This window comes from Bacillus sp. Marseille-Q1617, from assembly GCF_903645295.1.
Lineage (GTDB): Bacteria > Bacillota > Bacilli > Bacillales > Bacillaceae_B > Rossellomorea.
The window spans coordinates 460,510-518,180 of sequence record NZ_CAHJXM010000001.1; the positions used below are offsets into that span (position 1 = coordinate 460,510).

General features: G+C 45.7%; 56 protein-coding genes and 2 other annotated features (2 of these 58 only partly in view). Of the genes, 33 read left to right on the forward strand and 23 right to left on the reverse strand.

The window, feature by feature from the left end; genetic code table 11:
• A protein-coding gene (locus tag HWX64_RS02295) for a solute:sodium symporter family transporter (RefSeq protein WP_175986908.1) crosses the window boundary here: on the forward strand, positions 1-727 show its 3' end. It extends 1,100 nt beyond the left edge of the window; the window shows 727 of its 1,827 coding nt (coding positions 1,101-1,827); its start codon lies off the left edge, out of view; it ends in the stop codon at positions 725-727.
• Between the two features lie 108 nt (positions 728-835).
• On the opposite strand, the gene HWX64_RS02300 is transcribed toward HWX64_RS02295, so the two are convergent.
• Complete coding sequence (locus HWX64_RS02300; protein ID WP_071619527.1) at positions 836-964, reverse strand: YflJ family protein; 129 nt, start codon at positions 962-964, stop codon at positions 836-838.
• Positions 965-1,391: 427 nt separating this feature from the next.
• Between HWX64_RS02300 and HWX64_RS02305 the strand changes: the two genes are divergently transcribed.
• Together HWX64_RS02305 and HWX64_RS02310 are read left to right on the forward strand one after the other, a co-directional pair.
• Positions 1,392-2,528 carry a hypothetical protein gene (locus HWX64_RS02305; protein WP_175986910.1) on the forward strand — a complete coding sequence of 379 codons (1,137 nt, stop codon included), beginning with the start codon at positions 1,392-1,394 and terminating at the stop codon, positions 2,526-2,528.
• 33 nt (positions 2,529-2,561) lie between these two features.
• A complete protein-coding gene (locus HWX64_RS02310) occupies positions 2,562-4,034 on the forward strand; it encodes a hypothetical protein (protein WP_175986912.1) in 1,473 nt (490 codons plus the stop codon).
• A 60-nt stretch (positions 4,035-4,094) separates the two neighbouring features.
• Here HWX64_RS02310 and HWX64_RS02315 read toward each other — a convergent pair whose 3' ends face one another.
• A complete protein-coding gene (locus tag HWX64_RS02315) occupies positions 4,095-5,384 on the reverse strand; it encodes an MFS transporter (protein ID WP_175986914.1) in 1,290 nt (429 codons plus the stop codon).
• A gap of 175 nt (positions 5,385-5,559) precedes the next feature.
• Here HWX64_RS02315 and HWX64_RS02320 point away from each other — a divergent pair, with 175 nt between their 5' ends.
• Together HWX64_RS02320 and HWX64_RS02325 are read left to right on the forward strand one after the other, a co-directional pair.
• On the forward strand, positions 5,560-6,141 hold the full coding sequence (locus HWX64_RS02320) for a DUF6944 family repetitive protein (RefSeq protein ID WP_175986916.1): 582 nt from the start codon (positions 5,560-5,562) through the stop codon (positions 6,139-6,141).
• Between the two features lie 50 nt (positions 6,142-6,191).
• Entirely contained in the window at positions 6,192-6,374 is a 183-nt protein-coding gene (locus HWX64_RS02325) for a hypothetical protein (RefSeq protein WP_175986917.1), read from the forward strand.
• A 78-nt stretch (positions 6,375-6,452) separates the two neighbouring features.
• Here HWX64_RS02325 and HWX64_RS02330 read toward each other — a convergent pair whose 3' ends face one another.
• Positions 6,453-7,685, reverse strand: coding sequence for an aminopeptidase (locus HWX64_RS02330; protein ID WP_175986919.1), 1,233 nt, complete (start codon positions 7,683-7,685; stop codon positions 6,453-6,455).
• A gap of 250 nt (positions 7,686-7,935) precedes the next feature.
• Between HWX64_RS02330 and HWX64_RS02335 the strand changes: the two genes are divergently transcribed.
• On the forward strand, positions 7,936-8,301 hold the full coding sequence (locus tag HWX64_RS02335; RefSeq protein WP_175989597.1) for a hypothetical protein: 366 nt from the start codon (positions 7,936-7,938) through the stop codon (positions 8,299-8,301).
• Between the two features lie 149 nt (positions 8,302-8,450).
• On the opposite strand, the gene HWX64_RS02340 is transcribed toward HWX64_RS02335, so the two are convergent.
• Positions 8,451-8,903, reverse strand: a complete 453-nt coding sequence (locus HWX64_RS02340; RefSeq protein WP_175986921.1) for an Rrf2 family transcriptional regulator — start codon at positions 8,901-8,903, stop codon at positions 8,451-8,453.
• Positions 8,904-9,079: 176 nt separating this feature from the next.
• Between HWX64_RS02340 and hmpA the strand changes: the two genes are divergently transcribed.
• Positions 9,080-10,309, forward strand: a complete 1,230-nt coding sequence (gene hmpA / locus HWX64_RS02345) for an NO-inducible flavohemoprotein (protein ID WP_175986923.1) — start codon at positions 9,080-9,082, stop codon at positions 10,307-10,309.
• A 73-nt stretch (positions 10,310-10,382) separates the two neighbouring features.
• On the opposite strand, the gene HWX64_RS02350 is transcribed toward hmpA, so the two are convergent.
• Positions 10,383-10,550 carry a hypothetical protein gene (locus HWX64_RS02350; RefSeq protein WP_175986925.1) on the reverse strand — a complete coding sequence of 56 codons (168 nt, stop codon included), beginning with the start codon at positions 10,548-10,550 and terminating at the stop codon, positions 10,383-10,385.
• A gap of 258 nt (positions 10,551-10,808) precedes the next feature.
• Here HWX64_RS02350 and HWX64_RS02355 point away from each other — a divergent pair, with 258 nt between their 5' ends.
• On the forward strand, positions 10,809-11,183 hold the full coding sequence (locus tag HWX64_RS02355) for a DnaJ family domain-containing protein (RefSeq protein WP_175986927.1): 375 nt from the start codon (positions 10,809-10,811) through the stop codon (positions 11,181-11,183).
• A gap of 47 nt (positions 11,184-11,230) precedes the next feature.
• Here HWX64_RS02355 and HWX64_RS02360 read toward each other — a convergent pair whose 3' ends face one another.
• From HWX64_RS02360 to HWX64_RS02380, 5 genes are all read right to left on the reverse strand, one after another.
• Positions 11,231-11,827: a hypothetical protein gene (locus HWX64_RS02360; protein ID WP_175986929.1), complete on the reverse strand. Its 597-nt coding sequence runs from the start codon at positions 11,825-11,827 to the stop codon at positions 11,231-11,233.
• On the reverse strand, positions 11,814-12,854 hold the full coding sequence (locus HWX64_RS02365) for a hypothetical protein (protein ID WP_175986931.1): 1,041 nt from the start codon (positions 12,852-12,854) through the stop codon (positions 11,814-11,816). Before HWX64_RS02365 ends, HWX64_RS02360 begins: the two co-directional genes overlap by 14 nt.
• Before the next feature lie 29 nt (positions 12,855-12,883).
• Positions 12,884-13,768: an ABC transporter permease subunit gene (locus tag HWX64_RS02370; RefSeq protein WP_175986933.1), complete on the reverse strand. Its 885-nt coding sequence runs from the start codon at positions 13,766-13,768 to the stop codon at positions 12,884-12,886.
• Between the two features lie 202 nt (positions 13,769-13,970).
• Entirely contained in the window at positions 13,971-14,162 is a 192-nt protein-coding gene (locus HWX64_RS02375; protein WP_254871018.1) for a histidine kinase, read from the reverse strand.
• A gap of 129 nt (positions 14,163-14,291) precedes the next feature.
• Positions 14,292-15,773 (reverse strand): methyl-accepting chemotaxis protein, encoded by a 1,482-nt coding sequence (locus tag HWX64_RS02380; RefSeq protein ID WP_175986935.1) that lies wholly within the window; start codon positions 15,771-15,773, stop codon positions 14,292-14,294.
• Positions 15,774-15,999: 226 nt separating this feature from the next.
• Between HWX64_RS02380 and motA the strand changes: the two genes are divergently transcribed.
• From motA to HWX64_RS02435, 11 genes are all read left to right on the forward strand, one after another.
• Positions 16,000-16,791 carry a flagellar motor stator protein MotA gene (gene motA, locus HWX64_RS02385; RefSeq protein WP_175986937.1) on the forward strand — a complete coding sequence of 264 codons (792 nt, stop codon included), beginning with the start codon at positions 16,000-16,002 and terminating at the stop codon, positions 16,789-16,791.
• Positions 16,778-17,563, forward strand: coding sequence for a flagellar motor protein MotB (motB, locus tag HWX64_RS02390; RefSeq protein WP_175986938.1), 786 nt, complete (start codon positions 16,778-16,780; stop codon positions 17,561-17,563). Before motA ends, motB begins: the two co-directional genes overlap by 14 nt.
• A 508-nt stretch (positions 17,564-18,071) precedes the next feature.
• Positions 18,072-19,463: a sodium:alanine symporter family protein gene (locus tag HWX64_RS02395; RefSeq protein WP_175986940.1), complete on the forward strand. Its 1,392-nt coding sequence runs from the start codon at positions 18,072-18,074 to the stop codon at positions 19,461-19,463.
• A 241-nt stretch (positions 19,464-19,704) separates the two neighbouring features.
• A complete protein-coding gene (locus HWX64_RS02400) occupies positions 19,705-19,995 on the forward strand; it encodes a hypothetical protein (protein WP_175986941.1) in 291 nt (96 codons plus the stop codon).
• A gap of 198 nt (positions 19,996-20,193) precedes the next feature.
• Complete coding sequence (locus tag HWX64_RS02405) at positions 20,194-21,288, forward strand: carbohydrate kinase (protein WP_175986943.1); 1,095 nt, start codon at positions 20,194-20,196, stop codon at positions 21,286-21,288.
• Positions 21,289-21,321: 33 nt separating this feature from the next.
• Positions 21,322-22,248, forward strand: coding sequence for a pseudouridine-5'-phosphate glycosidase (locus HWX64_RS02410; protein ID WP_303049476.1), 927 nt, complete (start codon positions 21,322-21,324; stop codon positions 22,246-22,248).
• Positions 22,249-22,463: 215 nt separating this feature from the next.
• Complete coding sequence (locus HWX64_RS02415) at positions 22,464-24,908, forward strand: PAS domain S-box protein (protein ID WP_175986946.1); 2,445 nt, start codon at positions 22,464-22,466, stop codon at positions 24,906-24,908.
• A gap of 282 nt (positions 24,909-25,190) precedes the next feature.
• Positions 25,191-26,507, forward strand: coding sequence for an NAD(P)/FAD-dependent oxidoreductase (locus HWX64_RS02420; protein ID WP_175986948.1), 1,317 nt, complete (start codon positions 25,191-25,193; stop codon positions 26,505-26,507).
• On the forward strand, positions 26,504-27,493 hold the full coding sequence (locus tag HWX64_RS02425) for a trans-aconitate 2-methyltransferase (protein ID WP_175986950.1): 990 nt from the start codon (positions 26,504-26,506) through the stop codon (positions 27,491-27,493). Before HWX64_RS02420 ends, HWX64_RS02425 begins: the two co-directional genes overlap by 4 nt.
• A gap of 102 nt (positions 27,494-27,595) precedes the next feature.
• Complete coding sequence (locus tag HWX64_RS02430) at positions 27,596-28,909, forward strand: lysine N(6)-hydroxylase/L-ornithine N(5)-oxygenase family protein (protein ID WP_254871019.1); 1,314 nt, start codon at positions 27,596-27,598, stop codon at positions 28,907-28,909.
• Between the two features lie 81 nt (positions 28,910-28,990).
• Positions 28,991-29,506 carry a type 1 glutamine amidotransferase domain-containing protein gene (locus tag HWX64_RS02435; protein WP_175986952.1) on the forward strand — a complete coding sequence of 172 codons (516 nt, stop codon included), beginning with the start codon at positions 28,991-28,993 and terminating at the stop codon, positions 29,504-29,506.
• A 106-nt stretch (positions 29,507-29,612) separates the two neighbouring features.
• Here the strand turns inward: HWX64_RS02435 and HWX64_RS02440 are convergent, their stop codons facing one another.
• Entirely contained in the window at positions 29,613-29,834 is a 222-nt protein-coding gene (locus HWX64_RS02440; RefSeq protein WP_175986953.1) for a DUF1128 domain-containing protein, read from the reverse strand.
• Between the two features lie 296 nt (positions 29,835-30,130).
• Here HWX64_RS02440 and HWX64_RS02445 point away from each other — a divergent pair, with 296 nt between their 5' ends.
• From HWX64_RS02445 to HWX64_RS02460, 4 genes are all read left to right on the forward strand, one after another.
• Positions 30,131-30,547, forward strand: a complete 417-nt coding sequence (locus tag HWX64_RS02445; RefSeq protein ID WP_175986955.1) for a YtxH domain-containing protein — start codon at positions 30,131-30,133, stop codon at positions 30,545-30,547.
• 48 nt (positions 30,548-30,595) lie between these two features.
• Positions 30,596-31,438, forward strand: a complete 843-nt coding sequence (locus HWX64_RS02450; RefSeq protein ID WP_175986957.1) for a YihY/virulence factor BrkB family protein — start codon at positions 30,596-30,598, stop codon at positions 31,436-31,438.
• Positions 31,439-31,553: 115 nt separating this feature from the next.
• On the forward strand, positions 31,554-33,311 hold the full coding sequence (locus HWX64_RS02455) for a sensor histidine kinase (RefSeq protein WP_175986959.1): 1,758 nt from the start codon (positions 31,554-31,556) through the stop codon (positions 33,309-33,311).
• Entirely contained in the window at positions 33,289-34,011 is a 723-nt protein-coding gene (locus tag HWX64_RS02460) for a LytTR family DNA-binding domain-containing protein (protein WP_175986960.1), read from the forward strand. Before HWX64_RS02455 ends, HWX64_RS02460 begins: the two co-directional genes overlap by 23 nt.
• Positions 34,012-34,391: 380 nt before the next feature.
• Here the strand turns inward: HWX64_RS02460 and HWX64_RS02465 are convergent, their stop codons facing one another.
• Entirely contained in the window at positions 34,392-35,288 is an 897-nt protein-coding gene (locus HWX64_RS02465; protein ID WP_175986962.1) for a glycerophosphodiester phosphodiesterase, read from the reverse strand.
• 305 nt (positions 35,289-35,593) lie between these two features.
• On the opposite strand from HWX64_RS02465, the gene HWX64_RS02470 reads away from it, so the two are divergent.
• The 9 genes from HWX64_RS02470 (at position 35,594) to HWX64_RS02510 (ending at position 44,810) form a co-directional block, all read left to right on the forward strand.
• Positions 35,594-37,042, forward strand: a complete 1,449-nt coding sequence (locus HWX64_RS02470; protein ID WP_175986964.1) for a carbon starvation protein A — start codon at positions 35,594-35,596, stop codon at positions 37,040-37,042.
• 795 nt (positions 37,043-37,837) lie between these two features.
• A complete protein-coding gene (locus HWX64_RS02475; protein ID WP_175986966.1) occupies positions 37,838-38,011 on the forward strand; it encodes a hypothetical protein in 174 nt (57 codons plus the stop codon).
• Between the two features lie 447 nt (positions 38,012-38,458).
• Positions 38,459-39,004: a sigma-70 family RNA polymerase sigma factor gene (locus HWX64_RS02480; RefSeq protein WP_175986968.1), complete on the forward strand. Its 546-nt coding sequence runs from the start codon at positions 38,459-38,461 to the stop codon at positions 39,002-39,004.
• Positions 38,994-39,623 carry a hypothetical protein gene (locus HWX64_RS02485; RefSeq protein WP_175986970.1) on the forward strand — a complete coding sequence of 210 codons (630 nt, stop codon included), beginning with the start codon at positions 38,994-38,996 and terminating at the stop codon, positions 39,621-39,623. The genes HWX64_RS02480 and HWX64_RS02485 overlap by 11 nt, the downstream gene beginning before the upstream one ends.
• A 47-nt stretch (positions 39,624-39,670) precedes the next feature.
• Positions 39,671-39,918 (forward strand) — a binding site (T-box leader).
• A gap of 107 nt (positions 39,919-40,025) precedes the next feature.
• Positions 40,026-41,252 carry an MFS transporter gene (locus tag HWX64_RS02490; protein WP_175986972.1) on the forward strand — a complete coding sequence of 409 codons (1,227 nt, stop codon included), beginning with the start codon at positions 40,026-40,028 and terminating at the stop codon, positions 41,250-41,252.
• A gap of 49 nt (positions 41,253-41,301) precedes the next feature.
• Positions 41,302-41,495: a binding site (T-box leader), on the forward strand.
• A 76-nt stretch (positions 41,496-41,571) separates the two neighbouring features.
• Positions 41,572-43,002, forward strand: coding sequence for a proline--tRNA ligase (gene proS / locus HWX64_RS02495; protein WP_175986974.1), 1,431 nt, complete (start codon positions 41,572-41,574; stop codon positions 43,000-43,002).
• A gap of 347 nt (positions 43,003-43,349) precedes the next feature.
• Entirely contained in the window at positions 43,350-43,532 is a 183-nt protein-coding gene (locus HWX64_RS02500) for a hypothetical protein (RefSeq protein WP_175986975.1), read from the forward strand.
• A gap of 134 nt (positions 43,533-43,666) precedes the next feature.
• Entirely contained in the window at positions 43,667-44,158 is a 492-nt protein-coding gene (locus HWX64_RS02505) for a hypothetical protein (protein ID WP_175986977.1), read from the forward strand.
• 88 nt (positions 44,159-44,246) lie between these two features.
• Complete coding sequence (locus tag HWX64_RS02510) at positions 44,247-44,810, forward strand: GNAT family N-acetyltransferase (RefSeq protein WP_175986979.1); 564 nt, start codon at positions 44,247-44,249, stop codon at positions 44,808-44,810.
• An 8-nt stretch (positions 44,811-44,818) separates the two neighbouring features.
• Here HWX64_RS02510 and HWX64_RS02515 read toward each other — a convergent pair whose 3' ends face one another.
• Positions 44,819-45,298 carry a DinB family protein gene (locus HWX64_RS02515; RefSeq protein ID WP_175986981.1) on the reverse strand — a complete coding sequence of 160 codons (480 nt, stop codon included), beginning with the start codon at positions 45,296-45,298 and terminating at the stop codon, positions 44,819-44,821.
• Between the two features lie 139 nt (positions 45,299-45,437).
• Positions 45,438-47,117 (reverse strand): hypothetical protein, encoded by a 1,680-nt coding sequence (locus tag HWX64_RS02520; protein ID WP_175986983.1) that lies wholly within the window; start codon positions 47,115-47,117, stop codon positions 45,438-45,440.
• A 78-nt stretch (positions 47,118-47,195) separates the two neighbouring features.
• Between HWX64_RS02520 and HWX64_RS02525 the strand changes: the two genes are divergently transcribed.
• A complete protein-coding gene (locus HWX64_RS02525; protein WP_175986985.1) occupies positions 47,196-47,381 on the forward strand; it encodes a hypothetical protein in 186 nt (61 codons plus the stop codon).
• 186 nt (positions 47,382-47,567) lie between these two features.
• Here the strand turns inward: HWX64_RS02525 and HWX64_RS02530 are convergent, their stop codons facing one another.
• The 9 genes from HWX64_RS02530 to HWX64_RS02570 all read right to left on the reverse strand — a co-directional run.
• The gene (locus tag HWX64_RS02530) at positions 47,568-48,368 is read right to left on the reverse strand and encodes an endonuclease/exonuclease/phosphatase family protein (protein ID WP_175986987.1); all 801 of its coding nucleotides are present in this window, start codon (positions 48,366-48,368) and stop codon (positions 47,568-47,570) included.
• 3 nt (positions 48,369-48,371) lie between these two features.
• Positions 48,372-50,009 carry a PTS transporter subunit IIBC gene (locus HWX64_RS02535; protein WP_175986989.1) on the reverse strand — a complete coding sequence of 546 codons (1,638 nt, stop codon included), beginning with the start codon at positions 50,007-50,009 and terminating at the stop codon, positions 48,372-48,374.
• Positions 50,010-50,589: 580 nt separating this feature from the next.
• A complete protein-coding gene (locus HWX64_RS02540) occupies positions 50,590-50,931 on the reverse strand; it encodes a general stress protein (protein ID WP_175986991.1) in 342 nt (113 codons plus the stop codon).
• A gap of 239 nt (positions 50,932-51,170) precedes the next feature.
• A complete protein-coding gene (locus HWX64_RS02545) occupies positions 51,171-52,091 on the reverse strand; it encodes an NAD-dependent epimerase/dehydratase family protein (protein WP_175986993.1) in 921 nt (306 codons plus the stop codon).
• 45 nt (positions 52,092-52,136) lie between these two features.
• Entirely contained in the window at positions 52,137-53,408 is a 1,272-nt protein-coding gene (locus HWX64_RS02550; protein ID WP_254871105.1) for a glycosyltransferase family 4 protein, read from the reverse strand.
• A gap of 31 nt (positions 53,409-53,439) precedes the next feature.
• Positions 53,440-54,501, reverse strand: coding sequence for a phosphotransferase (locus tag HWX64_RS02555; RefSeq protein ID WP_175986994.1), 1,062 nt, complete (start codon positions 54,499-54,501; stop codon positions 53,440-53,442).
• 6 nt (positions 54,502-54,507) lie between these two features.
• Positions 54,508-55,680, reverse strand: a complete 1,173-nt coding sequence (locus HWX64_RS02560; RefSeq protein WP_175986996.1) for a carbamoyl-phosphate synthase — start codon at positions 55,678-55,680, stop codon at positions 54,508-54,510.
• A 1-nt stretch (position 55,681) separates the two neighbouring features.
• Positions 55,682-57,028: a glycosyltransferase family 4 protein gene (locus HWX64_RS02565; protein ID WP_175986998.1), complete on the reverse strand. Its 1,347-nt coding sequence runs from the start codon at positions 57,026-57,028 to the stop codon at positions 55,682-55,684.
• Positions 57,025-57,671: the 3' portion of a PIG-L deacetylase family protein gene (locus HWX64_RS02570; protein ID WP_175986999.1), read on the reverse strand. It continues 10 nt past the right edge of the window; the window shows 647 of its 657 coding nt (coding positions 11-657); the start codon falls outside the window, past its right edge; it ends in the stop codon at positions 57,025-57,027. Before HWX64_RS02570 ends, HWX64_RS02565 begins: the two co-directional genes overlap by 4 nt.

The following is a 57,671-nucleotide window of genomic DNA, read 5'->3' on the forward strand; positions in this document are numbered from 1 at the left end:
TCAGTTCAATCCGAAGGTCAGTGATGAAAAATTGATTTCGATCAGTAAATGGTTCGGCGCTGCCCTTGCCGTGGTGTCGATGTGCATTTCACCGCTATTGATCCATGCGACGGATGGATTGTGGGACTTGATCCGGAAATTCACCGGCTTCTTTAATATCCCGATCATCGTCGTGCTGCTGGTCGGTATCTTTTCGAAACGAATCCCGGCAGCCGCTGCGAAAACGGTCATCATCCTTCACGTGTTCGCCTACTATATGCTTGTGTGGGGGACGGGGCATCTGTTCGGCTTCACGATCGGCATCAACTTTATTCACATCTATGGAATTCTGTTTGCAGCAGAGGTCCTGCTCATGGTGCTGTTCGGTTTCTGGAAGCCGCTCGCGAAACCGTATGAATACAGGTACAATCCTAAAGTGGACATGATGCCATGGAAATGGAGCATCCCGGCCTCTGTCATCCTGATGGCATGCGTTGCGGTAACGTACTTCATCTTTTCACCGATTGGTCTGGCCTACGAAGGCGGCGTGATCTCCCCATGGTTTTGGCCGGCATCCGGGGGCGTGGCACTGGTGACGGCATTGCTCATCTATTTGTCTCTTAAAAGCTGGAACGGCAAATACGCTGCCTATCTATTGAAAAATAAATCATATAAATTGAAACGCACCCGAAGCTATTCCACCATGAAGGAGTTGCAGCCGATTTTTTACAGGGTCAAAGTAAAGTGATGATAGTTTGAGTAAGGAGCTATGTAAGACACGAATCTCAAAAAAAGAGGGACGGGCCTCCATTCCTATGACTTGGTCTTAGGAGAGAGGTCCGTCCCTCTTATTCTATTATTTAGTACGTTCTAATAGATTTGCCAGAACGTGCTTTTTGTAGGATTCAACTTTGCGTTCTTCGTAGCGGCGAACGCCTGCTTTTTTAAGTTCTTCCACGTACCAGCCTTTGCTTCCTCTATGCATCTAAAAACATCCTTTCTGCGTAGTATTGATTGGAATCTCCGACTAACTCGGGTCGAGAGTTACATAAAGATTGCTTACGGTTGTACATTGTAACATCTGTGTTTTTACCTTTAAAGGGGTCATCCGGAATTTTTCGGATTCAGGCTTTTCTGAAAGTTTATGAAGAAAAATAAATTTTTTTAAAAAATGTGATCCAGATTATAACTTCTTACGTTGGCTTAGTGAAATATTGATATCGAGGGGGATGAAGTGTTTTGAGCCAGGCACAAATGAAGTGTTTTGAGCCAGGCACAAATGAAGTGTTTTGAGCCAGGCACAAATGAAGTGTTTTGAGCCAGGCACAAATGAAGTGTTTTGAGCCAGGCACCTCTCCCGCCATTTGATCACATACAAAAATTCTTCAATTGAAAGGAGGTGACAAGACGCAGTGCAGAAACGACTAATTGGCGCTTTGCTATTTATTGGGGTGCTCGCCGTTCCTACATTTGCTTCGGCGGAAGGCGGACTGTTATCCAATGTCACCGATGAAGTGGATGCAGTCACGGATGAGGTCATTTCCACCGAGGACAAAGCCAGTCGAGAGGCACCTGCTCCTGACGAGGAGGAGGACAAGCCTGGAGAGGGAAATATCCTTTCTTCAACAATCGATTCGGTGAAGGACACGGTTGATCAAACGACCGGAACTGTTAAAAATACCGTGGATACAACGGTTTCCGAAGCAGGTGATGCGGTGAACCGAACCGTGGACACGGCTGTTGAACCGGTTTCCCGATTGACAGGGGATTCAGCGGCTCCTGTAACGGATACGGTGAAAGAATCGACAAAATCCGTTACGAATACCGTTGAACATACAACCAAAACGGTAACCGGCACAGTCGAAGATACTGCTGAGACAGTGACAGAAACGGTGGATGATACGACGAAACCTGTAACGGAATCACTATCCGATGATGAACCTTTGGTAGAAGTCGATGTCGAGGAGCCCGAAGTGAAAGTTGAGACCGGCATCATTGAGGCAGATGTTTCAGATGAACCGTCAGTCAATGTGGAAACTGAAGATCCGGATAGGATTCAGGATTCACCAAATACTACAGTGATTCCTGAAAGTCAGGAAAGTAAAAAGGATGCTCCTGATAAAGAAAATAAAGGAACGTCTGAACTGAGCACAGAAACCAGAATGAACAAAGCCAAACAAATAGAGGAATCCATCACAGCTGCAGCAACCGGGACAGCTTCACCTGAAAAAAAGCCAGTGAACACAGGGGCTGTTGAAGGACAGGCAGAAGAATCAAAAAATGATCTTCCGCCAATCCCATATAAACAGATGGAACCAGTACTTACTAACTCGACAACCAACACGACAAACGGCCATTCCACAATTACAAATGGAATGGGGCAGTCTCCCGCTGCAGGAAACCTGCAGGCATTCCGGGAGCGGGAAGCCGACAATGTCAGTCTTGAGCGTTCAGGTTTCAACGGAAAAGAAAATCTATATTACGATCAGTGGTTAAACGCACCACCGTCACAGCCACCTCAACATTCTCTTCTTTTCAAAAGTATATAAACCTAAAAACTTTTAAAAGGAGAGAATATTAAAATGAGAAAAAGCGTATTTAGAACATTAGCATTTACTGGTGGTTTAGCAGCAGCATTAACATTCGGAGGTCAAACAAGTTTTGCGGCAGACAACGATTCTTTACTGGATCGTGACAGCGGGCTGGTTGAAGACATCAATATCCTTGATTCAGAAGATGGTCTATGGGAAGGGTTAAACCTAGGAGGATCGGACGATGAGTCGAATTCTGATGTCAACGCAGACGCGGATGCAGATGTCATGGGCGAAACAAAAGTCGATGAAAAAAATGACACGGTTTCTACTAAAAATGGTGCGGAAGCCGAATCCGGTGTAAACGCAGCGGTTGAAGGAGAAGACGAATCAGCAGAAGTGAATGCAGATACAGAAGCTGGCGTGAAAAACGAAACAGAAGTGGACGAAGAAAATGACACTACTGCGACTTCAACAGAAGCAGGAGCGTCTCAAGACGTGAACGCAGCGGTTGAAGGAGAAGACGAATCAGCGGAAGTGAATGCAGAAACGGAAGCTGGCGTGAAAAACGAAACAGAAGTGGACGAAGAAAATGACACTACTTGGACTTCAACAGAAGCAGGAGCGTCTCAAGACGTGAACGCAGCGGTTGAAGGAGAAGACGAATCAGCGGAAGTGAATGCAGAAACGGAAGCTGGCGTGAAAAACGAAACAGTAGTGGATGAAGAAAATGACACTACTTGGACGTCAACAGAAGCAGGAGCGTCTCAAGATGTAAACGCGGCATTTGAAGGAGAAGATGAGTCGGCAGAAGTTGGAGCAATGACAGATGCTGGAATCATGAATGAAACGATGGTCAATGAAGAAGACGAATCTGTTTCATCAAAAACTGCCGGTAACCTTGCTTCAGGACTAAATGCTTCAGCTGCCAATGAAGACAGTGAAGTGATGGCTGATGCAATGACTGATAATACTGGATGGGTTATGTTCGAAAGCAATGAAGAAAATGATTCTTCAAGTGCAGCAATCGGTACTGAATCCATGAATGGTTTCACTCTTGGAGCGATGGACCGTGAGGACGGAGAATCTTCCAAAGTAGAAGATATGAACGATACTTCTCTTATGACAATGGCAGAAAACAATGAAGATTCTTCTAAATTTACTGCAGAAGCAGGCAACGATCTTATGCTTGGTGCCATGACTGAAGATGAAGACGGAGAATCTGCTGCCATGGTTATGAACAACGTTGATGCTGCACTATGGGCTGAATCAATGGAAGATGATGAAGAAGAGTACAGAAATGCAGGCCTTTCAGCTGGTACTGACACTGCTTTAAACTTCCTTTCTTCTGATGAAGATCGTGAATCATCCCTTCTTTCCAACCTTGGTGTGAATGCTGATGCAAGCTACACAGAGTGGGAAAACGAAGATGATTCCGATCGTGAATTCAATCTTGGTCTTTCAACGGATCTTGGACTAAATGCGATGCAGTCTTCTGAGGATGGTTTTGACTTGGGACTGTAAGGAATAAAGAAAAGGAATGATCCGCTTTCTCGGATCATTCCTTTTTTGGGCTTAACGCCCTTATTGAACAGCTTTCTTAAGCTCAAGCTCCTCTTTTTCAAACCGCTCAAACATGATGTAGAACAAGCCGGCGCTGATCAGGGCAAGCAATGATAAGATGATGAACGTCCAGTCATACCCTACATACAGTGAGAGTGTGATCGACAGCGGTGCGATCGTTCTTGCAATCGTAAAGCGAAGGCTTGCCGCAGCAAAGTACTGTCCTCTCATATGATCAGGGGCAAGCTTTGATACAAAGCTCTGCTGGATCCCTGCCGTCATGAGCTCGGCGAAGGTAAACACCGCCATCGCCGCGATGAAGATCCAGACGGAGCTTGACTGTCCGAACATCAGGATCGACACGGCGTAAATAACGGATGACAGGATAAACACATTCCGCTCGCGGAACTTGGTGATCCAGCGCGTGATGACCACTGTCAAAAGCGCCACCAGGAATCCGTTTTCCGAGAGGATCAGCCCGAAGATCTGCTCACTGACAAGCGTCAATGACCAGTCACCGACACTGAACAGCACGGCCTGGTCCATCACATCTTTTATATACACAGGAAACAGCAGATCGAGCTGCATGAATGTCTGACCGACAAGAATTCCAGCTAGAATGAATAATAAGAACGTCTTATCCTTGAAAATAACACTGTAATCCTTAAACTGATCACTCAATACACTATGCCAGGCTTTCTTTTTGCCTTCCGTCACAAGCAGCTTGCTTCGATCGGCCGGTGCGGTTTCGCGCGTCATTTTATATAAAAGAAATGCGAGTCCCATACAAATGATGGCCGCAGCCACCAGGAGCTGGAATCTGTAATGCACGTAGAAAATACCGCCCAAGATCGGCCCAACGACCACGGCAATGTTGATGGACGTATAGAACACGGCGAAAACGTGGCTTCGGTCCTTCTCATCTACCACATCGGCGACCATCGCCTGACTTGCAGGCCAGTAAAATGATCCGAATACCCCCACTAAACTAAAACAAATGAAACCTATAAGTGCAGAATCAAGCCATGGCGAACTTGCCAGGCCGAAGATTAAAAACGCAAACCCCTGTCCGAAAGCGGAAATCACCATCATCTTCTTCCGTCCGAACCGGTCCGCACAATAACCTCCCATTAAGTTGGCAGCTACCGCAAACACTTGAGAAAGAACCAATAGTAAACCTGCTGTCTGTTTTCCGAACGCTTCTGTGAAATAAATCGTCAGAAACGGAAAGAACATCCAGAATGTGATGTTGATCGCTGCTTCCCCAAACAGCCGGACCTTGAGATTCCGGTCCCAATCACGAATTCTCATCTATTTCTCCCCCCTTTTGAAAACCATAGATGAACTAGAATATCATAGCCTGATAAAACGAAATAGACAAGATGGATTTACTGGAATTTACAAATTTTTTAAAGACGTCCCGGAGATGCGGATTTTTGGGGTTTTGAATACAGTAATGTATCAGCTGGGAAAGGATGAGTTGGAGGTGAAAGGTGAGTTAATGATTCTGACTGGCGCGTGGATTCAAGTGCTGGGTACAGTGATTGCGGCAATCGGGGAAACCATATTGGTAAAAGAAGAACATGCCGGTTTTCGACTGGTTTCAATCGGCAATGGCTTTGAAGCAGCGGGGAATTCCCTGCAGGCTGCCGGGGCTGAAAAGGCATCGGATGGATCTGAGGGAGAGCGTTTGAGGATCACTGGTGACTGGTTTCAAGCAGCAGGGAACGTAACAAACGTCCGGGCAGCTGAGCTTCAATTTTCAGGAGAAGAAATAGAGGGATTGAGCTTGGATGTAATCGGTGATAGTGTCCAGTCGATTGGAGCTGCATTTGAAGCGTATGGAGCAAGTATTGGAGATGCGAGTTTTAAAAAGCTGTTAACAACGGGGAATACCATTCAGTCATTAGGGGCAGCATTGGAAGCCATTGGTGAAACCTATGTTTTAAAAGGGGAAAGGGCGTTAGGGCTGCAAATCACGGCATTCGGAAGTTATGCGCAGGCGGCAGGAGCAACGATTGCGGCGGTGGCGTTGACGAAGGAACATGGAGGCGGAGAAGTAAAATAATGCACTGAATGACATGTTGAAAAATGTAGAACTGCGGGATTAAAGGTGTTTTGAAAGATTATGACCCGAAACTCGACGATTATGTGGTGAAACTCGATGATTTTAGGCGGAAACTCGATGATTATGGGCAAAAACTCGATGATTATGGAGTAAAACTAAAAGATTATTGGGAAAAACCGAAAGAAATGTTCTCTGAACTCGAAGATGATTGGCTCCCAGCTATCATACATTAACGGCAGCGTCATATAGATACATAAAAAATCCCAAAAGGCAGCAATTCGCACCTTTTGGGATCCCTTATTTATATAAAATTAAAACGCCCAGCCGCCATCACGGAATACAGGCTCAGTTGAACCGTCTTCTTTGATTCCATCGATGTTCATTTTGTCTGAACCGATCATGAAATCAACGTGGGTGATACTGTTGTTCAAGCCATTCTGATCAAGCTCTTCCTGGCTCATTTTCTTTCCGCCTTCGATACAGAATGCGTATGCATTCCCGATGGCAAGGTGGTTTGATGCGTTCTCGTCAAACAACGTGTTGTAGAAAAGGACGTTTGATTGAGAGATCGGTGATTTATGAGGGACGAGGGCGATTTCTCCCAGGTAATGAGAGCCTTCATCCGTATCGACAAGACGCTTCAGGATTTCTTCGCCTTCTTCTGCCTTCACATCGACGATACGGCCGTTTTCGAATGTAAGCGTGAAGTTATCGATCACGTTACCTCCGTAGCTTAATGGTTTCGTGCTTGATACCGTCCCGTATACACCTGTTTTCAACGGCACAGTGAAGACTTCCTCGGTCGGCATGTTTGCCATGAACTCGACACCCTGCTCATTGACACTTCCTGCACCTACCCAAAGGTGACCTTTAGGAAGCTCGATTGTCAGGTCTGTACCAGGAGCCGTGTAGTGAAGTTTTTGATAGTTCTTTTCGTTCAGGTATTCCACTTTTTCATGAAGCGTTGCATCATGGTCTTTCCATGCTTGAACAGGATCCGCCTGGTCTGCACGCACAGCCTTGAAGATGGCATCCCATAATAAGTCCACTTGCTCCTCTTCAGAAGCATCCGGGAATACTTTAGCAGCCCAGTCTTTGGATGGAGCAGCCAGTACACACCAGCTTACTTTGTCAGATTGAATGAACTGACGATACTTGGACATCGCCTTGCCTGCCACCTTTTGGAAGTTGGAGATTCGCTCCGGATCCACGCCTTTAAGAAGGTCAGGGCTTGAAGATACGATGCTCATGAACGCAGCGCCGCCTTCCGCAAGCTCCTCCACTTCACGTGCTTTCCACTGCGGGAACTCCTGGAATGCTTCATCCGGGGCAAGATCGTATTTCGTACGATTCACCACGTCGTCGTTCCAGTTTACGTATACATGCTTCGCGCCGACTTCATAGGCTTTTTTCACCACTAAACGAACAAACTCAGCCGCATCGATGGAGGTGTTGATCACCAATGTCTGGCCCTTTTGTACGTTTACACCGACTTGAACGGCAAGACTCGCGTACTTTTCTAGATTTTGTTGAAAGTTAGACATAATATGTATTCTCCTTTTTTCAGAATGTTCTATTACAATTCAATTGTATCAGTGCCATCAAGGTTTGCAAGTGTTTTCAACCGACATAAATAGACGAAGCACGCTCACCGGGCGGCGACGGTTTATGAACGTTCTTTTACAATCCTCGTATTTTGTCGACAGGTCTGAATCCCCACGGATATAATATTCTTATAACTTTAGTGAAAATAAGGGGGAAACCTGGTTGGCTTGGAATGTACTTTTATTGAGAATGTCCGCTGTATATGCACTGATCGGTGCCTTCATGGGATCTCATATGGCAGGGGCCGGGTCTTACGCATTTAAACCCATCCATGCTCATATCCTGGTTGTCGGATGGCTGAGTCTGTTTGCCTTTTCATCCTATTACCGCTCCTATGAAGTGCCGAAGACGTCCAGACTGGCAGCCTTTCACGTATGGACCGCCATCATCGGGACGTTCGGATTGACGTCCGGGATGTGGCTTTATAATCTGAACCCGTTTAATCTTCCAGCGACGTTTACGATGGTCTTTTATATCGTGGGCGGAACTACGCTGCTGGTAAGCTTTTTCCTGTTCATGATTATGACATTCAAGTACGCGGAAAGCAAAAAGTAAGAAGGGAGTCTGTTTTCTATTGAGGAGACAGGCTTTTTTTATATCCGGTCTTGAGGCGGTGCCTGAAACGGATGAGGTGGCTTCCGGGAAATAAGCGCACGCGTTCATATAAAAATCCCCTCCCGAAAAACGGAAGGGGATGACGGATATTACTGTTCGGTTTCTCTTTGCTGTTCTTGAAAAAGCAGTCGATAATCCATAGGGTTTGTTACGAGGTCAGCAAGTGTGTAGTCATCCAGGACTGAAAGATAGGCGTTCAGTGCTTTGGCAAGTACGTGTTTAAGTCCGCAGACGGGAGTGATGACGCAGCTGTTATGTTTGCTGAAACATTCAACCAGCTCAAAATCTTCCTCCGTTTTCCGTACGAGTTTACCGATGTTGATATCAACAGGATCCTTGGCGAGCTTGATGCCGCCGTATCTGCCGCGGACGGTTTCGATGATCCCCATTTTCCCTAATTCATACGTAACCTTCATCAGGTGGTTTTTTGATATCTGATAAGAATCTGCAATTTCTTTTATAGTAGAGAGTTCGGTCCTAGGCTTGGATGCCAGATAGATCAGGACTCTCAGGGAATAATCAGTATATAGTGTCAATTTCATATGGATTCACCCTTTTCTTTACATGATTCCATTATACTAATCCAAAGCGTTTGTGTCTAAATAATGGATTGAATTGTGTCTAAACTGTTAAAGGTGTATTTGAAATATTGCTTTAAATGATCTAAAGGTGTAAGTTAAAGATGTATTCAAAATATATCTTTAGAGGTGAATGTAAAATGCTATCTCAAAAAACAATTGATATCGTGAAATCCACTGCACCCGTTTTAGAAGTCAAAGGGACAGAGATTACTTCTGTTTTTTATAAAAATATGTTTGCAAGCCATCCGGAGTTATTGGATATTTTCAACCATGCCAACCAAAAGAAAGGAAGACAGCAAACGGCGTTGGCGAATACGGTCTATGCCGCTGCACAAAATATTGATCGATTAGAAGCGCTGCTCCCTGCCGTTAAGCAAATCGCTCACAAACATAGAAGTTTGGGGATCAAACCTGAACATTATCCTATCGTTGGGGAACATTTACTGGGAGCGATCAAAGAAGTGCTTGGCGATGCTGCTACGGATGAAATCATCCAGGCGTGGGCAGATGCTTACGGCGTAATTGCCGGAGTGTTCATCGATGTGGAAGAACAGATGTATGTGGAAGCGGAGCAAAAAGAAGCCGGATTCCGTGACTTCAAACCATTTGTTGTGGCTAAGAAAATAAAAGAAAGCGATGTTATCACATCCTTCTATCTGGTACCACAGGATGGAGAAAAGGTCCCTGCGTACAAACCAGGGCAGTACATCTCGGTTCGTGTGACGATCCCCGGTCAAAAGAATACACATATCCGTCAATACAGCTTATCAAGCGCTTATAAAGGAGAGTTCTTCCGTATTTCTGTCAAGAAAGAAGCTGAATTTGATCCGAATGGGGTTGTATCGACATTCCTGCATGATGAGGTCAAGGAAGGAAGCGTCATCGAGGTAAGTGCTCCTGCAGGTGATTTCTACTTGAATGAAGAAAACACGGAGGGCAAGGTTGCATTCATTTCAGGAGGCGTGGGCATCACACCAATGATGAGCATGCTTGAAACAATCGCTGAAAAGAATCCGAAGCGTCCAACTGCATTCATCCATGCAAGTAAAAATGAAAGCGTGCAAGCGTTCAGAAATGACATCGACGTATTGATGGATGAGCTGGAAAACGGGGAAGCATGCTATATTTTAGAAAACCCTGAAAACGTTTCTCTTTGCAACTTTTCCGGGTACGTGAACAAAGAAATCCTATCAACTTATGTAGACCAGGAAACAGAATGCTATGTGTGCGGACCTGCTCCATTCATGAAAGCTGTAATCATGACGTTAAAAGAGATCGGTCTTCCTGAAAACAAAATCAAATTTGAATTCTTTGGTCCTTCCATGGATTTATCCACTGTGGATGAAAAAGAGAAAGTGAGATCTTAATTAGGGCTGAGAACGATTTAGAAAGAGAAACAAGCATCAGGAACTTTCCTGGTGCTTGTTTATATCTGCCATATTAGAAACGATGCTCGTCGTGATCGACTCTGTTTTTGAAAGCCTCCTGCGTGACGATCAGTTCTTCGTCGCCAGGGGGTTTTTCAGTATGTCGTTCGGAAGTGCTGTTTTGAGGGAAATTACCCGGATGTCCTTTTTTCTTTGCTTCAAATGATTTTCCGCGTGCCATATGAAACACTCCTTTCATGAGTCATAACCGTAGTTTTTCCATGAGGTGTGAAATTATGTAGGGGCGGTAAGATGGTAAAGAGTGGCGATTGTAGCAGACTGAACGTGACTGAACGCTCAGTCGACAGTTGTTGCTGTATCGTCAAAATTTACCCCGATCAAAAAGATATATTCGTATACACTAAGAGTAACAAGTGGCCTGCCACACGTCTTTTGAATATTCAGCCGGTCCCACTGAAATCTCTACTGGAGGGGTTACATGGATTTTTCAATGATTATTTCAGAACAAAGGATTAAAAAGGCCCAGGAGGACGGGGAGTTTGAAAACCTTCCGGGCTACGGAAAACCACAGAATCTGGACGATGACTTATCGATACCGCCGGCTCTCCGGATGGCGCACCGGATCATGAAGAACGCCGGTTATTCCACAGAGGAAATGGATATCAAGAAAGAAATGATGAGGATTGAGGATCTGATCCGCGTGTGTGAAGATGATTCGGAAAAGAAAGAGCTGCAGAAGAGTCTTAATGAAAAAATGGTAAGATACAATTCGATGCTGTCGAAGAAAAGGGTGAAGACGAACAGTTCGATGTTTAAAAATTATGAGCAGAAAATTGAAAAGAAGCTGCTGTGACAGTAGAACCCCCGCTCAATCCGTGAGCGGGGGTTTTAGGTGATGTACTATTTGATTGGTTTAGGTTTGGTTTGGAACATCGACTCACATAATCCCCATGCTATGTCGTTTCCGTTCGGATCAGTTATGCTGACGATTGGAACAACTCGTGAGAGGACCCTGACCTCATCCACCTTTGTCATACCGACTATAAGCTTCATGTTTTCTCCGTTTATACCGTAGATCTCCTGTATTTTCAGCGGCTGCAGAGCAGGATTGAACAGGACTTCCATCAAATATCGTTTGGAGGGGTCCTTCCTGGGAAGCGTGATTGTATAGCTCCCGTCCTTATCGACTTTTACAGTCCCTTCAGCAGTGATAGCCGTACTTGCTTCAGCCTGCCAACGTATGATGGTGCCGTATTTGCTGGAAAGGTCGCCGTATTCTTTAATACTGGCATAAATCACGGAATTTTTAGGAAGGTTGCTTGTTCCTTCAATGATGAGCTCATTTGATTTTAGGTTCACTTTCCCGTCAAGTTTGACAAGTTTGCCTGTATTCTGCTTGGTTTTTACTCCCGGAGTGGCATCCCACTCGATTCTGCAGCCCGACAGGAAGAGGGTGCTCATGATTAATAGTAGGAAGGTCAGCTTATATGGATTCATGATGATTCCCCCTCCTGCTTTCACGGCCGGAAAGGACAAACAAGTTATCGGCAGTTGAAGGAGGGATCTCAGGTTTAACCAAAATCTTTTTCGGTTTCCTTAAAGACTTTCCTTCAATAAATACTTCCTTTATAACCGAGTTGATTTCATTCACACAAAAAATCGCTGCCGCAAAGAAGGCAAGGGGTGCAAGGAGCAGCCAGGGATATAGATGAACCTGGTAGATATTGATGCTCATCGTGGCAGCCCAGTCATTAATGAAGGAGAAATATTCAGGCCTGGGCTCGAGCATCCCGAATTCGACAATTCTGAGACCGCCCAGACAGATGTGTAGGATGCCGAGTTGAATGAGTAAATAGAGAGTCTGGGCCAGTTGTTCGGAAAACATTACGATAGCATGACGGCTGAATTGGGAGCGAAGATGCCTTTTGATAATAAAAAGCCTGCCGGCTCCGATCTGCCTTGAAACTGAAATAAAATCATTTTTAAGAAATTCTCTCATTTCCTCTCCAATGTACATACCGAGTGAAGGGATGACAATGACGGAAATCACGATGACCTGAATGACAAGAAACTTCATGGAATAAAGAGAACCTGTTTCAAAAGCCCTCTGCAGGGGTGCTAATAACACAAAGGCGATAATGGCAAGCGGGATGAAATTGAACGTGTCACCGAGTCCTTTGCAAACCTGTCTCACCCAGCCCGGAAGAAATGCGTAAGTCAATCCGAACAAAAAGCCTCCGACCATGCGGATCAGGGCAATCGCAGTCGCGGCGAGGAGAGTGTATTTAGCTCCTTCTATCAGTACATAAAAGACATTTCGCCCTAACTTATCACTCCCCAACGGACCCATTTCTGAGGGGGTATAAGGGGGAGAGGCGAGTAATTTGCCAGTCTCCTCATCTTTTAAATAGGAAGGTCCCTGTTCAAAAAGATGCGGATGGGTGCCGGGCAGGACGAAGCTCACGGCGATCAGTAACAACAGGAGCCCGATCGGTATCCATAATCGTAATAAGCGGATCGTCATCAGGCCTGCACCTCCTCATGCGGGAGCCATTATTTTAACAGCAGCCCCCCCAAGCTAAACACCACGAAAAATGGAATGTAAATCATCAGCATGCCCAGGAAAAAAGCACTTGGATTCCGCTGCGAAACGTCCAGCAGGACATTCATGAAACCATTGATGTTGAAAAGGATTTCGATGATCAATAGATTGGACAGCATCAAAAGAAAAATCGGTTTGATATGAAAATAAAAATGGATCCACACATTTCTGAACAGATGCACCCATATCGTATAGGCCCTGGAAAACCCCTTGGAAAAAGAATATTCCACATAAGGCTTTTCCTCTTCTTCCTTGAGCTGAAAGAGAAAATGCTTGGTGAGAAACGCAATCGGCATAATCGCCAGGCAAATGATCGGCACCAAGTAGACTTTTTCATCGCCCAATGTATAGATATCAATCAAAAGAATATCTGTCTTTTTGAAGAACCAGATCACAAAGAACTGAATGAAGACGATGATTAACACATCCGGAAGCGAATCAAAGATGTCCATGAATTTCAAACAAACCTTATACACTTTCTTCGGCAGGAACATGAAACAATAACTGAGTAGTGCAGAAACGGCCGCGGCAGCCAGGAAAGCAAGAAATAAAAGCAGGAAAGAATAGCCGAACAGTTGAAAAAATATTGGATAAATGGGGTACTTTTTATAGTCCGGATCGGCACTTACTTTCGGGTCGGAGCTTATTTCAACGATGAGGGAGGAAGGATGGAATAACTGACTGATGCTTTCGGATAAGGTATGAAAATATTTCCCCATCATGACGACCAGTTCAATGTCGTATGAAAGCAGGACCCCGGCACCGCTGAAAAGAAATAAACCCGTGCATGTCAGTAAAAATTGTGCAGGCAGTGTGAAGTATCGAATTTGTTTCATTTGGACCCCCTTGAATAGTTCTGTTATGAATAGATTATAGTCCTATATGTCAAAAATTACAAAATATTTATAAAATTATTACAATTTAGAATGAGTTTTCCTTTTTCTATACGTGCCTTCGGACAAGACTCTCAAGCTTAATGAAATAGAGGAAAGAATAAAACCCCCGCTCACTTATGGAGCGGGGGTTTAGCCATAAAATTTATTTCTCTCCTTGCTCCCCATCCGGTTTGAACAGGAAATAAGAGATGATTCCCGATAATAATGTACCGCCGAGCACAATCAGCGTCCGCGTGCCTTCAGGGACCTCTGTATAGGCTTTACCCAGATAAGAGTTTCCGACGAGGAATACGACAAGCATGATCGGAATCGTGATGATGAGTCTTTTTTTCAAAACGCCACATCCTTTAGTTCTGCTGTCTTAAGTTTATCATATATAATCTGCTGAAATATCTACAATCCGATGACAAGTCATTTCTTCACACCAAAAAGGACAGCCTTCTAAAAGACTGTCCCCGGGATGTTAATTGTTGATGCTGTGTTCGATCCGTTCGGCACTTTCTGCGGTGTCCTCGATGTAGCGGGCAATCGTTTCGTTATCCTGGTTCAATGTTTCGATGGTCGCGCTGATTTCTTCAAGACCTGCACTTGATTGTTCGATAACGGCAGCAAGCTCTTTGGTGGACAGTTCGACCTCACCGGTTTGGCCCTTAACAGAAGTGGCGGTTGACGATAAGCGCTGGAATTCTTTCGAGATGGCATCAAGTTTTTCACGGAGTGTCGAGAAGTATTCCGTTACTTCACCGGTAGCCGACATGTTTTCATGAAGCTTCGTTGAACTCAAAGACATGATCTCAAGGGCTGTTGAGTTGACTTCATTAACGGAAGATAGATTATCGTTGATCCGTGTTGCTGTATTTCTGGTGATTTCCGCAAGCTTACGGATCTCATCAGCCACGATTGAGAACCCTCTTCCAGCTTCGCCTGCCCGGGCTGCTTCAATCGATGCATTCAATGCGAGCAGATTTGTTTGATCGGTGATGTCCTGGATGCTTCCGATGAACGTGTTTGTTTCTTCAATTTTCTTCGTTAATTCCTTGAAGGTGCTGCTCAGTCCTTCAATGATGTTTTTAAGCTCGGTCATATTGTCATGAAGGTAGGTCACGCGTTCGTTTCCAGAGAGAGCAAGACGGTTGGCATCATCGGAATGAAGAGTCAGTTCATTGGAAAGGTGAGTGACTTCCTCCATTTTCGTCATGGTCATGGCTGCAACGGAAGCAATGTTGTTAATTTGATCACTTTGCGTCTGGCTGCCCGCAGAAATTTCAGTCACAGCCGTCCTCATTTCGTTCTGTGATACAAGATGGACTTGGATTTGATCATTGATCTGCTTGATGCTCGTTGAGATGGTCGTTAATTCTTTTGCAAAAAGAGCCCGCTGTTCGTCTTTTTTCCTGCCTTCATCTTCAGTTTTTTGCAGAAACTCCTGGATCTGGGCGTACTGTTTTTGGTTTAAATGAATGACGACTCCAAGCACGATCCCTACCAGCAAATAGGTAAGTAAAGCAGGAAGGAACAGCTCGCTGAACAATGCATCATCACTAGGTGCGAAGACTTTGTTCAGCACAAGGATGATGAGCCCGGATACGTAGCCGATCACAAAAATGAAGGTTTGAAAATGAATGGCAGACAGGACTGCCATAAGCGTTAAGATCACCATATTTTTGGCGTTTGCCCCATCCGTCAGCAGCCAAAGCAGCATAATGACATAAATGGTCGAAATACTGAAGTAGACATACAGATGAGGCTTTTTCATCATCAATTGCAGAACGATAAAGTAGACCGCAAGCAAAATCAGCTGTGAGGCGAAGACCGTAGTGGGAATGATGCCTGAATCGTTCAGGATGGAAAAAATCAGACCAGAAAGCAGACTTACTGAATACGTGATCAGTAATAAAACATTCTTGCGTTTTGTATCGGAAATCTTCATTTGCTCAGGTGTCACGTAATTTCTCTCCTTTAATATGTAAAATATAATCCCCTTTCCTATTTATATCGGTTCGGGAAATACAACTTTTATACTATATATGGAAATATTTTTCCGTTAAGCGTAAAGGCCGTCCCGCGCTGCTTTAAAGCGGCGCGGGACGGGCCTTTTAAAAAAGTTAAATAAATGGATGTTTTGTCCGATAGTAAAAGTAGACTACTACAAAGAGTAAGGTGGACAAAAGATGGATAAAACGTCAGTAATTGGAGTCATTTTAGGGTTGATTGCTGTTGGTGTGGGAATGTTTTTCAAAGGTGTCAGCCCGATAGCCCTCGTTAACCCTGCAGCCATTTTGATTATCCTGCTTGGAACGGCAGCAGCTGTTATCATTGCATTTCCGACACATGAAATAAAAAAAGTTCCAAAATTATTCGGCATGCTTTTTAAAGAACAGGCTGTACAGGATCCGAAAGAAATCATCCGGTATTTTTCAGAGATCGCAGATGTCGCGCGTAAAGAAGGACTTCTTGCGCTGGAATCGAAATCCCAGGAAGTAGAGGATCAGTTCCTGAAAAATGGCCTTTCCCTAGCAGTCGATGGACAAAGTGCGGATTACATACGTGACGTTCTTCATGAAGAAATCGATGCGATGGAGGAACGGCACAGCGCAGGTGCCTCCATCTTTTCACAGGCAGGGACATATGCCCCGACACTGGGAGTGCTTGGTGCCGTAATCGGATTGATTGCAGCACTTGGCAATATGGAAAATACAGAAGAGATGGGTCATGCCATCGCCGGGGCCTTTATTGCAACGCTTCTCGGAATCTTCACGGGTTATGTATTGTGGCATCCATTTGCCAACAAGCTGAAGCGCAAGTCCAAGCGGGAAGTGCAGCTGAAAATGATGATGGTAGAAGGCATTCTTTCCATTATTGAAGGGGAGAGCCCCCGGGTCATCGAGCAGAAACTTGCCTCTTACTTACCGGCAAGCGAGCGGTTGATGCTGATGGAGGATGAAGCAAATGAGCCGGCGTAAAAAGAAGCACGATGAGGAACACATGGATGAATCCTGGCTCATCCCTTATGCGGATTTGCTCACTCTATTATTGGCGCTGTTTATTGTGCTTTATGCTTCAAGCTCGGTTGATGCCCAGAAATTCAAGGAGCTGTCGAAAGCTTTTAATGAAGTGTTTACAGGGGGTACCGGGATCATGGAACACCAAAGCCCGGTAGAGCCTCCTCAGAAAAATGAGGAGGAAGTGAAGTCCAGCGTGTCAGCGGATACGGAAGAAAAAGCTGAGCTGGATAAGGAAGAAATTGAACGCCAGGCGTTTCTGAAGGATCAGGAAGAACTGAAAGAGATCCAGAAGAAAGTCAATGAGTATATCAAGACGAATAACCTCGAGGTTCAGTTTGTAACGAAACTGACGGATGAAGGACTGCTGCTGACGATCCGGGACAATGTGCTATTTGATTCAGGATCTGCCGATGTCCACGGCAATGACTTGAATGTGGCACGTGAACTGTCTGATTTATTGGAGATGAACCCGCCGAGAAATATCATCATTTCGGGGCATACCGATAACGTCCCGATCCGAAACGCGGAGTTTGATTCAAACTGGGAGCTCAGTGTGATGCGTGCCGTGAATTTCATGAAACTCATTCTGGAAAATAAGGATCTGAACCCGCAATGGTTCAGTGCGAAGGGATTCGGAGAGTTTGAACCAGTCGCGGATAATGCGACACGTGACGGACGGGCATTGAATCGGAGAGTGGAAGTGCTGATTTTGCCGCGGGTGACGGAGTAAAAGTGAATATTGACTGTTTTTGGACCTGGGACTGCTCGTGGGAGTGGTTTCGGGTCTTTTTGTTATGGGGAGGGACGGCTTAGGAGGAGAATGATCTGGTTTTTTTGAAAGAGGATCGCTGCAGATTGTATCGAAATATGAAGAATTGTTGGTATTCACCCTCCGCGTTCGCATTGCGAAAGAAAACCGGCATTTTGCTAAAATTGTCCTCAATCTCGATTTATTGTCCGTAAACCACAATTTCTTGTCCGATTGGCACCGTTAGTTCTCCTCCCCGTCTCTCACCCTCAATAGAATTCCCCCGGCAAAATTCAACCTAAAATGTTTCACACGCCCAAATTCAGGGAAAAGTAAGCAAAGATTAGTAGAATCAGTGTCTAAATTTTCAGAATTACAGCGGGGCTAAGTCCTCTGCTTCCATAAGTTCGTTCTTGTACATACATATATTCTGACTGACATGATCTGGGGTTTAGACATTGAATCTATGTTATTTTGAGGAGGAGTTCGATTGGAGAATTTTTTTGACATCATAGGGAAAATATCGGCATGGTTATGGGGTCCGCCTTTAATCATCGTCCTGGCAGGTACAGGTTTGTATTTGACGTTCCTGCTGAAGTTCATACAGTTCCGTTACCCTCTGTATATATTCAAGCAGACAATCGGAAGTGTTTTCAGTAAGAAGAAGCCAAAAGGGGAAGGGACGGTCACTCCGCTGCAGGCATTAACGTCCGCCCTGTCCTCTACAATCGGGGCAGCGAATATCGTCGGGGTCCCGGCAGCCATCATGTTCGGTGGGCCGGGTGCAGTCTTTTGGATGTGGTTCATCGCGCTTATAGGGATGGCGCTTAAGTTCTCTGAGAGTGTACTGGCGGTACGCTATCGGGAGAAGAATGAGAAAGGTGAATTCGTCGGCGGTCCGATGTATTACATGCGTAATGGACTGAATATGAAATGGCTTGGTGTCTGGTTTGCCTTTGCGCTTATGATCGAGTTGATTCCGAGCGTCATGGTCCAGGGTAACTCGGTTGCGGCAACGGTGGAGGAATCATTCAATGTGAGCGGTCTGGTGACAGGCTTGATCATGGCCTTTATCGTTGTACTGATTGTATTCGGCGGGATTAAACGGATCGGGAAGGTGACGGAGATATTTGTCCCGTTCATGGCTCTGATCTATGTCGGAGCAGCACTTGTCATCATGTTTATGAACTTTGATGCGATTCCCGAGTTCTTCAGCCTTATTTTAGGGAACGCATTCCAACCGATGTCCGCGATGGGCGGATTTGCAGGAGCGGCGATTGCTGAAACAATCCGCTGGGGCTTTGCACGCGGGTTATATTCCAATGAGGCGGGACTTGGGACCGCACCGATTGCCCACGCCGCCGCCAAGACGGATCACCCGGTAAGGCAAGGTCTATGGGCGATTGTCGGAATCGTGATTGATACGCTGATTGTTTGTACGGCAACGGCGTTTGTCGTCATATCTTCAGGAGTGTGGACGGCAGAGGATGCATTGGATGATCCTTCTGCACTAACGACTGAAGCATTCACTCAATACTTCGGATCCTTCGGAGGAATTCTTGTAACAGTTTCCTTGATTTTCTTTGTCCTATCGACGATCATTGTCATCGTTTTCTACGGGGCCAAGCAAGCGGAATTCTTATTTGGATGGAAAGCAGCTCAAGGAATCAAGATCGTTTACGTTGTAGCTATCGTTCTTGGATCAGTCGGAGCAGCCAAGACGATCTGGCAGTTCCTTGACTTGGCACTCGCTGCCATTTTGATTCCGAATATTATCGCCGTCCTGCTCTTAAGTAAAGAAGTGAAGCGGTTGACGAACGAATTCTTTACGTCGGAAGAATATTATTTGAAGGATGTAGGGAAGAAGAAGAAAGGCGCTTAAATAGACGAGGAAAATGACGTGTGCTGATAGGCATACGTCATTTTTTTTGTTGAGTATGATGAGAGGGCACCATCGGCGGTTTTGAATAACATTTTTTTAAATTCCTCCTGTAACAATATGTTATGGAGGAAGTGTCATGCAGCCGTTCCCCATGAAATAAAATAGCACATAAATGTATTTTTTTGAAGTGGAATAAAGGGTATACAGTATAGGAATGAATTTATTACCAGGAGGGGATACGATGAGCATATCAACCAAGAACCTGATTCTGGGATCACTGCTTTCAATCGGCGGGGTGATGTTGGTTAAGGGGACTATTGAACAGAGACGGAATAAAGAGTTCCCGGTGCTCCAGGATACGGATATGAGGAACAGTGATAGAGTGGACGAAATGGAAAGCGTGGATGCGGATGAGGAGGCTTCGGAAAAAGGACTGACCCAGCTTGATTCGACTTATCGGGATGAATGGGTGGCCAATGGATTTCCGCAGACGCATGAGGAAATGAGGGAATTGGAGGAACAGAACCAGTAATCATAATAGGAAATTAATAAAAAAGCGGATATCTGCCGAATGATGGCGGATTTTCGCTTTTTTATGGCGTTAAAAGCTGGTTGGATCTTATATCCCAACTGTTTTTAGCTAAAAGGACCCCAGGTAAAACTTGTATGAAATAAAACAAAAGTTTAGAATATTAACAAAAGTTATATTTTTACATAGGAGTGGGAGACATTGAATGAGAAGGAAAAGCTCTTGTTGACTTTGATCGAAAAAAATCCGTTTATGAGTCAGCAGGAGCTGTCTGAGAAAAGCGGATTTTCGCGGTCGGCTGTTGCGGGGTATATCTCGAATCTGATGAAGGAAGGCAGGATCCTCGGCCGCGCTTATGTGCTTCCGGGAAAAAAGGGTGTTACGTGCATAGGCGGTGCGAATATTGACCGAAAGCTTCAGCTTCACGATGAATTGCTTCCTGAGACTTCCAATCCGGCTCAATCCAGTCAGGCAAGCGGCGGAGTGGCCCGCAATATTGCGGAGAATCTGGGTCGAATCGGTCTTCAGTCCTGTCTTTTGACGGTCGTCGGGGATGATACCGAAGGCAAATGGCTTCTGGACCAGACAAAAAATTACGTGGATGTGTCTTCATCCGTCAGTTTATATAAAGAAACGACCGGCACGTATTCCGTCATTCTTAACCAACAAGGGGAAATGTTGTTTGCACTAGCTGATATGGACCTTTATGAAAGCGTTGACATCGGGTTCATCGAAAAGAAGTGGGGGGCGATTGCCTCCTCTGAAATGGTGATGCTTGATACCAATTTCCCGGCAGAGGTCTTGCAGTATATAATCCGTAGATGTCAGGCAGAAGGCCTTCCTTTGACGATCGTTCCGGTATCTGCCCCAAAAATAAAAAAGCTTCCGTCATCCTTGGAAGGGGTCACCTGGTTCATTTGTAACAAAGGGGAAGCAGAAGCTTACCTGGACATGTCGATTGAATCGGAAGGAGACTTTTTTAAGGCGGCGAAAATGATCACACAAAAAGGGGCGGAAAGAGTCGTCATAACCCGGGGAGATCAGGGGCTGGTGTATTACACGGTTTATAAAGAAGCAAGTGCCATCCTGCCTCCACAAGTGAAGGTCGTCGACGTAACCGGCGCAGGGGATGCCCTAGTGGCAGGAATCATTTATGGATATATCAAAGGGAGTGACACAGACGGAGCATGCAGAATCGGCGTCACCTGCTCATCTTTGACGCTGCAATCCGCCCATACAGTCAACCCATCACTTACAAAAGGAAAACTTCAGCAGCATTTCAGCCTGTATTATTAATTGATGAACAAATGGGGGAGTTACAAAATGAAAATAGAATCATACATCGAGTACTCAGAAGAGGTCCTGGAAGGCAGGAAGAAAGGGAAAGCCATGGTGGCCCTGGAATCCACGATCATTTCACATGGGATGCCCTATCCTCAAAATGTACAGACGGCCCGGGAAGTGGAAGATATTATCCGTAACGGGGGAGCGGTGCCTGCAACGATTGCCATTCTGGATGGGAAAATTAAAATCGGTTTATCCCACGAAGAACTGGAATACCTGGGACAGGCTTCAGACGTGATAAAAGCAAGCCGCCGTGACATTCCTTACATCCTGGCTGCAGGGAAAAACGGTGCGACAACGGTGGCGGCAACGATGATTCTTGCAGAGCTTGCCGATATTCCCGTGTTCGTGACGGGCGGCATAGGCGGGGTCCACCGCGGCGCTGAGGAGACGATGGATATTTCGGCCGACCTTGAAGAGCTTGCCCGGACGAATGTCGCTGTCGTCTGTGCAGGAGCCAAATCGATCCTCAACATCGGCCTCACACTGGAATACCTGGAAACCAAAGGAGTGCCCGTGCTCGGGTATCAGACCGAATCACTGCCTGCTTTTTATACAAGAAACAGCCCTTACAATGTAAACTATCAAATGGATACATGTGAAGAGATCGCTTCCCTGTTAAAGACAAAGTGGGAGCTGGGTCTGGCTGGAGGCGTGGTCGTAGCGAATCCGATCCCGGAAAAAGATGCGATGGAAGAAAACGAAATGAGCAGCATCATAGAATCGGCACTCCAGGAGGCGGAAGAACGAAACATCACCGGCAAGGAAACCACTCCATTCCTATTAGGGAAAGTGAAAGAACTCACCGGAGGGAAAAGCCTTATAGCCAACATCGCCCTCGTAAAGAACAACGCACAGGTCGGCGCTGAAATTGCCGTGAAATATGAAACTATGAAAACAACATATGTTTAAGGAAAAAAAACCTGGGCTTAATGGGCTCAGGTTTATTTTTTTGTCAATAGAACTTTTACTATAGTTAAGTTTGTTCCAGCGGTGATTAAACGTACATATTAAACTCATTCCCAGGTCATGGAGCGGATTTCCATATTAGTATAAAGACAAGCATTTATATGATCATAAAGGTAGGGTAAAATGGTAGTAAATCAAGTTATGAGAAGGAAGGTACTATGGCTGATATCAGACCCTTGAATGGGATAAGTATTCATTCGATTCCTGTCCCTGCTGCGTTATGGAACACTGATAAACATACGATCGCAGAAGCCAATCCAGAATGGGAAGAGCTGTTCCGAATGGACTGCTTCAATAGTAAAAGATTGCTAGATACAGATGGGAGTCGCATTTTACATAACGACCGTTCATATACTCTTAAGCGCAGAACGGTGGAATGCGGCATCGATCTACTCATGATTGTTCCCCGTGACGAGAAGGAAAACGTGAAAAAGGCAGAAGACAAACAGAACTCTTTATCAGAAATATATCAAACGCTGATAAAGAATACGCCAACATGTGTTTGTATAATTGATAAAAACGGCATCCTGACTGAAATGAATGAGTCATTTAAAAAGCTCTTCATGTTGACCGACGATGCCATTGGAGAATCGCTATGCAGGCAGCCGGCCTTCAAAAAACCTGAATTTGTGGATCTGGTGGTTCAGGGTATTGAAGGGAAGAATACACAGAGTGAGGAGCTCACTTTCACGACAGAGGGCAGTCATCTATGCACCTGTCATATCACGATTTCACCGGCGGACTACAATCCGCAGGGGACTATTGATCATGTAGGCATCATCCTTCACGATATCACGGAAAAAAAGAAATACGAAAATGAACTGATTTCTTTAAAAGTGGAGCTTGAAAATACGCTGAGGCTTCAAAAGACAATCACGTATAAAATCAAGAAACGTGACAATGATTTCGTAATCGAGATGGCCGCGGGTGATCTCCTTAATAAACTCGATATTTCCCCTTCCAACGTGATCGGCAAAACGATTCAGGAAGTGTTCGACTCTTATCACCTTGGGAAAATTCAGCCTAAATTAAATAGAATCTGGGAAACAGGAGAGGAACTGACATACGAAGATAAATACAAAGATTTGGAATATATCGCCTCGATTGTGCCAGTTCTGAAAAACGGAAAAGTCTCAAAAATCATCTGTTCCATCGCTGATATTTCGATGATCAAAGATATTCAGAGAAAATTGGTTGAGGCGCAGCAAAAGTATCAATCCATTGTACAATACAGTCCGGATAATATTTATATGGTTGATACGGAAGGGATCATCCAGGAAGTGAACCCGGCAGCCGAGGATCAATGGACATCCCCCTCATCCGATATGATCGGCACTCATTATAGTGAATTCATCGCTGAAGATAAGATAAAAGAGGCATCCGATAATTTTGAAGCTGCCCTGCAAGGGGAAGCCACCAGATACATGGCGACCTTCGTGAACAGAGAAGGTGATAGAAGTCATATCAGTGTCACGAATATCCCGATTCGTGTAGGCGGCAAAGTCATCGGTATATATGGATTCGGTCAGGACATTACGGCCAGAATCAAAATGGAAGAAGAATTAAAAGAAGCGAAAGAACTTCTTGAAGCCTATTTTGAACATGCGGGTGATGGGATCGCCCTCCTTGATCCTGCCGGCAATATTCTAAAGGTCAATCAGCATTTCGAGTCGATGTTCGGCTGGAAGGAAGCCGATATCGCCGGTAAAGAAATCACGATTCTCCATCTGGAGGAGCAGGTATCTCAATTTAAACAGAATTTAAAAACGGTCAAAGAAGGTAAGAGGATTAAAGATTTTGAGACCGTTCGTTACAGAAGAGACGGTTCACCGATTGAAATTATGTTTAATCTCAATCCCATTTTGAACGACACAGGAAAATTGATTGGAATCTCTGCGATCATCCGTGATTTATCTGAAAAGAAACGTAACGAAGATCTGTTGAAAAAATCAGAGCAGCTCGCTATGATCGGGCAGCTGGCTGCAGGGGTCGCACATGAAATCCGCAACCCGTTGACGACAATCAAAGGCTTCCTGCAGCTGATGAAGGAAAGTGCTGAAGATGAGTTCCACTTGAAAGTCATTCAAGGCGAACTCGACCGTATCGAAATCATTACGAATGAATTCCTGGCACTGGCTAAGCCCCGTGCCGTCCAATTTTCATTAACCTCCCTGACCAGCCTGCTGACAAGCTCAGTCGAGTTCATCAAGATGGAATGCCTGAAGCAGGGGGTGGATGTACGCTTCTCTGTTGAGGAGGCGGAAATTCATTGTGACTCCCATCAAATCAAACAGGTGGTGCTCAATGTCATGAAAAATGCCGTGGAAGCACTGCCGAATGGCGGCCTTCTGAGCGTTCAGCTCCAACGCGAAAACGATTACGCGAAGATATCGATCCAGGATAACGGAGCCGGAATCCCGCCTGAGCGGATGAAGCATCTAGGTGAACCCTTTTACAGCACAAAGGAAAAAGGGACGGGGCTCGGCTTGATGATCTGCCAGAAAATAATCAAGGAACATAACGGTTCGATCTCCATCCAAAGCAACGTGAACGAAGGAACAACCGTCAATATCTTGCTTCCGATTGCAGGGAAGGATTCATAAAGAAAATGAAGCTTCAAAACGGTAATGGTTATCCGTTTTGAAGCTTTTTTTTATAAAGTAATTTCAGTTAAATACGACACGTTTCCCAGTGGGATTGACGATTGATGCCGGGGAAATAGCGACAAATCATGCGGTTTAGCTGCTCATATCGTTTATTTTCCGGGAAATAGATGATTCTACAAATTCGGCAGATTTGTCTAAAAAAGGGGGCTCCCCTTCAGCACATCCGCAAGTTTCAACATTCCACATTAAGGATAAATGTAAGGGAAGAGGTGAAACGATATGCGGACAAGTGTGTTTATCAGCGGGGGAGGAATCGGCGGACTGACACTTGGGTTGAAGCTTGCACATTGCGGAGTTGATGTGACCGTAGCAGAAAGGCTGCCGGGCCCGAGCCCCATCTATAAAGGAGAACTGCTTCAGCCAAAAAGCCTGGAAATACTCGATTCTCTTGGTGTGATCGAAACTGTCTTTGAACATGGTCATAAAATTTCGGATTTAGAGCTGACCGAACTGAAGAATGAAAAGGCTGAACCGGAGTATTCATTGATGAGCTACTCCATTCTGCCCAGCCACTATCCATTTTCATTGATGATCCACCACGAAACCCTAAAAGGAATCTTATTGAATAAGGCGAAGGAATATCCATCTTTTCACTATCATCCTCATACCGTGTGCAAAGAAATACAAAATCATAAAGTAACGCTCGAGAACCGGAAGGATAAAGAGTCATTTGAGGTGGAGTGTGATTTCATCATCGGGGCGGAAGGCAGGAGCTCCGTCACGCGGGACTACATGAATGTAACTGTCAAAGAAAAGAATTATAATCATCACTTCCTGACAGTCACGTTCCCAAGGCCGGAAAAGATGGTAAAAGGAAAAATCATTTCAACCTACCAGTCTTTCCTCGGATTGTTTCCGCTCCCGGACAACGAGGTTCGCTCTGTTTATCTGATTCCGGCGGGAGAATATAAATCCCTCAGAAAAAAACCGATTTCCGAGTTTCATAAACTTTATATAAAAATGTGTCCCGAACTTGATGGGTACGTCAATCAGATACAGGAATGGAAACAGATTCAGCTGATGGTGCCACTCAAGTATCACAGCGATACTTATGTAAAGGATCACTTGGCGATCATCGGAGACGCGGCTCATACCGTTCACCCCATGGCAGGTGAAGGAATGAACATGGCGATTCAGGATGGAGATGTCCTCGGTGAATTGCTATGCGATATGTACAAGAAAGACAAAATAGACCCTTCCAATCTCGAATGGTATCCGAAAGTACGGAGAAAAAGGGTTTCCCATCAAATGCACCTGAGCCACTTGTCGGCGCTTGTATATTCGTATCCGTACAGGCCGGTCGGGTGGCTGCGAAAGAAAAGCCTGCAGAGAATGGAAAAAGACAATGTCTCCCATTACAAACAAATGCTGAATATATCGGGACTGGGGCTCTGGAGGGAAACCCTCTATGATCGCATGATCCAAGGGGGGATCCTCCCGACTCGATCAGACAGAATCACCGGAGAAGAGAAGGGCAACTCAACATTTACAGAAACCCAAGACTATCCTTGGAAAGAAACGGAGGCATTACAATGATTGCAGAGATGGCGAAAGTATGGCGGGCAAGGACCTGGATGAAGAAGAATGTCCCGTTTTTATACAGCTGGCACGCCTATGTAGGGTACGAAATGGAACTGTTCGAAAGCTTCAAGAAGCCTGCTTCGATACAGGAAGTGGCGATTGAAAAGAATATTGAAATGGACTTGTTGGAGCAATGGGTGGAAGTCGGAATCACCCTCAAGCATTTGAAACGCGCTTCAAAGGACCGTGTGAGAATCAAAAACGGCTGGAAACTGCCTTCTTCTAAAAAAGAAGCATTCTCTTCAGGAGTATTGCTGAAGGAAATGATGGAGCTTCATATCCCGGCTCTGTTATCTTATCCGAGCCTCCTCAGAAATCAGACGAGACAGCATTTCAACTCTGAACTGCACGGTTCTACCGTTGCCAAGACATCCATCCTTCTCGAACGATTTGCGTTTCCGAAGCTTCAAAAAGTAATGAAGAAGTTCAAAGTGAATTCCGTGCTGGACCTGGGATGCGGGGAAGGCGGCTATATCCGCAGGCTCGCAGACCGCTACCCGAAGAAACAGATGGTCGGAATTGAAATCCATGAAGCGGTGGCAAGGGAAGCGGAGGAACAGCTGCAAAGCTATAATAATGTCGATATCGAATGCTGCGATCTGCATGATTACAAGCCGCAGCAAGCGTTTGATATGGTGATGGCAAATAATCTTTTTCATTATATAGATCCATCGGAGCGGCTGCAATTTTTTGAAAAAGCCTCGGACTGGCTGGAGAAAAAAGGACTGTTCTTCGTCCTTACGCCGATGCAGAAATCAAAGCATGGCCAGCAGTTCTCCAGTGCGTTCAACAGCTTCTTCATGACATTCCAAAACCTGCACCCGATCCCTTCCCAAAAAGAGATGGAGACAATCGCCAAAAAGACCGGTTTCAAGGTCGTATCGGTGGAACCGATTGTGAAGGAAGGCGGATGGTATGCCCTCTGTTTTAAGAAAAAATAAGATTGGATCAGGACTGACTTCTTGAAGGCAGTCCTTTTAAAATAGTTTTTTATTTCTTAGGTAAAAATAAGGGAAACTGCATGTGGGATGGAGGTAATACGTTTGGGAAGAGATGAGATGTATGATTGTATCGGAATTGGTATCGGGCCGTATAATTTGAGCCTGGCTGCGTTGGTAGATGAGAAGACGAAGTTGAAGGTGAAGTTTTTCGACAAGACACCTGAATTTCAGTGGCATCCCGGTATGCTGATCGATTTGACCGATCTGCAGGTGCCGTTCATCGCTGACCTGGTCACATTCGCGAATCCGCAGAGTAAGTACAGCTATTTGAATTATTTACATACCCATAACCGGCTGTACAAGTTTTTCTTTTTTCATAAATTTGAAATGCCGAGACAGGAGTACAATGATTATGCGCGCTGGGTCGTGAAGCAGCTTCCGGGCTGTCAATTTCACAGTGAGGTCATCGGTGTGAAGGATACAGGCGATCACTATGAAATCGAGATTGACAACCGGCTGACGGATGAACGTGAGGTGTATCATGCGAAACATGTGGTGATGGGGACGGGAAGTAAACCGCTTATATTGGATGGAATGGACGGACTTCCATCAGAAGACGTCCACCATACGAGCCGATACTTGTTTCATAAAGATACCACCATGGAAAGTTCATCGATCACGATCATCGGCTCGGGTCAGAGTGCAGCGGAAGTCTTTTATGATTTGTTAAAAGAGCAAAGGGATCATCCGTACAAGCTGACGTGGATGACGAGGTCGGAGGGGATCCTCCAGCTCGAATCATCAAAACTCGGCCAGGAGTTCTTCGCCCCGGATTATGTCGATTATTTTCATGGGCTGTCATTTGAAAAGAGGCTGAGTGCCTTGAAGACGCTCGATCAGCTCAGGAATGGGATCGATATGGATACGCTGAATAATATTTATAACATCCTTTACAATCATTCTGTCAGCAAGAATGCTCCCGATATTGTGATTCAGCCTTTGACGGAAGTCAAAAAGATCCGGCAGGAAGAAAACCAATATGTACTGAGCTGCCATCAATGGCAGGAGGATAAGGAGTTTTCATATTTGTCGGGGAAGATCATTCTGGCAACGGGGTATGTACCGAACATCCCATCGTGGTTCGATGATGCTTTCAGGGACAAGATTGTGTGGGAGGACGATAAAAGATTCAAGGTAACAAGGGATTATAAGCTGGAGTTTAAGGATGACGAGGAGCGCGGCCATCATTTTTATACGCTGACGAACCTTGAACACTCTCACGGGGCAGGGGCGACAAACCTTGGTTTGGCCGTGGATCGCAACATCGCGATTATCAATAGTATCGTCGGGGAGGAAGTATACAAAGTTCAGAGAAATACAATTTTCTCCCAATTCTCTATGGATGAACACTCTTAACGACGTTTTATTTTTGGGTGAAAGGGTACAGTTACTATGTGGGCAAAACAATAAACTAACAATTAGGAGTGTTTTCGATTTATGGCTAAAGTTGCATGCTTACTTACAGATATGTTTGAAGACGTAGAATTTACAGATCCGGAAAAAGCATTGAAAGAAGCAGGACACGAAGTCATCACGATTGAAAAGGAAAAAGGCAAATCGGTAAAAGGAAAGCAGGGAGACGCGACGGTTTCGATCGATGAGAACATCGACAATGTAAAACCAGAAGACTTTGACGCACTCCTGCTGCCTGGCGGATTCTCCCCGGACCAGCTGCGTGCGGATGACCGTTTTGTGAAATTCACGAAGCACTTCATGGATGAAAAGAAACCGGTCTTTGCAATCTGCCACGGACCACAGCTTCTGATCACAGCGAAGGCGCTTGAGGGCAGACACGCGACAGGCTTCACGTCCATCAAAGTGGACATGGAATATGCCGGCGCCACTTATGAGGATAAGGAAGTCGTCGTATGCGGTGACCAGCTTGTGACGAGCAGAACACCGGATGACCTGCCGGCGTTCAACCGTGAGTCGTTAAAAATTCTTTCAAAATAATGTAAGTGAAGGGACGTTCCTAGTTGGAACGTCCCTTCTTATGAATAGAAAGGCCCGTCCCTCGCTGCGTTAATGCGTTAACGCGGTCTGGGACGGGCCTTCAACATTATTTGCGGAGTGCTCCGAGTTCTTCGATGATGGCTGTCATTTCGCTTGGGCTGAAGCGGTCTTTCTTTTCGACCATCATATAGAGGTCGTGAAGGTCTTCGTACATTTCTTCGTTAAAGTGTTCAGGCTTGATGGCGCCGGCGTTTACGACGTTCAGTTTTTCCTTGATGGCGGTGATCATGAATTCGATGTTTTCAGTTGTGTTTTGTGATAAGTCCATTAATGCTCGTCCTTTCTTTCGCACATATTATTAGTATTCATCTTTCCATGATTCACCCCCCTTGTCAATAACCTCTGGGATGAGAGCGCCGAAAGAAGGATTTTTTTCCTGAATGTTTTACACTATTAGGAATTGGGGAATTAGTAGTTAAGCAAGGAAGGTTAGGGGAAACTAAACCGGAACTTCGCTGTATGAAGGAACTTTGAGCATGTTTAGAGAAAATAATATAAAAGGTGAAAACTGGCTGCCGTCCACTGAGGCTGCAGCGGTTCATGAATGAAATAGGAGGTTATGAGATGGGAAATAGTAAATTTTTAAAAGGTGTCATGATTGGCGCTGTTGCGGGAGGGCTTCTGTCACTCTTGGACAAAACGACCCGCCAGGAAATGGGGACGACGCTGAAAAACAGCGGAACTACTATTACGAAGTATTCAAAGAATCCAAAGATGCTGGCAGACACGTCAAAGGATGTCTATGAAAAGCTGAGAACGACTGCCGATCAAGTCAGCAAAGATATTCAATTCATTTCAGAAAAGGTAAATGAGATCAAGGATATGACTCCTCAAGTGAAAGAGATGATCGAGGAGACGAAAGAAACGTTTGAGGATTCATCAGAGGCATACAAGGAGACGTTTTCTGACCATCCTTCAAACGAATTGAATTCCGGGGAAGAAGCAAGCCAGCCTGTGGCTTCATCTTTCAAAGGATATTAAAAAGGAAAACGAACTGCATAATTAAGAAATACTAAAAGAGGTGAGTGGATGTCGGAGGGGACGACCCGCAAAGGTTGGAAAAAGGATTCGAAGAATTTATTCAAGCAAATCAGCGCCAACGATATCACCGGGCTGGCTGCACAGATTGCTTATTACTTTTTGTTATCACTATTTCCGCTGCTGATTTTTGTTTTCACGCTGCTGCCTTATCTTCCTGTTGAGCAGGGAGATATACTGGGTGTGATCAGAGATTTTGCACCGGGAGAAACGATGAAGATGATTGAAGAAAATCTGGGTGAAGTCATGTCCAATCGAAATACCGGTCTGTTGTCGATCTCCATTATCGCGACAATCTGGTCGGCGTCGAACGGCATGAATGCAATCGTGAAAAGTTTGAACCGCGCGTACGATGTGGAAGAAACAAGATCGTTCATCGTCACACGTTTGATGTCGATCGTGCTGACTCTCGGTATGATTGTCGTGTTTGTGGTGGCACTTCTGCTGCCGGTTTTTGGGAAGCAAATCGGACTTTTCTTATTTTCTCAATTCGGTTTTTCAGAACAATTCCTGACGATTTGGAATGGGATTCGATGGGCGATTTCACCGCTCATTCTGTTCATTGTATTCGTCGGGCTGTATTACTTCGCGCCGAGCAAGAGAATCAGATGCTTGAGTGCCATCCCCGGAGCGATTTTTGCAACGGTCGGGTGGGTGCTTGTTTCACTGGCATTCTCCTTCTATGTAAGCAGTTTCGGTAATTATTCTGCCACTTACGGGAGTATCGGAGGAATCATCGTATTGATGATCTGGTTCTACCTGACGGGGATCATCATCATGGTCGGCGGGGAAATCAATGCAATGGCAACGGAAAAAGACGATACACCATGCTGATAAACCATATGTTTTAGGGAAAGATTCTATTAAACATACGTTTAATGGGTCTTTCTTTTTTGTGTGCAATTAGAATGGGTCAAGTATAATAAGGGGAAAAAGGGAGGTGCACCTTATGCTGATAGCCGCCATGATCGAACGGCTCGGGATCATCGTGACGATTGCTTTTATCATGACGAGGCTCGGGTTCTTCCGCAAGCTGATTGAACAACGGAGCAACGTGAAGAAATCCCAGACCCTGCTGATTATCTTGTTGTTTGGTTTCTTTGGAATCATTGGTTCTTATACGGGACTGGTTGTGAACGCTGAAATAGATGAGTATGCCAAGTGGCATTTGACGCTTCAGGAGAATGAAGCGATTGCCAATTCAAGGGTGATCGGGATTGTGGCAGCGGGCCTTTTAGGAGGTCCGTGGATCGGTCTCGGTGCCGGTTTGACAGCGGGTGTCCACCGTTATTTTCTTGGAGGATTCACGGCTTTCGCCTGCGGTGTTTCCACGATCTTAGCCGGGCTTCTCGCGGGTTACGTAGGAAAGCGTGAGAAGAAGAACCGGCTGGTATCTCCACAAAAAGCGTTTTTGGTTGGATTTTTGGCTGAAGCCATGCAGATGGCCATCATCCTTCTTTTTGCAAAACCTTATCCTGCTGCATATGAGCTGGTGTCTGATATCGGCTGGCCAATGATCATCGCAAATGGGATCGGTACGGGAATTTTCCTCCTGATCATTAAAAGTGTATTTTACGAGGAAGAGCGAATGGGGGCGGTGCAGTCCCAGAAAGCGCTCAGGCTGGCAGACAGGACGGTTAAATACATGCGTAAAGGACTGAATTCATCCTCTGCCCATGCCACTTGCCAGATCCTGATGAAGGAAGTGGACGCGATCGCCGTGTCCATCACAAACCGTACCCATATCCTTGCGCACGTCGGCGTCGCCTCGGACCATCACCAAAAAGATAAACCGATCCAAACCGAGGCAACAAAGCGGGTGATCGAAACGGGTGAATTATTGAAAGTAGGGAAAAAGGAGATTCATTGTGACCGGGATGACTGCCTGCTTGGTGCCGCCGTTATGGCCCCTCTATTAAAAGGGGACGAGATCGTCGGTACTTTGAAATTCTATTTCCACTCTGAAAAAGTCATATCGCCGATCATGATGGAGCTGACAAAAGGGATCGCGACGCTGCTCAGCAACCAGCTGGAGCTTGCGGAAATCGATACCCATAAAGAACTGGCGAAGGAATCCGAGGTCAAAGCGCTTCAGGCACAGATAAGTCCACACTTCTTGTTCAATGCGATCAATGTGATCGTATCGCTGACTCGTATCAATCCTGATAAAGCGCGTACTCTGCTGATTTCGCTGTCACAATTCATCAGGCAGAACCTGAGCGGCAGCACGAAGTCTACATCTGCCTTAAGGGAAGAATGCCAACACGTGAAGGCGTATCTCGCAATTGAAGAAGCTAGGTTTTATGACCGCCTGCAGGTAAAGTACGAGCTCGATGAAGAAGCTCTACAAGCCGTCGTTCCATCAATCACGCTTCAGCCGCTGGTCGAAAATGCGATCAAACACGGAATGAAGAATCAGGCAGAAGGATTTATTTTAACCATATCGATCACTCAAAGAGACGGACTTGTAAAGGTGAAGGTGGAGGATAACGGCGATGGGATTGAAGAATCCCGCCTTGAAACGCTTCTAGTGGAGCCGGTGGAATCCTCGTCAGGAACCGGACTCGCCTTGTACAACGTCAATAAACGATTGGAAATGATGATCGGTGAAGAGTCTGGACTGGTCATTCACTCAGTAAAAGGAGAAGGGACCACAGTCCAGTTCTTGATTAAGGGGGAAGCACATGAAAGTCGCAATCATCGATGATGAACCATACAGCAGGGAAGAAATGAAGCATCTATTAAGAGCATATGAGTGGGTTGAAATCGTCGGGGAAGCAAGTTCGGCTGAAAAGGCGATGGAGCTGCTATTGACCCGCGACCCGCAAGTCTTGTTTCTCGATATCGAAATGCCTGGCATGAGTGGTGTCGATCTTGCAGAGTCATTACAGAAAATGAAACAAAAACCCGAAATCGTTTTTGCCACCGCCTACCCGGACTTCGCATTGAAAGCGTTCCGAGTCGAAGCGGTCGACTACCTGCTTAAGCCCTTTGATGAGGACCAGCTGGCAGGGACGATGGAAAGACTGAAGAAAATCGTCGCTGAAGATTCGGCAGAAGAAACAGAAGTGAAAACGAAAGGGAAGCTCGCTGTACAGGATGAAGACAAAATCATCTACATCAAACCGGACGACATCCTCTACATCTTCCGTGAAGAGCGGGAAACATATATCTGCACTGAAAAGAAGAGATACACCTGCCGTCTTCCGATCAAAGAACTTGAATCGAAGCTTGTCACCTACCCGTTCTTCCGGGTTCACAAAAGCTATTTAGTCCAGCTGCCATTTGTCGAAGAACTCATACCGTGGGGGAATGGAGTCTATCAGCTGAAGGTTCACGGATCGAAGGAGAAGATCCCGGTGAGCAGGAATTATGTGAAGGAGCTGCGGGAGAGGCTGGAGTTGTAGGTTAGTGGTTTTTGATTATGAGTGTACCAGGTACAAGGCTTGTGGTTTGTACCTGGTACACTTTTTTTGCTGTGAGCCGGTGACAGGCACATCTCCAGGGTGGTTGCAGGTGTAGTTCGTATGTGGTTCGTAGGTGGGTGGTCAAAAACGGGGAAGCAACGCTAGGTTGAAAATAAGTGTACCGGAGTTGAAAATAATATGGGGAAAGTTGAAAATAAGACACACAAAGTTGAAAATAAATCATCAAAAGTTGAAAATAAACGTTTGAAAAGCAGTTCCAAGATCAGCTTTCATACTGTTTTGCCAGCAACATTCAATGTTGTCATTTAACGCTTCTATAGAAAAAAGATGCGAAGCACGACAACTTCGCATCTTTAGGCTTAATTCAGTTTCATTTCCTTCAAAACTTCTTCCAGCACATCCGGATAATTGGTGAACATTCCCGTCACGCCCCAATCGAGCAAACGTTTCATATCTTCTTTTTCATTGACCGTGTACGGGTGGAGGAGGAGATCATGTTCCCTTACTTTTTGGACATATTCTTCATTTATTTTTTTATAGCTCATGCCGAGGCCGACTGCGTAATCGGAGTAGTGAGCGAGTTCTTCGTCCGTAATGGAGGCTGTTGTTTTGTAATCAAGCAATTGAACCAGCGGAATCTGATCATTCAAGTCATGGACTTTCTGCAAGCTTTCTTCACTGAAAGATTGGATGATGACCCGGCTTGACGGTCCATTTTGTCTTGTCAGGTTGTACTCTTCAAGGATTTTCAGTAACTTTTCTTCCATTCCTGGATAGACATCCGGTGATTTCGTTTCGATGTAGTAGTTCTTGTTTTTGCCGAAGTGTTCAATTACTTCCTGCAGGGTTTGGACTTGCAAGCCTGCGAACTCTTCCTTCGCTTTTTCTGGATAGGCTTCATTAAACCATGACCCGGCGTCAAGAGCCTTGATTTCTTCAAGGGTGTAATCCTTCACAAGGCCTGTCCCCTCTGTAGTGCGGTCAAGAGTTTCGTCATGCATGGCAATGAGTTCGCCATCTTTAGTCATCTGAAGATCCAGTTCTATGTAGTCTCCGCCCATTTGGTCGCCTAGTTCATAGGAAGCCAGCGTATGCTCGGGTGCATGTCCGGAGGCCCCGCGGTGTGAGATGTTCAGGATCTGGTTGTCGTTCAGCTGAGGGTTATTGCCGGATTGAGCTGATGCAGGGTTGACAGCACCTGCTCCGATGCCGATTACGGATGCTGATAAACAGATGTTTCTGATGAATTTATTCATTGTGATTCTCCTCTCAAATAACGTTCTATTTAAGAGTAGTGAAGAAAATTAAAGTGAGGATGAAGTGGATGAAAAGCCTGTGTCAATTTTCCATTAAAGGATGATTACATGCAGGCAGATGAGGCTGGGTGAAAAGAAACAAAAAAGATAATTCGACAATTCACAGCAAAAATCTTTGCACGTTAATCCTTCTGGAAAACATGTCAGCCTGATTTTTTAACATGTTAAACAGGAATGTGACGAACCTGTGACGTTGTTTGATATAATGTAAGCGTATTCATATTGAACGAAAGGGGATCAGCATCATGGTCACATTCCTTGTTGCAATTGCATTATTAATCGTTGGTTACTTCACATATGGAAAGTTTATTGAAAAGATTTTTGGCGTGAAAGAGGCGCGGACGACACCGGCTTATGCGAAAGCCGACGGCGTCGATTATGTGCCGATGAACACGAAGAAAAATTCGATGATCCAGCTGTTGAACATCGCAGGTGTCGGACCGATCTTCGGCCCAATCATGGGGGCGCTTTACGGACCGGTAGCATTTTTGTGGATTGTCCTCGGGGCAATTTTTGCCGGGGCTGTTCATGATTATTTGACAGGTATGATTTCGATCCGTAACGGCGGGGCGCATCTGCCTGCCCTTGCAGGAAAGTTTTTAGGAAAAACGATGAAACACGTGGTAAACGGATTCTCGATTTTACTTCTGGTACTCGTAGGTACGGTATTCGTAACGGCACCTGCAGCGTTGATTGCCGATTTGACTCCGGCATGGATTTCATTGGGCGTGATCATTGCCGCAATTTTCGTTTATTACCTTTTGGCAACATTGCTTCCGGTCGATAAAATTATCGGCCGCGTATATCCGCTGTTCGGTGCGTTACTATTAATCAGTGCAGTGGGTGTTGGTGCAGGACTTGTCATCACGGGAGCGGATATTCCTGAAATGACGCTTACGAACATGCACCCTGATTCAGTTGCGATCTTCCCATTGTTATTCTTGACGATTTCGTGCGGGGCACTTTCAGGGTTCCATGCGACACAATCACCGATTATTTCAAGAACGACTCAAAATGAGAAAAATGGACGCAAGATTTTCTACGGTATGATGATTTTAGAAGCAATCATTGCCATGATCTGGGCTGCGGCAGCGATGAGCTTATTCGAGCCGGGCGAGCTGAGCGCGATCCTTGCTGAAGGCGGACCTGCTGCAATCGTCAGCGAAGTGTCTATGCTGATGCTTGGTTCCATCGGTGGAACACTTGCGATCCTTGGTGTCATCGTCCTTCCAATCACATCTGGCGACACATCGTTCAGAAGTGCGCGTATGATCATCGCTGATTACATCAACGTGAAGCAAGTGAAGATGTCAAGCCGCTTATGGATTGCGGTGCCACTATTCGTCATCTCAATGGTTCTGACTCAAATTGACTTCAACTTATTATGGAGATATTTCTCCTGGGCAAACCAATCAACTGCCATGATTGCCCTTTGGGTCGGCGCGATGTACCTTGCGCTCCAGAAAAAACCACACTGGGTGGCCAGTATTCCGGCAGTGTTCATGACGATGGTCACATTCACTTACATCCTGAACGCGCCGATCGGCTTCGGATTATCAATGGGAGCTTCTTATACGGGGGCAACGGTTGGTACAGTGCTTGTTGTTTTAGCCTTCATTTTCAGTCTGAGAAAACAATTGAATGCGGGCGGAGTGATTCAAGTCGATGAGGATGTTCCTCAGCCGGCAGCGTAAATTTGGTTGGATGAGATCATCCGGGCCATGTGACAGTTGTATCGACATTTTCTGTTGACCTTAATGAGTTTTCCGGTAATTACCGGGAAGCTCTTTTCTTTTTCTGTGCAAAATAAGAATGGTTCATAAAACAAATGTTTTCTTGATATGTGCCCGTTTTGTCGTCATGGCAAAACGTTCGATGTAAGGCAGCGGGACGGAGGGACAGGAACCGTGTCCCGATGATGAAACGCCAAACTTGTTTTTCTATAACTAAAAAACAGGAGTGATTCAGCATGACAAAGAAAACGAAAAAAGACGGCGGAACAAAGCAGAATAAGAACCATAAGCCTAAGCAGAAGACATCCGGTTCTGCGAATGGGCAGAATGGGTATCACTAGGTTTTTGTTAAGGACCAATCTCTTAGGGGATTGGTCTTTTTTGGTTTGGGCGGGGTTTTAGAAGTGAAGTGTTGATGTGGGTGAGAAAGAGGGACGTTTACGTTGAGTGCTGGGTGTTGGAAGTTGGGTAAAGGTTTTTCGACAAGTTGCTTGAATATGGGGGAAAGTGGCATGTAAAACTGGAAGGGGGAACGTAAATTTTGAAAGTGGTTTGTATTTTCCAAAAGTAGAATGAAAAAGGTAAAAAGTGGATTGAAAGCTGACCGAAACCGGAATTTACTTTGCGAAGAATTCGTTGAGGCTCATTGATGAACTGTTTTTTTCTGATTAGGCAACCAAAAACAAGCTGTTTTCTCCTAAATGATGTATTATAATGAATAAATAACATAGTTTTGCCTCAGAAGGAGGTCTCGTGATGACTGAAAAGAAGAAGATCAGCCTGCAGGAAGCGATGAAGCAGCAGCTGGCTAAGAAGAAAGAAGCTCAGGCAGGCGGCAAGCAAGCTACAAACGGCTTGGCGGCAAATCAGCGCATGCAGAGTCAGCAAACCAAGAAGCCGAGTAACACTCGCCGTAAAATGGGAAGCTAATAGGTAGGAGAAGAGCGCTTAGATTCTGTAGGCAGCTCTTTTTTTTATTGGTTTTTCAATTTTTTCGACCGCCGAGGAGAAAATATGGCAGAAATCCACCTTATGATTGCTGATAATGTTCTGGACACTGCTGATTTAATCCTGGCCAATGATCGAATTTACGCATCACATTGGTTTTATGCTGACAAATTTCGTTTTATGAGCAAAAATATCATTATATGCTGACAAATTTACATTTATGCTGACTTTTTTCATTTTATGCTGAAAAATTTTTATATATGCTGATTTTAACATAATATGGAAATAGAGCAGTCTTCTACCTGCCTCAGATTGTCAAAACCTATTTTAAACAACCCCCTTTTTAAAAAGATGAAAACAAATAAAAAATTTACCAAACCATCATACATAATGTGTCGTCAAAGGTATAGAGAGCCGAGGTGGAACGTGTTGAATGCGGAATGGCTGCAAGTTGATGGATCAGGTAAGGATGGACTGCTGGAAAGAGCCATGGATGAATATGGGCAGGCGGTTTTGTATATGGCGTTTTCGTATGTGAAGGATCATGGATTGGCGGAGGATATTGCGCAGGAAGTATTTGTGAAGTTTTATGGGAAGATGGATTCCTTCAGGAGTGATTCGAGTCTGAAGACGTGGTTCATGCGAATCACGATCAATCAGTGCAAGGATCATTTGAAACGCTGGGATACGCGGAAGATTCTTTTTACAAATAAGGTGAGTGAAATCCTTCAAGAGCACGGGAATCCCGAATCGAAGACGATTGAGGGAGAAAAGCGAGGCGAGCTGCATTCGAAGCTGCTCAAACTGCCTGTTAAGTATCGAGAGGTCTTATTTTTATATTATTATCAAGAGTTAAAGGTGAATGAGATGGCGGAGGCGTTGGAGCTGAATCCCAGTACGGTCAAGACGAGGCTGAAGACGGGAAGGGAGCGGCTGCACAGGATGTATGGAGAAGGGGGGCGGCATGATGGATAGGGAGCTGGAGCGGAAAATCAAGAGGATGACCGATGAGGGGCTGAAGGATCTTGAGTTCAGTGCTGAGTTGAAGGGGAAGGTTCGGGAAAAGGTGAAGCGTGGTAAGCCTTACCGCAGACGGTGGTATGCACCGTTGATCAGCATCCTGATTGTGCTCTTGCTTGTCTTCATTTTTGCAGTGGTAAAGGGGGAGAAGCTTGGGTTCATCGGGAGTGAGTGGCTAAGTGGTTTTTTTGCTAACAGTTCTAATTTTGATATTGAGTTCACCCCTTCTCATGGGCCGGCGATCAGTACTTTTGATGGGACGATCATCCGGGGGGATGAAGTGAAGCCGATTTCGTTTACAAAAGAAGAGCGGGATAAGATTTATGCCAAGATTGAGAGTATAAATTTTAGTGAGGAAATGAATCTTTACAAGGAAGAGGGTTGTGATATGCAGCCTTATGGGGAGTTCCGGGTTAAAGTTCGGATCAATCAAGATGTTTATGAGCATCGCTATTCTGGTTGTAAAACGACGAATGACAGCAGGGAGCTGGATGAGCTTCGGGAAATGATGCTGGATATGATTAAGAAAAGGCCGGGGTATGAAGAAATCGTGGAGCCTTATCTTATGATTTAAAAAATGGTTTACATTTCCAATACGGAATGCTACCATAAGTGAAATTAACAAAAGCGATGACGAGAAGAGTAGCCAGCAGAATCCTTCGAAAGAGAGCCCCGGGAGCTGAAAAGGGGCAGGGAGGCTGTTGGTGAACCAAGACTCTGAGCTGCACACCGGAACTTTCAGAAGGGATGGTGTGACAGGAGCTCCTGTTATAGAGCTAGGGTATACGCAAAAAGCTGTACCCGAAAAGGTTGATATGGTGACATATTGACGAACTGGGGTGGCACCGCGATCGAATCTCGCCCCCAAGACTGGGACGTCTTGGGGGTGGGATTTTTTTATTGGCTGAATGGAAGGCCCGTCCCGCGTCGCTTTAACGCGATGCGGGACGGGCGTTGAAAAAGATTGCGGGGAGGAATGTTGATGATGAGGTGGAAGGATCCAATTTTACTGTTGATGGGGATTGGTTTGTCGAATGTCGGGGCTTGGATTTTCTTGATCGCTCTGAACCTGATTGTTCTGGATGAGTGGGGTTCGGCGCTGGCGGTGGGGATCCTTTATGTGCTGAAGCCCTTGGCAGCATTGTTCACCAATGCATGGGCGGGGAGTGTGATCGACCGGATGAATAAGCGGAGGGTGATGGTGTTCCTCGATCTATTCAGGGCGGTGCTGGTGGCTGTACTGCCGTTCATATCTTCCATCACGCTCATGTATGCTGTTGTGTTTGTCATCAATATGGGGAGTGCCGTTTTTTACCCGGCATCGCTGACCTATATGACAAAGTTGGTTCCGAGGGAGAACAGGCAGCGGTTCAATGCGCTGCGGAGCGTGATCGGGTCTGGGGCTTTCATCATCGGTCCTGCCGTTGCAGGGATCCTTTTCATCCTGGGTACTCCGACGACAGCCCTTTATTTGAACGCGGCTGCATTGTTTTTATCTGGACTCATTACATTACTGCTCCCGGACTTAGAGGGTGATTCATTTACTGGAGCGAAGAAATTATCTTTTGAAATGATCAAGGCGGATTGGCGGGTGGTCAGGAACTTTAGCCGCCGGTACACGTATGTGATGGCAGTATACCTACTGTTCAGCTGCATGATCGTGATGACGGCGGCAATTGATTCGCTGGAGGCGGCATTTTCAAAAGAGGTGCTGGGGCTTTCAAACAGCACGTATGGATATTTGGTGAGCATTGCGGGGGCAGGATTCCTTGCCGGGGCTATCGTGAATACAGTGATTGCAAACAAGGTACGTGAGGTCCACCTGATTGCATTCGGGTCGGTCATGGTTTCAGCGGGGTATATGGTCTACTCGTTTTCTGGGGAGTTCGCAGCTGCTGCCATCGGCTTTTCCCTTTTGTCCTTTTCGCTTGCTTTTGCACAGACAGGGTTTGAAACGTTCATTCAGGAGCGGATCCCTGTTGAGGTGATGGGACGTGTGAGCAGTGTGTACGGCTGGATTGAAGGCATTCTTGTCATTGCTGCAACCATCCTGATCGGTGTGGGTGCGGAGCTTTTATCCATCCGGGGAATGGTGATCGCAGGATCTATTGTTATGGTAACCATCACTGTTTTTCTATTTGTTTATTCCATGGGCAGGGGAGAGGTCAAGACGGTTGAAAAGAACCCGATTGAAATCAGCTGATAATTAAATTGACACGTCATGGAAATCTCTATATAATCATCTAAAATAATGAAAAACATTGATGAGGATCAGTAAAGTGAACCTGTCTTTTCAGAGAGGGGGCCAGCGTGGTGTGAGGCTCCTATAGACAATCATTTGAACCTGCCTCTGAGTCTGAATATTCAGCGGTTGAATACCGTTATCATGTGTGAGTGTAAAGCTTTGCTTTGAATCAGGGTGGTACCGCCAGCAATGGTCCCTGATGATGAGCGGGGCTTATTTTTATTTTATCAAAAAGGTGTGGGGACACGCTTATATTTTAAAAAAGAGGGTGCTATGTATGGCAAAGGAATATGTGAAAGATGTCACCGGCATGGATGAGGATTTCGCCCAGTGGTATACGGATGTGGTGAAGAAGGCGGAGCTGGTCGATTATTCGAGTGTGCGCGGATCGATGATTATCCGTCCTTACGGATATGCGATCTGGGAGAATATCAAAAATGCGCTTGATGCGAAAATCAAGGAAACAGGACATGAGAATGTGTATATGCCGTTGTTCATTCCGGAGAGTCTCCTGCAGCGGGAGAAGGATCATATCGATGGATTTGCGCCAGAGGTTGCATGGGTTACGCACGGCGGTGAAGAGGAGCTGGCGGAGAGATTATGTGTCCGTCCGACTTCCGAGGTATTGTTCGGTGAGCATTATAAAAATATCATCCATTCCTACCGCGACCTGCCGAAGCTTTATAATCAGTGGGCGAATGTCGTGCGATGGGAGAAGACGACTCGGCCATTCCTGCGGACGCTGGAGTTTTTATGGCAGGAAGGTCATACGTGCCATGAAACGGATGAGGACGCTCATGAGGAAACTGTGAGGATGCTCGAAGTGTATGCAGAGCTTTGCGAAGAGCTGCTGGCGATCCCTGTCGTGAAAGGCCAGAAGACGGAGAAAGAGAAGTTTGCCGGTGCGAAGTATACGTACACGATCGAGAGCCTGATGCACGACGGGAAGGCTCTGCAGTCGGGTACGTCCCATCATTTAGGTGATGGATTTGCAAAAGCGTTCGGCATTCAATTCACCGATCGTGAAGGGAAGCTGCAGCATGTGCAGCAGACATCATGGGGGCTGACGACGCGCATCATCGGTGCGATGATCATGGTGCACGGGGATGACCGGGGACTAGTTGTGCCTCCGCGCATGGCGCCGACTCAATTGATGATCGTGCCGATTGCGCAGCATAAGGAAGGCGTGTTTGATTTCGCCTATGATTTGAAAGAAAAGCTGTCGGCAGTGGCGCGAGTCGGAATTGATGCGAGCGACAAGAAGCCGGGCTGGAAGTTCAATGAATATGAGATGAAAGGTATCCCGTTGCGCCTTGAAGTCGGACCTCGTGATATCGAGAACGGCCAGGTGATTTTGGCCCGCCGTGATACAGGTGAGAAGCTGACGGTGCCTGTCGGGGAACTTGAAACGAAGGTGCCAGTGCTGCTTGAAGAGATTCAAAAGAACCTTTTTGTAAAAGCGAGGGAGCATCGCGAGGAGATGACGAGTATCGCTTCAGGGTTTGATGAGTTTAAACAGGTCATTGCGGAAAAAGGCGGTTTCGTGAAGGCGATGTGGTGCGGTGAACTTGCCTGCGAGGATAAGATCAAGGAAGAAACGGGTGCGACTTCTAGGTGTATGCCGTTCGAGCAGGAGAAAGTAGCGGATACTTGTGTGTGCTGCGGGGAAGATGCGGAGAAGCTGGTTTATTGGGCTAAGGCTTATTAGGTTTTGAGGTTAGAAGTGTTGTACCAGGTACAGGATGCAGGAATTGTACCTGGTACATTTTTTTAAAAGGAAAACTGTGCCTGGCACAGGATAGGTGGTTTGTGCCAGGCACAAAATCCCCATTTTGAGCCAGGCTCAGCACCCCGACGTTGAGCCTGGCACGATAAAGCGGTTTCGTGCCAGGAACATTGTTACCTGGTTTTGAGCTCTCTGTAAGGTTTCCGGCCTGTCAAACAGGTCAACATACCCGCCCCAAAATCCAAAATTAATTCTTCTGGCCCTACTTCCCGAACCCTCGTCTATTTAGGGATCCTCCCTAATATAAATAGGTAAGGAGGGGATTCGACGTGTTTATGGACTTCATCATTATTCTTATTATTTCGTTCGTGGTGATCAGTCTTTGGATGATCAATGTGAAACTTAACCGCCTCGCCAATCATTTTGATATTAGTGACGGTCACGCCCTTTCGGATGAGGAAATTGAGAAGGAGCTTGAGGAAGAGTGGGAAAAGTGGTCCCAGCAAAAATAATGGAATCGAAGCGTTTCTCTTGAGAGGGAACGCTTCTTTTCGTTGATGGGAAAATTTAGAACAAAATAGATAGGCACGTTAGGAGAAATTTTTTCGTAGGCTGAATGGAGAGGATAGCTGTGAGGTGAAACTCAGTGAATAAGATGGTGAGATGGATCATCGGAGCTGCGGCGTTTCTTCTGGCATGCCTGGTGCTCTATTTAAAATTGAACCCGCCGCTTGAGAGTAAAGGGTATGGCTGGAGTGAGACCCAAGCCGGACTTGTCACGGTGGAACTTGAAAATCAAGGGATTTATAAGGTCAAATTGACTGAGGTGCTGATCAATGGCGGCGATCGGCCCCGTGAAGTGGAATTGGGCGTCAGCCGTTCCAATGCACTGATCGGTCTATTTGCAGTGAAAGACGAAATCGAGGGAATCAGTTTTAATAATATACATGAGTACGAAATTGAACCGAAGCTGAGCCGTGAAGAAGTCATACAGCTGGATGAACTGGATAACAGGAGCACGATCCGACATTATGGATTGGCGCTGGATCATTGTAAGAAGATCGACTCTGTGATGGTCAAGTATACGTATTTGGGTTTTCCTTTTACAAAAGAAATCCAGATTGAAAGAACGGAGTAAATTCGCCTGATAAACTGGTATAATAAGAGAAAAATAGTTACAAGGGTAACAGGACCTGATCCGTGTGCCCTTAAAGTGAGGTGCCTCCGTGGATAAAAGGAGTTTAAGCATAGAAACAGCGCGGTTGATTGTCCGGCCGTTCATGAAAAGTGATTATCATAACTGGCTCCATGAAAATATGAACAAGCTGCCCTCTCAGCACAAATATGATCTTGGTGTGCAGGATATGAGTGAATGCACGGAATTCTGGTTCTATGACATGATCGAGAAGCAGAATGAAATGATGTACAACGATGAGGTTTATATCTTCGGTGTCTTCCTGAAGGAGACAGGCGCTTACATCGGAAGCATCGATTTTTCCACTCTGATGAGGCTGAGCTTTCAATGGGGCCGGGTCGGCTATACATTGAATAATACTCATTGGCGGAAGGGATACGGGAAAGAAGCCGTGCGGGGTGCGCTGAAAATCGCCTTTGAAAAAATCAATTATCATCGGGTGGAGGCTCATATCAATCTGGATAATGTCCCTTCGATCAAGCTTGCAGAAGGGGTCGGTATGAAATATGAGTGTACCCGGAAAGGCTTTATCAATGAAAATGGGGTATGGACGGATAATTACGTATTTTATATGAATGCGGAGGATTATTATTAACGCTCAGATCAAATCTGAGCGTTTTGTTTTGCCAGGGCTTTTTCAATCTGCTGTTTATGGTGAAGATCGTGTTCTGCCAATCCTTCTACATAATCGGACAAGTCCATTTCTTTCTCCCCAAGCTTGAACGTCTGTCCCCAGGATTCATCGAGGATTTCTTGCAGGCTGGCAATCAACTGGCTCCTTGAATCAATGAATGATTGGATGACAGCTGCCTGTTCGGTGGAGCGGGCTAGTAAAGCTGCCTGTTCGTTTAAAACCTGCGGATCAGGTGTCGAAGGAAGTGGCTCGCCGGTTCCAAGATAAGGGAGACGCTTGCTTACGACAAAATCATCCCAAGGAGAGAAATGACTGATGATCTCAGCGATACTCCATTTGTTTTTTTCAGTTGGACGAAGCCATGCTTCCTTCGAAATCGAGCTCAACGACTTTACCCAACGGATCATTTCTTGATGGTGAAAGAGTATTTGTTCTCTTCTTTCTTTCATAACAATCACTTCTTTCCGTATTTGATATGAATATTTTACCATGATTCTTCATTTAAAAACCCGGACTAATTTGCTTCCAGGAAGGCAAATTAGTTCGGGTTACTTAGACTAAAGCACTTATGTCCCAGCCTCTATCTTTCTACTCCAATCCCTCAATCTTCAATTCCTTCACCGGCAGGAAGCTCTCGCCTGTATCCATGTACTTCACGCTGACCTTGTCATTTTCTTTCAAGTAAATCGCCAGCGGGCTGATTTCGGAAGAAACGAGATAGTTGCTGCCGTTGTCGAGCAAGAATGATACGGCTGTGTAGTCACCGATTTTTTCTTTGTAGACCCTGACGACGGTGCCGGCTGTTTGTTTTTCTTCAGCTTTTGAGCTGCCGTCCACTGTGCCGCCGCCTTTTTGAAGGACGGTTTTGTATTTTTTGAGTGCCTGATTGGGCGTGTCGGCATAGGCCGAGATTTCAGGGTTCGCTGCTGATACGATGAAGTAGTTTTGCAGGAAACCGTTGGCATCAAGCACCGGAGTCAGCCAGCTTGCTTCACCAAAGAAGTTATAGAGGACCGGCATTTCGCCGTCCCATTTCTTCTCGATGAATTTTTTCTGGATGATTTGCAGAGCACCTTGTGAATCCATGTAAGATTCTTCGAGATTTCCTGTGAAGAACGTGGCTTCACCTGTCCGTGAGTTGGTCAGGGAGTAACCGAGCATCGAGTCTACGCCTTCTTTTGGAGATGTGAAATCCGTGAAGTAGTACATCTCCCCGTCTTCATTAAAAATAGGGCTGACATTCGCTTCGGTGCCTTCGTCGGAAGGCAGTTTCACGTCAGATTTACCGAATACGCTGTTCCAGAAGCCCTGCACGTAGTTTCCGAAGTAGCTATTTTGAAGGCTAACTGTTTCAGGTGATACGGCACCATCGATAAAGTCCGGTACATCGCTTAGTTTATAGGATTTGGTATCGCCGCTTTGCGGGTCGACCATTACGATCCCTTTGACATCAAAACCGTTACGGGCAGAAATGAAGTCTCCGTAAGTGCGGATATAGAAAGGCTTCCCGTCATCATCGATTTCGAGTTGAACATCTCCATTGAATATATACTTTGGATAATTCATGCGGATATGCCGCTCTATGTTTTTATTAAAGAAAGAGGAAGGCGTATAGACCATAGATTCCTTCATGAATTTAGGGTTCGCTGATGAATCGGTTGCGCTCAGTGTAAAGTAACCAGGCGTTTCGTCCCCCTTGATCCATTTGAATAACCCGGAGAATTCGACGGGGGCGATATAGACATACTCGCCGTTCACCTTCTGGATCTGTAATTCGCCAAGCTCATAATAACTTGTGTTGGGCACCTGTCCGAAAGCTTTTTTCATTTTGTTGCGTGCAAACTGAGGAGGCACGCTCGCAGGTGTTTTCTCTTCGTCAAACGCTTCGATTTCCGTTTTGACATCCATTTTGGCAGACTTATATTTTTCGTCTGCGTTGAAGACGAATGCTGTCAGGAAGTAAGCTCCGACCCCAAGGCCGAACAGGAAAATTCCGCTTTTCACCAGTCGTTCCCTGCCCGTGGCGAATGCAGCACCGGCACCCGCCGCGACAATGAAGAGAATCCACATCGATGTAAAGTTGCGGTCAAGGTTTGTGATGTAATAGAAGGCAAATGCACCGATCACGGCAATGATCATCGTCGCTGCAATCATACCGATAACCGAGGGATTCGCGTTACCTTCTTTCTTTTTTGTAAAAGTGACCGGGACCAGGAGCAGTGCCATGATCAATCCGACAATCACTGAAAATAATAATATGTTACCCAATTTTGTGTTCCCCTTTCAAAGGTCTATTTCTGTGTATGGTTTATATACGGATGAAGGGTGGAGGAGGTTTCATAATGTTTGATAGTAAGGGAACGGAGTGGCTTTAAGATGCAGGTTGAGGCTGAAGTGATGGACCTGCCCTTTATGTGTCCCGCTCAAGAAAATTCGACAAAAGGCTCAATTATTGGAAATGTGGCGCAATTAATCGGAAAGCGGCTCAATTATTTAAAAAGCAGCGCAATAAATAAGAGAGAGGCGCAATAATCCTGAAACTGGCGCAATTATTAGATCCAGCACCGGAATGTTCCTTTTGAAAGCGCTACCTTCATACCTTTTCGCACTAAAAATACATCCAGACTCATGGAATTTATTAAAAAGGGCTTATCAAATTAGGTTTTATCATAAAAAAAACCGCCTATTAAATAGACGGGTCTGGAAAAATCACTTCAACTAAATCGAAAGGTCCTCAATCACCACTTCAACCCCATAATGATCCGACACCAAGGGTTTATTTTCCCCATTAAATATCACTTTAGATGAAGTGACCTCACATTTCTCACTTGCCAGAACCAGATCAATCCGTAAATCGACTTTGTTCTCATCCCATCCGGCGATCGTTCCTTCAACGGTCACACCGTCGTCCCGCTGAAGTGCAAGTTCATACGTATCAATTAGGCCTTTGCCCAAGAGATAATCATATCCTTCATTGCGGACATAAGCGTTATTGTTGAAATCCCCCATTAAAAATACAGGGGACTCAGCCGTGATCTGTTCCAACAAAGAATCGACCTGATACTTGAACGGTTCTTCTTCATCCTGCCACCAGCCGAGGTGGCAGGAATAGAAGGTGAAGGGACGACCGTGATATGAGATGGTAGCCCCGACGATTTTGCGGGTTTTCCAGTAGGACTGATCGTGACTTTTAGAAATGAAGAGGCGGTGCTCTTCGACGATATCATGCTTGGTCAGAATGGCGACGCCTTCTTCGTAGATATCATAGCCGATATGGGCGAAATCCCATACGAAACGATAGCCGGTGACGCCCAGCCGCTCAAGCTCTTCAAGCAATACCAGGGCGAAATTGTCTTTTTTCACAAGCCCGGAAACGGTCTCACTCTCGATAAGCTGGCTGACTTCCTGGAGCGCGATGACGTCGTAGGATTTCTCTGCGATGTCACGCGCCAGGGTCGAGATTTTCTCAAGCTGGTTCTCTTCCTGCCAAGAGTGGCAGTTCAGTGTCAGCAATTTCATGAATTATGCTCCCAATAAGTCTTGGATATCAGATTTGATGACGTCGGCTTTCGGACCGTAGATGGCCTGTACGCCCTTGTCTTTCATGACCAGACCGAGTGCGCCATTACTTTTCCATTCGGCTTCCGTGCCGACAAGGCTGGTGTCTTTAACCGTTACGCGGAGGCGTGTCATACAAGCGTCCACATCCACGATGTTTTCTTTTCCTCCAAGAAGGGCAACCACTTTTGGTGCAAGTGAATCTTTTTTAACCGCAGAACTTCCGCCTGCAGCAGCATCGTCTTCGATGTAGTTACCGTTGCGTCCCGGTGTCGGGAAGTTGAACTTCTTGATCAGGAAGTTGGCAACGGCAAAGTTCAGGAAGAAGAATACGAGACAAGCAATCACAAAGTTTACAAGGTCCATCCACAGCCCGGCTTTGACGATCATAGGGACACGAGTCAATAGCTCGATTGATCCGAATGAATGAACGCGGATGTTGATGATGTCGACGATTGCGAATGCAAAACCTGTCATGATGGCGTACACCACATAAAGCAGAGGAGCAGCGAACATGAACATGAATTCGATCGGTTCGGTTACACCTGTCAAGAATACGGCAAGACCAGCTGAGAAGAACATGGACTTATATTTTTTCTTTTTGTCTTGATCAACGTTTCTGTACATAGCGAATGCGATACCGATAAGGGCCGCTGATGATAAAATCATCTGACCGACTTTGAATCGTGCAGGTGTTACGTCATTCAATAATTGCTTGTAGCTTTGAGTGTCTCCTGCCTGAAGGAAGTTGTTCAGGTCGGCGATCCATGCCAGCCATAGCGGATCTTGTCCGGCAACCGTTGAACCGGCTCCTGAACCAGTCAGGATCTTGTACGTTCCGCCAAGCTCCGTGTAGTTGATCGGAACCGTCAGCATATGGTGCAAACCGAATGGAAGCAGCAGACGTTCCATGGCACCGAAAATAAACGGCGCGATGATTGGTGCGGTGTTTCGTGATGTTGCGATCCATTGACCGAAATCGTTCAGTGCACCCTGGATGAACGGCCATACGATTGACAAGGCGATAGCGGATACAACCGAGCCGACGATGACGACGAAAGGTACGAAACGCTTACCGTTAAAGAACGAAAGAGCGTCCGGTAATTTATCATAGTTATAATATTTGTTGAAAAGATTGGCTCCTAGGAAACCGGAGATGATCCCGACGAATACTCCCATGTTCAGTGCAGGTGCACCAAGAACCGATGTGAAATAGTCAGATACAATCAATGTTTGTCCAAAAAGAGAAGAGACGGTTGCTTCCGGGTCGGCAAGCATATCTCCGTTCACTCCGAAAATCGCTCCGGTGATGCGGTTGATCAGGATGAAGGCGATAAGTGCTGCGAATGCACCGCCCGCACGCTCCTTGGCCCACGATCCCCCGATGGCGACGGCGAAGAGGATATGTAAATTAGTGATGATCCCCCAACCGATATCTTCCATTACTCTTGCAATCGTTTGCACTAAAGTGATGTCTCCACCCGTCATTCCGATTAATTTACCGATCGAAATCATGATCCCGGCAGCTGGCATAACAGCGACAACGACCAATAGTGCCTTACCGAATTTCTGCCAGAAATCAAATGACAATAAATTCTTCATAATCCTGTTTCCTCCTTTAATACCAATATCTATTGTGTATTCGTTTTCATAATTAATTGTGTGCGTTTTCATTTTCAGTTTTAAAAATGAGGGAGCGGAAGTCATCTGGAAATTGAAATGGTTTGTAAATAAAATGAGATGCAACCGTTTGCACTGTAAAATCATTTTAAAGCAACCTACCCAATAAATCAACACAAAAATATTATGTTAGGAAAATATTACTATATTCCTTTAACGCAGTGAGGGACGGGCCTTCGTTTTATACGGAGAACAAGGAGGAAATTCTTATAAATGACCAATTTTGGTACTAAAGGTCTGTGTCGTATTGACCGAAATAACGTTTGGCAGGCTGACCGTTTAAGGAGAGACTGCTCCTTAGATGAAGTCATAGACATCTCATTTTATAAGACTTGGTGTCGCCATTATTCAGATCGACCATCACGATTCATTTCAAATCAAAGCTGTTATGGTCTGAGATGAACGTTAGAGTAACGGCCGTGCCTCTTACTTGCAAAAGTCCACATAAGAAAAAGACAACCCATTTATATGGAAAAAAGGGTTGTCTTTTAACGTTTGATTGTTAAAATTCTACTTCATCTTGATTTTTGACAACTAACAGTGTTTTTCCTTTGTCTAATTCTTCTTCAAGTTTTTGTGCTTTTGACTGCTCAAATCCGATTTCCTTCATTTTTGAAATGAGTTTGTCGGATTTTCCTCTAAAAATATTCTTGGTGGCGGTGCCTATTCCTGTGACGCTTACTCCGATTTTATTGGAATCGTTGCTCTTTCTTGCAGGCCTGTCATGGTCATTATCATAGGCAAGCATGTAAATATCATCTTCGTTGACGCCGTTTTTGCGAAGTTTATCAATTGATTCACTCAAATGTTCGTCATTATGGAAGATTTTAAATATAGGATTCAATGGAATCGCCTCCTTAGAGGAACAGATACCCTCTGCCAATTCTTTTAAACAGGTCTGTTAAATAGGAGGAGGAGGAAAGTTCTTACATATGAAAGGTCAGGTCGAGTTAGAAATGCACAAAAAAAACACCCGGACAAATAAGCCGGGTGCTACAACTATTAAAGCTCACGATATGAATCGCCCTTGTGTGACAGTCCTTGCGGCGTGTTCATGAACCGCCGCAAGGACCTGCCCTCAAATCAACCTTTTGGACCATCCCTGAAATACTCCACCGTCTTCTCCAATCCTGCAATCAATTCATACTGAGGTTCCCATTTCAGAATGTCCAGCGCTTTCACGTTTGAGAGAAGGCTGTGCTTGATGTCCCCATCACGGGTTCCCTGGTAGTCCGGTGTTCCGGTTGCATCGAGCTGGCTTGATAGCAGCGTATAAAGCAGGTTGATGGAGGTTTGTGTGTTCGTGCCGATGTTGATGATTTCGTTGTCTGCGTTGTCGATGGCGAGGAGATTGGCACGGGCGACGTCTTCGACATAGACAAAGTCGCGGGTCTGGGTGCCGTCTCCGTATATGACGGGGGTTTCACCGTTTAAAAGCTTTTCGATAAAGATGCTGATGACGCCGCCTTCACCGTCGGATCGCTGCCTCGGTCCATACACATTGGCGTAGCGCAGGATGGTGTAGGGGAGGCCGTAGCTTGTTCCGAACAGCTTGATGTAGGATTCGGATACTAATTTGGACGTACCGTAAAAGGAAATCGGACTTGCGGCCGTTTCTTCGGTCAGGACTTCATCTGTGGTTCCATAGACCGCACTGGAAGAAGAGAAGATGAATTTCTTCACCCCGTACTTGACTGAGTATCCAAGCAGTTTGACGGTGCCGAGGACATTGACCGCTGCATCTTCTGCAGGGTTTTCCAGGGATTTTGCGACACTGACCTGTGCGGCAAGATGCATGACGATGTCCGGCTTTTCTTTTTTGAAAATCTTTTCGACTTTGTCGGATAATAGATTTCTGCGGTAGCATGTAACCCCGTCAGGCAGGTTTTTCTCACGCCCATTCGAGAAGTTGTCGAGAATGATCGGCGTGTGCCCTGCGGCGAGAAGGGTTTCAACGAGCTGGGATCCGATGAAACCGCCGCCGCCCGTGACTAGAATTTTCATAATCGATCATGAATCTGGTTGTTCTCCCTCATGATGAGTCTCCTTTCAATCTGTGTACATTTGATAGATTTGTTCGATTTTGCTCGTCATTACCTTGCTTGTTAAGTGCTGCCGGGCAAATGTTTCGGCCGCTTTTCCAAAAGCGTCCCGTTCTTCTTTATTGATGATGAAACGTTTAATCGCTTCGGCGAGCTCTTTTACATTCCCGGGTTCACAGAGGAGGCCGGTTTCCCCGTGCCGGACCATCTCCGGTATGCCGCCGCATGTGGTCGAGATGACCGCCTGCCTTGAAAACATCGCCTCCATCACGGAAAGGGGGAAGTTATCATTGATGGTCGAGAGTACATAAATGTCTGACATCGACAGAATCTCAGGTATGTCATGGCGTTTTCCGAAGAAAATGACGTTGTACAGTCCCAAATCTTCTGCTTGCTTCATAAGTGTCTTCTTCATGACCCCGTCCCCGACGATCCACACTTCCACATTGGTAAGATGTTCACGGATCATGGCCAACGCTTCTAATAGAAATCCGTGACCTTTCCTCGGGGAAAGACGGGAGACGCTTGTGAGGATGATATTTTCATGGGTTCTTGGAGGAATCGGTGTAAAGTCTATTCCTGTATGAACGGTAGTCATTTGTTCGTCCCTTGCACCAAAATCCTGCAGGTTCGGCCGGAAAGAATCGGCGATCATGACGATTTCGGCACTCGCGGAGATCCCTTCTTTTTCCAATCTCGTGAAATAGGCTTCTTCGATGGACCCTTTTTGCATCTTGTTGAATTTCAGCCTGCTTTTTGTAAAAAAGCCGTGCGGTGTAAAGAGCAGTGGTTTTTGGAGTGTTTGGTTGAGGTGGCCGAGTATGAAAATGGCAAATAGGTCCTGGGCATGGATGATATCGTACTGATCAAGGTTTTTTTCTTTCAGGAACAGTTCGAATACATGCAGGAAGCTAAGGTTTTTGACGATTTTCTCATTCACGGTGCCATAGCGGCTGCGCATGAGGCTTCTCGCTTCATAGGCTGCCTGCGGAACCCATTTCTCAAGCTGGAGGGAAGACATCTGGTTTGGTGCGAAGACATCGACTTCATGTCCGAGCTGTTCAAATCCTTTTTGGATGGAGGTGATGTAATGTGACAAACCGCCTGTATGGGGGTATTGGAAGAAAGTGACGTATAAGATCTTCATTTTTTTCTTTCCACCCACCTTTGATTTCCGGCCGAATGGCTGAAGCGGGACCGGGTCCTCCAATCCCCGGTCGACTCCATAAAAATCATCCATGGCGGTCAGAAGAGACGGATGTATGGCGAGAGGGGGCATTCTGCTCAAATCGTTTCATCCTTTCAGGTGCCTACTTATAAATTCCGAGTTCGCTTCCCCAAGTGGCGATTCTATCTAAATGATACGGAAGAAGTTCACCGCCGCGGTTCTCAAAGTACCGTCTGAACTGGGTGTGCAGACCTTTTTCCAGGGTGCGCTGCAGGTAGGCCATTTTGTACAGGTCCGTCGGGTTCGTTTTGAATGTAATTCCATGTTTCTTCATTTCATTTGTATACACTTCGACGGCATGTGTGCGGATTTCTTCAGCATTACCTTGCCAATCCTTGCGAAAGGCCAGTAAAATTTCGACCAGGACAATCATGTCAAACCAGACCGGGGAGTATTTGGCCGACTCCCAATCGATGAATTGAATCTCCCACGGTTCGTTTCTGCTTGCGTCTTTTGAGCAGATATTCTGCATATGAAGGTCTCCGTGGGTGATGGCAGAACCGCTTTGAAGCAATTCCGGGAAAAAGTCCGGACCTTTGCTGTAAATGGTTTTTAATGCTTTGTAATGCGGCTTGATGAGGTCTTTCAATTGTTTATCCTTCTTGGCCTGTTCCAGGAAGCTCATGGTGTTCGTAGTGAATTTTTCCCTGTCTTCCTTCATTTTGTCCGAATCGTATAGCGGGAACCAGGATTTGAATGTATCCTTTTCGTTCCTGAATCGGTCTTCGAAGGTGTGGGCATGGAGTTTTGCCAGGGTAGGGATGATGTAATCAAAATGCTTTGGTGTAAAGGTCAGCTGTCCCCGGATCTGCCGGACGAATTCCATGAACACCCACGTATCACTTCCATGTTTCGCCATCAGGTAGATTTCGGGAAGGAATTCTTTCAAAAAAGGATAGGCTCTGCCGTAGACATTGATCTCGACTTCATTTTTATATTTGGTTGAATGGTAGATTTTAAAAATGATGGGGAAGGATGTTGATAGACTCTCAAGTTCCATTTGATAGATGCTGCTCCGTTTTGTCGATTTCAGGTTTTGAATGGATGTTTCTTTGATCGTTACCTTTTTACCGAGGGAAGCAGAGAGCTTCCCCTCAATATCATTTTTCTTGAAAATGGAATATAATTCCTTTGGTGTGTGCAAACACGATCACTCCTTTCGTTTTCTTTTCCACGCATTCCATAAATGCGATGTGGTGCTCCGGATGAAGGGCATCGGGTCGTCTAAAGCGAGGAGGGCGAATACTTTCTTTCCTTTGAAACCTCTCAGAAAGTCCCTCCAGGTCATTTCCCCAGTCCTGCGCTTTTCCAAAAAGGTAAGGAAATAGCGGACAAGGTAGATCCACTGGACACCATCGATCTGCTCCAGCTGCGGAACGGGGTTCTCCCCGGTGAGGTAGAGATAGTACGTATAGGCAAAATCGACGCCGGAATGACCTGTCAAACTATGAGTGAGCCAGAAGCGGGGGTTGATTTCAATAAGCTTATACTGACCGTCCCGAGGATCCTTCTTGTATTCAATCATGTTGACGCCCTTTAATCCGAGCTCTTTCAAAAGCGGCACACCAAGATCCACAAGCTCCGGGATCCGCTTGCTCACGATATGTGCGCCCGTTCCGAATTCCGCAGGGAACTGATGATTCTTCTGAAGGGTAAAGAGGGTCAGCAGCTTCATATCGTCGTCGAAAAAGGTGGCCACTTTATAAAAGCTTTGGTTATCGCCCGGGATCAGCTCCTGGATAATCAATTCCCCATATTTGCTGTAAATCGGAAAGACTTTCTTTAATTGATTGGCGTCCTGGATTTTGATGGCTTTCTTATTGATGTGTTTTCTGAATTCATGGCCGAACACCGGCTTCAGTATGCAGGGGAATTCAAGCTCTGAAATGGCTTCATCAAGCTGGTCATCCGTTTCTACGAAAAAGGTTTTCGCCGTCGGAATCGAATACTTCAAGGCAAGGTCATACGTTTTCTTTTTATCCAACAAATCCTCAATCATAGAATGTTCGGGATAGAGAAACAGGTAATACTCCGATAATTCTTCCCGGTAGGTCGAGATGAACACGACGTAATCATCCGCCCCTGCATAAAGCACCGGTTTTTGGTCAAATTTCATCGCCACTCCCTTTAAAAAAGAGAGCAGCGCTTTTTGCTGTGTCAAGGGACTTGGACATACAGCGCAGGATGCGAGTCTTGATTTCCCTTTTGAATAAGGACCTGCTGTGTCATATGCGTATACCTCGATCCCTTTCCTGGCAAGGGCATGGATGATGCCCACACCATTGGCACTTAAATCGAGTACAACGGCTGGGTGTGATGGCATATCAGTGTCCCCCCGTGGTTAATAAATGTTGATAGATGTGTTCGATCTTCTGCACCATCGCTTCGCGAGTGAGGTGGGTCTTGGCATATCGGGAAGCATTTTCTCCAAGCTGGCTTCTTAAGGCACCGTTTACAATTAATTGCTTCAGCTGTGTCGCGAGCTGAGTGACATTGCCGGGCTGAACGATGAGGCCGGTTTCATTATGATGAACGATTTCAGTGATTCCTCCGCAATCGGTCGTCAGGATTGCCGTCCCGCTGTGCATGGCTTCAATGATTGAAATCGGGAGGTTATCATTGACGGTCGGCAGGACAAAGATATCGGTCTTGCTTAAAATGGCCGGTACATCATCCCGTTTTCCGAGGAACGTCACATTTGTGAGCCGCAGTTCCTTCACCTGTGCTTCGAGTGCTTCACGCATTTCACCATCACCGACGATTTGCACTTCCACACTCTGATTCAACGATTTTAATTTTGATAGAGCCAGAAATAAATCGGTATGACCTTTTCTCGGCCCCAATCTGGCCACACAGGATATGACGACCTTTCCACTTTTGCCCTTGCGTGAAACAGGAGAGAAATCGATTCCTGTATTGACCGTTGTCATTTTAGAGGAGCGCGCCCCAAGCTGGCTGAGCGGTTCGCGGAATGAGTCGCTCAGGATGACCATATGGGTTGCATAATCAATGGCTTTTTTCTCGATTTCCAGGTAGTAGGCTTCTTCTTCGCTCGTGATCCGGTTGAATTTAACCCGGCTGAAGGTGAACATTCCGTGCGGAGTGAATAAGAGCGGCTTGCCTAGGTCTTCATTGAGTCTTCCCAATATATTGGCAGTGAAGAGATCCTGGGCATGAAGGATATCGTATTTCTCGAGCTTGACCGACTCCAGCATCTGTTCGTAAATATAGAGGAGACGGCAGCTTTGGATGATTTTGCTGGTGTAGGAGCCGTACCGGTTCTGGAACAAGGTCTTCAGCTGCGGTACGACAGCTTCCCGCAGTGCTTCCACTCTGACCGCTGAAAACTGATTTGGGGAGATGACGTCCACTTTATGTCCCAACCCCTTTAGTCCTGCTTTCAAGGTAGTGATATAGTTTGATAGTCCGCCGGTGTGGGGATAATCCCAGAATGTGGCGATGAGAATCGATAGTTTCTTTCCTGGTTTACTTTTCTTCTTTTTTGATTTATCCTTTTTGTCTTTCTTTTTCCGTTTGGAATCCTTGTCCTTAACCTTGCCCTTATCCTTGCCCGTACTCGTCTTTTTCAGAGTGACGGGTTTGGCCTTGACTCCATAATATTTGTCTAAGGCAGTAATGACGTAAGGATAAGGAAAATGCATTTCATTCATATCCAGACCCTCCTGATGACTTCGAATGCTTCGGCATACGGCACCCCGACCGTCATGCCCCTTACGCTTGCCAAATGCCTGACTCCCTCATAGGAACGAGGATGTGGAAAGTCCCTCATTTCAACATCATAGTGTTTTAAGGAAGCAATTTTTTCTTCAATCGTTGATGACACATCAACATAATAGTTCGGTTTAAATTGCTTATCATTTGTTTGGGTGTTCCATTCACTCGAGGATACGGTTTCAAACGTGATCAATTCAATCGGCTGAGCATTCGGTACCGGACGGACAGCTGTCAGTACGGCTTGAAACGTAATCTGATGATCGCGGTTCACATCCCCATAGTGATGTGTAAAAATTTTAGCAGGCTGATAGATATTGATTAGTTTCTCAATTTCTTTGGTGAAAAGATGAAGCGGCATCATTTCAAGCTCAAGATTCGGATGCTCAAGGAAAATCACTTCTTTGATGCCTATTTCTTTGTTTGCTTTTCGAGCAAGTTTCTGAATATGATGGGCCTCTTCTTTTCGTCCGTTTGCTGTAATGATCGAGATGACTCTATTGCCTTGATCTACTAGTCTTTTAAGTGTGCCTGCCGTACCTAGCAGTTCATCATCTGGATGTGCAGCTATGACCAATACAG

Coding starts and splice junctions, on each gene's coding strand:
- proS (WP_175986974.1), top strand. CDS start 41,572: ATGGCAAAGGAATATGTGAAAGATGTCACCGGCATGGATGAGGATTTC.
- HWX64_RS02355 (WP_175986927.1), top strand. CDS start 10,809: ATGGATTTTTCAATGATTATTTCAGAACAAAGGATTAAAAAGGCCCAG.
- HWX64_RS02415 (WP_175986946.1), top strand. CDS start 22,464: ATGGCTGATATCAGACCCTTGAATGGGATAAGTATTCATTCGATTCCT.
- HWX64_RS02425 (WP_175986950.1), top strand. CDS start 26,504: ATGATTGCAGAGATGGCGAAAGTATGGCGGGCAAGGACCTGGATGAAG.
- HWX64_RS02340 (WP_175986921.1), bottom strand. CDS start 8,903: ATGAAATTGACACTATATACTGATTATTCCCTGAGAGTCCTGATCTAT.
- HWX64_RS02470 (WP_175986964.1), top strand. CDS start 35,594: ATGGTCACATTCCTTGTTGCAATTGCATTATTAATCGTTGGTTACTTC.
- HWX64_RS02545 (WP_175986993.1), bottom strand. CDS start 52,091: ATGAAAATTCTAGTCACGGGCGGCGGCGGTTTCATCGGATCCCAGCTC.
- HWX64_RS02360 (WP_175986929.1), bottom strand. CDS start 11,827: ATGAATCCATATAAGCTGACCTTCCTACTATTAATCATGAGCACCCTC.
- HWX64_RS02565 (WP_175986998.1), bottom strand. CDS start 57,028: ATGAATGAAATGCATTTTCCTTATCCTTACGTCATTACTGCCTTAGAC.
- motB (WP_175986938.1), top strand. CDS start 16,778: ATGAGCCGGCGTAAAAAGAAGCACGATGAGGAACACATGGATGAATCC.
- HWX64_RS02530 (WP_175986987.1), bottom strand. CDS start 48,368: ATGAAATTGCTGACACTGAACTGCCACTCTTGGCAGGAAGAGAACCAG.
- HWX64_RS02435 (WP_175986952.1), top strand. CDS start 28,991: ATGGCTAAAGTTGCATGCTTACTTACAGATATGTTTGAAGACGTAGAA.
- HWX64_RS02300 (WP_071619527.1), bottom strand. CDS start 964: ATGCATAGAGGAAGCAAAGGCTGGTACGTGGAAGAACTTAAAAAAGCA.
- HWX64_RS02460 (WP_175986960.1), top strand. CDS start 33,289: ATGAAAGTCGCAATCATCGATGATGAACCATACAGCAGGGAAGAAATG.
- HWX64_RS02335 (WP_175989597.1), top strand. CDS start 7,936: ATGTCCGCTGTATATGCACTGATCGGTGCCTTCATGGGATCTCATATG.
- HWX64_RS02420 (WP_175986948.1), top strand. CDS start 25,191: ATGCGGACAAGTGTGTTTATCAGCGGGGGAGGAATCGGCGGACTGACA.
- HWX64_RS02455 (WP_175986959.1), top strand. CDS start 31,554: ATGCTGATAGCCGCCATGATCGAACGGCTCGGGATCATCGTGACGATT.
- HWX64_RS02490 (WP_175986972.1), top strand. CDS start 40,026: ATGTTGATGATGAGGTGGAAGGATCCAATTTTACTGTTGATGGGGATT.
- HWX64_RS02400 (WP_175986941.1), top strand. CDS start 19,705: ATGAGCATATCAACCAAGAACCTGATTCTGGGATCACTGCTTTCAATC.
- motA (WP_175986937.1), top strand. CDS start 16,000: ATGGATAAAACGTCAGTAATTGGAGTCATTTTAGGGTTGATTGCTGTT.
- HWX64_RS02440 (WP_175986953.1), bottom strand. CDS start 29,834: ATGGACTTATCACAAAACACAACTGAAAACATCGAATTCATGATCACC.
- HWX64_RS02315 (WP_175986914.1), bottom strand. CDS start 5,384: ATGAGAATTCGTGATTGGGACCGGAATCTCAAGGTCCGGCTGTTTGGG.
- HWX64_RS02310 (WP_175986912.1), top strand. CDS start 2,562: ATGAGAAAAAGCGTATTTAGAACATTAGCATTTACTGGTGGTTTAGCA.
- HWX64_RS02465 (WP_175986962.1), bottom strand. CDS start 35,288: ATGAATAAATTCATCAGAAACATCTGTTTATCAGCATCCGTAATCGGC.
- HWX64_RS02365 (WP_175986931.1), bottom strand. CDS start 12,854: ATGACGATCCGCTTATTACGATTATGGATACCGATCGGGCTCCTGTTG.
- HWX64_RS02485 (WP_175986970.1), top strand. CDS start 38,994: ATGATGGATAGGGAGCTGGAGCGGAAAATCAAGAGGATGACCGATGAG.
- hmpA (WP_175986923.1), top strand. CDS start 9,080: ATGCTATCTCAAAAAACAATTGATATCGTGAAATCCACTGCACCCGTT.
- HWX64_RS02450 (WP_175986957.1), top strand. CDS start 30,596: ATGTCGGAGGGGACGACCCGCAAAGGTTGGAAAAAGGATTCGAAGAAT.
- HWX64_RS02445 (WP_175986955.1), top strand. CDS start 30,131: ATGGGAAATAGTAAATTTTTAAAAGGTGTCATGATTGGCGCTGTTGCG.
- HWX64_RS02515 (WP_175986981.1), bottom strand. CDS start 45,298: ATGAAAGAAAGAAGAGAACAAATACTCTTTCACCATCAAGAAATGATC.
- HWX64_RS02370 (WP_175986933.1), bottom strand. CDS start 13,768: ATGAAACAAATTCGATACTTCACACTGCCTGCACAATTTTTACTGACA.
- HWX64_RS02535 (WP_175986989.1), bottom strand. CDS start 50,009: ATGAAGAATTTATTGTCATTTGATTTCTGGCAGAAATTCGGTAAGGCA.
- HWX64_RS02560 (WP_175986996.1), bottom strand. CDS start 55,680: ATGCCATCACACCCAGCCGTTGTACTCGATTTAAGTGCCAATGGTGTG.
- HWX64_RS02550 (WP_254871105.1), bottom strand. CDS start 53,408: ATGCCCCCTCTCGCCATACATCCGTCTCTTCTGACCGCCATGGATGAT.
- HWX64_RS02475 (WP_175986966.1), top strand. CDS start 37,838: ATGACTGAAAAGAAGAAGATCAGCCTGCAGGAAGCGATGAAGCAGCAG.
- HWX64_RS02330 (WP_175986919.1), bottom strand. CDS start 7,685: ATGTCTAACTTTCAACAAAATCTAGAAAAGTACGCGAGTCTTGCCGTT.
- HWX64_RS02350 (WP_175986925.1), bottom strand. CDS start 10,550: ATGGCACGCGGAAAATCATTTGAAGCAAAGAAAAAAGGACATCCGGGT.